Origin of the sequence: Epilithonimonas pallida (assembly GCF_900182975.1) — a bacterium.
GTDB classification, from domain to species: Bacteria; Bacteroidota; Bacteroidia; order Flavobacteriales; family Weeksellaceae; genus Epilithonimonas; species Epilithonimonas pallida.
This window is the reverse complement of sequence record NZ_FXUO01000003.1, coordinates 113,155-170,825: the sequence shown is the minus strand read 5'-3', so window position 1 is coordinate 170,825 and position 57,671 is coordinate 113,155. Positions and strand designations below refer to the sequence as shown.

The following is a 57,671-nucleotide window of genomic DNA, read 5'->3' as shown; positions in this document are numbered from 1 at the left end:
GCGTTTGTTACATTTTATTTTTTGTAATTCATTTACGGCAATCATAAATGAAGATACAGAAGTATTGAAAGAGAAGTTTTCGATATCGTAAACCACCTTCTTTATTAAAGTATGTAAAACTTTGTATTCTGCTTTTGTCGGCTCTTCGTCAGAAACAGAGAAAGTATCTCCGTCAAAATACAGATTCCAGAATTTTTTAAGAAACCCATAAACTCCACTCAGACCTTGCGTGTTCCAAGGCTTGGATTGCTCCAACGGACCTAAGAACATCTCATATAATCTTAAACCGTCTGCTCCGTATTCTTCACAGATGTCATCAGGATTTACTACGTTATATTTAGACTTAGACATTTTTTCTACTTCACGACCTGTGATGTATTTTCCGTCTTCTAAAATAAATTCTGCATCTGAATAATCTGGTCTCCAAGCTTTGAAGGCTTCCGTATCCAATTCGTCAGAAGTTCCTTTTAATAAAGATACATCAACATGGATAGCCTGCGTTCTATAATCTTTTGCTAAATTTTTAGAAACATATTGATTAGTCCCATCAATTCTATACACAAAAGCACTCATTCCCAAAATCATCCCCTGGTTGATCAATTTTTGGAAAGGCTCATCATGATTAATAAACCCTCTGTCCTTTAAGAACATATTCCAGAAACGGGAATACAATAAGTGACCAGTCGCGTGCTCACTTCCTCCGATGTATAAATCTACCTGTCCCCAGTAATCTGCCAGTTCTTTTTTCACAAAAACCTCATCATCATTTGGATCCATATATCTTAGGAAATACCATGAGCTTCCCGCCCAACCCGGCATTGTAGATAATTCTAATGGGAAAACAGTTTTCTCATCAATTAAATTAGTATCAACAACTTTTTGATTTGCTTCGTCCCAGGCAAACGTTTTTGCATTTCCCAATGGCGGATCTCCGTCTTCAGTCGGCAAATATTTTTCAACTTCAGGAAGCTCCAAAGGCAACGCAGAAGTTGGTAATGTGTAAGGCATCCCATCCTTATAATATATAGGAACAGGTTCTCCCCAATATCTTTGTCTTGAGAAAATCGCATCACGTTGTCTGTAATTTGTAGTTCCGTGACCGATTCCTTTTTTCTCAATAGCTACAATAATCGCTGCTTTTGCATCATTATAATTAAGACCGTTTAAGAAATCAGAATTTACACAAATCGAATCTTTAGAATCGAAAGAAGCTTCCTGAACATCTTCGTCCGTTTCTACAACTTTTTTAATTTCTAAATTAAATTTCTTTGCAAATCTGTGATCACGTTCATCATGCGCGGGAACCGCCATTACAGCTCCTGTTCCGTAGCCCATTAAAACATAATCTGAAATATAGATTGGCATTCTTTCTCCACTGAAAGGATTCAAAGCATAACTTCCCGTGAAAGCGCCGGAAACGTTTTTCACGTCAGACATTCTGTCTCTTTCAGATTTTTTGGAAGTTTCTTCAATATAAGTATCTACTTCAGCTTTTTGTTCTGCCGTAGTAATTGTTTCTACTAAAGGGTTTTCAGGAGCCAGCACCATAAAGGTTGCTCCGAAGATCGTATCAGGTCTTGTCGTGAAAACCTCAACGATTTCGTCATGACCTTCAACATTGAACTTCACCTGTGCCCCCTGAGATTTTCCGATCCAGTATTCCTGAGAATCTTTCAACGGCTGTGGCCAATCCAAAGTTTTAAGACCCTGTAACAATCTTTCAGAATAAGCAGAAATTCTCATGCTCCACTGCATCATTTTCTTTTGGAAAACAGGAAAACCTCCTCTTTCGGATTTCCCGTCTTTTACCTCATCATTTGCTAAAACTGTTCCTAATGCGGGACACCAGTTTACAGTCGTTTCTGCTCTGTAGGCTAAACGGTAATTTAAAAGGATGTCTTCTTTATCCATTTCAGAAGCTTCTTTCCATTCTTCTGCAGTGAAATTTAATTCATCATTCTGATTGGCATTTAAACCCTCTGTTCCTTTTTCTTCAAAACGTTTAATCAAAGAAGAAATGGGCTCTGCTTTATCTGTATCTTTATTATACCATGAATGGAACAGTTCAATGAAAATCCATTGTGTCCATTTATAATAAGAAGCGTCCGAAGTTCTTACTTCCCGGCTCCAGTCGAAAGAGAAACCGATTTTTCTCAGTTGCTCTTCGTATCTTGTAATGTTTTGTTCAGTCGTGATCGCAGGATGCTGTCCTGTTTGAATAGCATACTGTTCAGCAGGAAGTCCGAAACTGTCATAACCAACCGGGTGAAGCACATTAAAACCCTGATGCCTTTTATATCTCGCATAAATGTCGGAAGCAATATATCCAAGCGGGTGACCTACGTGAAGTCCTGCCCCGGAAGGATACGGAAACATATCGAGAACATAAAATTTGGGTTTGTCTGTGTTATTGGAAGTCTTGTACGTTTGGTTGTCTTCCCAGTATTTCTGCCACTTTTTTTCTATCTGCTGATGATCGTAAAACATTCTATGAAGTAAGAATTAATAATGATTTTTTTTAAGATTCACAAAGTTAAGATTTTGAGAGGAAATGGCAACTTTAAATTTAACACTATTAATTTTCGAAAATGAAGTCCTTTCTCTTTATTCTTTTATCTTACATGCTTTATTTATCTTTGCAAAAAATCGCAAGTGGCAGAAATTTCTATCATCACACCGAGTTACAATTCTTCAAAATATTTGAACGACACCATTGATTCTGTTCTCAATCAAACTTTCCAGGATTGGGAATGGCTGATTACAGATGATTGTTCGACAGATAATTCGGTGGAAATTTTAGGAAAACAAAGCGATCCGAGAATAAAAGTTTTCAAAGCTGAGAAAAACGGAGGCGCCGGACACGCAAGAAATATTTCTCTTGAAAATGCGACAGGAAGATTCATTACTTTTCTGGATGCAGATGATTTTTGGGAACCCAATTTCCTTGAAGAAATGGTCAATTTTATGAAGTCCGAAAATGCAGAATTGGCTTATTCCACTTATTCTCGTTGTGATGAGAATCTAAATCCTACAAAAATTGGTGATTTTGAAGCAGACACCATTGTGACCTTCAGTAACCTTTTGAAGACCTGCCGATTATCGCTTTTATCATCTATGTATGATTCTGAAAGAGTGGGGAAATTCTATTTTCCGGAAGGTACAAAACGTGAAGACCACGTGATGTGGCTGGAACTATTAAAAAAAATCCCACAAGGAAAACCTCTGCAAAAAACTTTATCAAAATACCGAATGCTTCCCAACAGCGTTTCAAGGAATAAATCTAATATTATGAAAGACCAATATCTGGTTTATAAAAATTATATGAAATTTTCAACTTTGAAATCTTTGTATTATACAGCCAATTGGGCTTTTAACGGATTTATGAAATATTCTAAACTATTCAATTAATGGAATATTCAAAGGAATTTAAAGCCGCGCTCAGTCAGTTTTCGCATTCGGAAAAGGATAAGTTGATTTTCAGATTACTGAAGAAAGACAAATTACTGTCCAAGAAATTGTATTTTGAGCTTATCGATGAGGAAACAACAGATGACAAGCGCAACACAATGGAAGCTTACATCAAGGAAAGAATCTTAGAAATATCAAAGTACATAGGCAATCCGAAATATTTCCTGGTTTTAGTACGAAAATTAAGCGCTGAAATCACAGAACATGTCAAAGTGACAACGGATAAATTTGGAGATGTTTATTTGAATTTATTTTTGATTAATGAAATTTTGGGACACAACGATAAATTACAAAAACAGAGATTCGATGCAGTTTATAAACTTTACATTTACCTTATCAACAAGATTTTCAAAGCCTTAATTCAAATCAAAAAATTGGATGAAGATTATTGGCTGGAATTTGACGAAATTCTATCAGATATTGATTCCAAAATCCATAATAATCTTTATTTTGAAAAGCTTTGTATCAATAACGGTTTAGATTTCAACTGGCTGAAATGTGAAAATATCCCAGACCATTTTGAATTGATTGTGAAGGAGATAAAAAGTCAGGGATTTTTGAAATAGGATTTTTAACCACAAAGACGCAAAGTTTTCACAAAGAACACAAAAAATACAGCTCAATTCTTTGTGAACTTTGCGACAAGCCTTGTGAGCATAGTGTTTAAGTCGACGATGTTTTGTTCAGAATTTTCTTTACAATAATCTCCGTCGCATCAGGCTGAGAATTCACAAAATTGTAAGCATTTTCGGACATCTGTTTCAGGAAAGATTTCTCTTCATCCTCTGTCTGCGAATCTTTATTAATCAATTCTGTGATAAAAGCTGAAGCCGCAACAAAGTCGTCAAAACATTTGGCTCCTTTCGCCTCAATCAGTGTATCTGCCTCCGGGTTCTTCTTGTACTGATTTCCAAAAATCACCGGAACACCATAGACCGCCGCTTCCAGAATATTATGCAAACCCGCCGAATGAAATCCGCCTCCAACAACCGCAAGATCCGCATAAGAATACAATTTGGAAAGTTTCCCGATACTATCTATGATGAGAGTTTGAGAGTTTGAGAGTTCAGGGATATGAGAATTTGTAAGGGAACTGTATAATATAGCATTCGGAAATAATTTCTGCAGATGCGGAACTCTGTGCAAATCGTGAGGAGCAATGATGAGTTTCATTTTGGGAAGTTTTTTTGCCACAACCTGAGCAATATCTTCCTCTGCCTGCCAACTGCTTCCGAAGACAATCAGCTTTTGGTCCGCTTTGAATTCTTCTATGAATTCCAGGTGATTATCTCTGTCTAAAAATTGTTTCACCCGGTCAAATCGTGTATCACCAGAAACCGTAGAATTGGTCAATCCTATTTTTTTTGCCAAAGCCTGTGATTTGATAGTCTGATGAAAAAACCAGTCGATGTTTTGACGAAGCTGTTTTGCAAACCATTTTCCATAACTTTCAAAAAACACCTGATGCTCATAAAACAAAGCTGAAATCACATAGATTTTCACGCCTCGATGCTTCAACTCTTCCAGAAGATTGTACCAATAATCATATTTAACCGTGAAGAAAATCTCCGTCTCAAAAGAGGAAACAAAGTCTTTCACATCTTTTTTTCTGTCAAAAGGCAAATAGCAGACAGCATCAGCAATCTGTTTTCTTTTCTTCACATTCTCATAACCGGAAGGTGAAAAAAACGTCACTAGAGTCTTATGTTCCGGGAATTGTTCTTTCAGCTTTTCAAGAACCGGAAGTCCCTGCTCATACTCGCCAAGACTTGCAGCGTGCATCCAAAGCACTTTTTGTCCATGGATGTTGTCCCGAACGATTTTCAGAGATTCTTTTCTTCCCCTGACTCCTTTTTTTGTTTTGGAATCGAAGAGTGAGAAAACTTTCATCCCGAAAATCATTAAGTGAACGAAAAGATTGTATAGAGATTTCATCCTTTATTTTTCTACTGCAAATCTATCATTATTTGTTGAAGGATTCGATATGACGAGAAATTCCAAATTAACATCTGATTGATTTTCTATCAGGTGATTTTTATTTGGCGAGATATGAAATCCCGAATTTTCAGCAACCTCGAAAACCTCTCCATCAACAGTAAACACTGCTTTTCCTTTTAAAATAAAGAAAAACTGTTGGGCGTTTTTATGGAAATGCAATTGCTCTTTTGAATTTGGAGGCATCGTTTCCTGCTTAATGGAAAGATTATTTGAGTTAAGCAAAATCCAACTGTCGCAGTTTCCACCCCAGATATAATGTTCTGTATTTTGTTTTGATTTTATCATCGCTTGTTTTTGATTAAGACAAATTTAAAGATTAGAAATTATAAACCGTAATTTTGTCATTCTGAAAGAATCTCAACCGTCTAGATTCCTCCGGAATGACAATATTGGATTTTTGCAAACTGTTGTTTTTATCTTGAATCCGCAGCCCAACTTGAGCGGAAATCCTTTTTATGCAGTGGAGTGAAAAGATTGACTTCGTCGAACCACTTCGTTAGGTTTGGGAGCGGAAGGCGGAAATAGCTGCCATAATTATTGAAATAAACGAGAAGTGAAAAATTAACATAAAAAAGTTTTTAAATATTTGCCACTCAAAATAAAATCCCTATATTTGCAGTCTGAAAATAAAAAGATAATTACGAACTAAATATATTAGTGATGAGTAAAAGAACATTCCAACCATCTGAAAGAAAAAGAAGAAACAAGCACGGTTTCCGTGAAAGAATGTCTACACCAAACGGAAGAAGAGTGTTGGCAGCTAGAAGAGCGAAAGGCAGAAAGAGCTTAACTGTTAGTGCATCTCGCGCTAAGAGATAATTTTCTTTAATTATCATATACAAAAAATGCTTGAAAAATTTTCAAGCATTTTTTGTTGTTAAAATTTCCCAAAAGTAAAAGCGGAAAAATAAGTTTTTGCTATTTTTGACTTTCACAAACTTTCAATTTTCTAATTATGCCGCACAGAAATGATCCGGGTATCGATATTATAGATTTGAGCAATGCTAAGATTGTACAGAAAAACTTTACCGTCCTGAATGATGTTGATCTTCATATCAAAAAAGGAAAATTCTGTTATCTGATCGGGAAAACAGGTTCCGGGAAAAGCTCTCTTCTGAAAGTCCTTTACGGGCAACTTCCCTTGCAAGGCGGAAGCGGACAAGTCGCAGGTTTTGATTTGAAGAAACTGAAACAATCTGACGTTCCAAACCTAAGAAGAAAATTAGGAATTGTTTTCCAGGATTTTCAGCTTTTGCCGGATAGAAATATTGAAAAAAATCTTCTTTTTGTCCTCCAGGCAACCGGCTGGAAAGACAAACATAAAATGGAAGCAAGAATTGATGAAGTCCTGTCCAGCGTTGGGATGAAAACAAAAAAACACAAGATGCCACATCAGCTTTCCGGTGGTGAGCAGCAACGTGCCGCAATCGCAAGAGCTTTGTTAAATCATCCAGAATTGATTCTTGCAGATGAGCCAACAGGAAATCTTGACCCGGAAACGTCAAACGATATTATGACGCTTCTTAAAAATCTAGCGGAAGAAAACCATTGTGCAGTTGTAATGGCGACACACGATTATCATATGATTCAGAATTATCCCGGCGAAGCCATCCGGTGCGAAAACGGACAGGTTTCTGTTCTGGACACAGCGGAATTATTCGAATAAAAAAAATTATTAGTTATAGATAAAAAAGCTCTCTGAAAATTCAGAGAGCTTTTTTGTTGAATATATGGAAATCTTTTGTCAGCTCAAGATATTCATCGGAATAAACTCTTGGTGACTTTTCAATAACAAAATTCTCTTTTTTAGTTCCCGATTGTTGGAATGAATATTCTAAAACTACTCTTTTCGGTTCAGCCGTTTTGATTCCTTTAATAATGACCTTTCTTTTGAGAAACAGATTATTATTAAGACAAATCTGAGTGAATTGTTTTTCGGAATCAATAGGAATAACAACAGAAAACAAACCTTCATCAGAAAGTAATTGTGAAGCCTTCTGGATCAAATCAGAGAAATCCAACTCCAATCTTTGTCTTGCCAGGATATCTTTGTCAGAGCTGTTAATTTCAAAATAAGGCGGATTCGAAATAATTAAATCAAATTTTTCCCCGGTTTCAAATTGTTTAAAATCCTGAAGTTGACTTTTGATTCTATCTGAAAAAGGAGAATTCAAAAAATTAGTTTGAGAGATATTAACAGCTTCGGAATTAATATCAATGGCTAAGATATTGGCATCAGGATTTCTCTGAGCCAGCATCAGGGAAATAATTCCGGTTCCGGTTCCGACTTCCAGAATTTGTTTTGCTCCCATAACATCAGATAAAACACCTAACAAAACGGCGTCTGTCCCAACCCGGAAAACATTAGAACTCTGCAGGATGTCGAATTGCTTAAATCGAAATGGTTTCATCTAAAGATTGGAAGGCATTGAGATAGTGAAAATCGCTCCTTTATCAATAGTTGAAACCACTGTAATCGTTCCGTTATAGTCTTCAACCATTCGTTTCACCATTGTTAGTCCGATTCCCATTCCGCTGTTTTTTGAAGTGAAATTCGGGTCGAAAATTTTGTCGAGTTGATCCGCCGAGATTCCTATGCCATTATCTTCCACTGTGATTCGGATTCGTTTTTCAATTTTCTCCAGATCAACATTAATGACCGATTTTCTACCCTCCGCTTTTGCCTGACTGGCATTGGTTACAAGGTTGGTAATGATTCTTGTCAGATAATCCCTGTCGATCTTCATCATTATGTTGTCATGGTTGGCATGGACAAAAATATTTTCATCACTGAAAATCGTCAGAACATTTTTGATTTCTTTATTAAGATTGATTTCCTCATCATTTCTTTTAGGCAGTTGTGCAAACTCCGAAAAAGCACTTGCTACTCTACTGATAACATCAATTTGCCCGATGATTACTTCACTTAGATTTTTAACTTTCATTTCGTTATTCGGATCATTGGGATCAAATTTTCTTTCAAAATTCTGCATCATCAGTTTCATAGGCGTCAGAGGATTTTTAACTTCGTGTGCCACTTGTTTTGCCATCTCTTCCCACGCGGATTGTTTTTCGATGTAGCTAAGACGTTCCCTTTGGTCAGCAATTTCAGAGATCATTTTATTATAAGCTTTTACCAATGCGTTTAGCTCATCGTTCTTATAGTATTTAATCGGCTGGAGATTTTTATCAAACAGATTAATCCTGCTAATCATAGATGTGAAACGTGTAATTGCCTCTGTTAGGTTATTTGAAATAATCCAGCTAAACCAGATACTGAACAGAATAATCAAAAGATTAACACCGATGATGTATGCAAAATAATGTTTGAAAACCTCCATATAAGCACTCTCATTGTGGTAATAGGGGAAATAAACATAGGCAATATCTTCCAGCATGTTATTCTTCAGCACCATATAAGAAGAGACAATTGTCGCTTTCAATCTATCATCATAGGATTTATCATCATATTGTTTTCCGTTTTTTCTGATCGCCTTGATGACATCAGCAGGCATTTTTTTCTGGATGACAAGATTCGGTTCCTTGTTGGATAAAAGGTAATTCCCTTTCAGATCATAGATGATAATATCGTGTTTGTTGATATCGGCAATCTCATAGATTTCGTTTTCAAGAATTTTAGGAATGTCATTAGTTTCTACCTGAGAATGACTAAGTGCATAATCCAGAGAAGACATCAGCGCTTCGGATTTATTCTGCATATCCGTTTTGCTTTGCATCTTGGCATTGTCACGCAAAATCACAAACGACAAAGCAGCCGAAGTGATAACACTTAGGAAGCAAATCGCTAAAAATCCAATAAAAACCCTATTTCTTAACCGGTAACCTTTATAATCACTTAATGGCATTTTGCTTTTTCAAAAGTTTCGCAACATATTTCCCAATGATGTCGAATTCCAGATTCACCACATCACCTATTTTCAAATGCTTCATATTTGTAAACTCCCACGTGTAGGGAATTATTGCAACAGAAAACCTATTTGTATCGCTCTCGGCAACCGTCAGACTCGTTCCGTTTACAGTAACAGAACCTTGCGGAACCGTTGTATATTCTGTAGTTTCTTCGTAAGAAATTGTAATAAAGTAACTTCCATTCTGGTCTTCGATACTTTCTACAACTCCGGTTTTGTCAACGTGACCCTGAACGATATGACCATCCAATCTTCCTTCGAATTTCAAACAGCGTTCCAAATTCACTTCCGTTCCCACATTCCAAAAATTAAGATTGGTTTTTTCCAGTGTTTCGTTGATCGCCGTTACCTTGTAAGAATCGCTGTTGATTTCCACAACAGTCAGGCAACAGCCGTTATGAGCCAGGCTTTGGTCGATTTTCAACTCCTGTGTGAAAGGACAACTCAGTACAAAATCGATATTACTTTCGTTCTTGTCAATTTTCTCTACTTTTCCCGTTGCTTCAATTATTCCTGTAAACATTCTTTTCTTTTTTATTGATTTTTTTAGGAGCTTAATCCCGCTTTCCGTTGCAATCTTTTCCTTTTCAAAGAAAAGAAAAAGGATTTCCACTACAATCGGGGCTATGGCATTTGTCATCAATATAATATTTAGTTATAGAACTAGTATGCAACCAACCTAAAAAAACCTAAATTTGTAAAATTCTTTTAAATGTCAAAGATAAACAAATGAGCTCCAAACATCATAAAATCAGAGTAGGAATTTCAATCGGCGATTTCAACGGAATCGGACCCGAGATTATTCTGAAATCTCTGAAAGACAAAACCATTACCGATTTTTTCACGCCGGTTATTTTTGGATCAGGTAAATTATTTACTTATCAGAAAAACGTTTTCAAATTGCAGACGAATTTTAATTATATCAATTCTGCAAAAGAAGCTCAGGGTGGGAAAATCAATATGGTAAACCTTACAAAAGAGAATAGTAATATAGAATTTGGTGTTCCTACAGAAGAATCCACAAGAATGGCGATCGATTCTTTGGAAGCTGCAACAGAAGCTCTGCTTAAAAATGAAATCGATGTTTTGGTAACCGCTCCTATCAATAAGGACGAGATGATGAAGTACGGCTTTGCTCACGCCGGACACACAGGCTATTTTGAAGAGAAAGCGCAGAAAAAAGCGGTAATGTTTATGGTAACAGACGATCTGAAAGTTGCTGTTTCCACGCATCACATTCCAGTTGCTGATATTGCAAAAAACATTTCGAAAGAAAAAATCAAGAAGCAGATCAGACAATTGATAACAACTTTGAAGGAAGACTTCTGCGTACAAAAACCGAAAATTGCAGTTTTAGGACTTAATCCACACGCTGGCGACGGCGGCGTCATCGGCAAAGAAGAAATTGAAATCATAGAACCTGCCATTAAAGAACTTTTTGAAACTGGCGCTCTGGCTTTTGGTCCGTATCCTGCTGACAGCTTTTTCCAGCCGGAAAAATACAAGGCTTTTGATGCAGTTTTGGCAATGTACCACGACCAGGGATTAGCGCCTTTCAAAACCATTGCTTACGAAGAAGGCGTCAATTACACTGCCGGCTTACCTTTTATCAGAACTTCGCCGGATCACGGTGTTGCTTATGACATCGCAGGAAAAAACCTGGCTGATGAAACTTCTTTTTCGGAAGCTATTTTTACAGCCATCAGGATTTTTAAGAACAGAACCGAATATCGGGAACTGATGGAAAACCAGCTTCGTCCAAAAGCCATGCATATTAATAACGGCGTGGATGAAGACCTTCCAACCGAAGCTGAGTAAACAAAAATATTGGAAGTAATTTTTTGCATTTCAAGTATTTCCAAAAAACATTTTGTTATTTAAAAAAATTAAATTATTTTTGCACACCATTTTTTATGGACAGATTTAGAAACTACGATATTGCTTTTTCTGGTCTTAAAACCGGAAAGCACGATTTCAAATTCGAAATCAATCAGGAGTTCTTTGATTTATTTGAGACTGAACAAGAGTTTTTTAACCCAAAAATCGACGTCAATGTTCACTTGGACAAACACACCACATTTTTGGAATTCTATATCAACGTTTCAGGAACAGTTCAATTGATCTGCGACATCAGCAACGATGAATTTTCTGAAAACATTGAGAATGATCTGAAGGTTCTTGTAAAATTTGGTGAAGAATATGATGATAGTAATGAAGATATTATCACGATTCCTCAAAAAGATAGTGAGTTCAACATAGCCAATCTTGTATATGAAGCCGTTGTTTTATCGATCCCGATGAAAAAACTGGCGCCATCCGTAAGAGACAATGATGAATATCAAAAACTCCTTGACCAATACAGTCCAAAAGAAATTGAAGAAGAGGAAGAACAAAGCACCGATCCAAGATGGGAAGCTTTGAAAAAGTTAAGAGACAATAATTAAGTATAACTATAATTCGTTTGAATTTTTAAAATAATCAACAATGGCACATCCTAAGAGAAGACAGTCGTCTACAAGAAGAGATAAAAGAAGAACTCACTACAAAGCTGTAGCGCCTCAATTAGCAAAAGACGCTACTACTGGTGAATTGCATCTTTATCACAGAGCTCACTGGCATGAAGGAAAACTTTACTACAAAGGAAAAGTTGTATTAGAGAAAACTGTAGAAACAACAGAAGAAAACTAAGATTTATCTTCCGATAATCTTATACACAACATAAAAAACCACTCGGATTTTATCAATTTGGGTGGTTTTTTATTATATTTGGCGTTCAAAACAATTTAAAAATTTTATGGATATAAAAGACATTCAGAATCTTGTAAGATTTGTTGCAAAGGCAGGTGTTTCCGAAGTAAAGTATAAAAACAAAGACTTCGAAATCTATATCAAAACTCCACTTGGAGGAGAACCTGTAAGTTATGTAACTCCTCAAGTTGCTTACCAGGCTCCTGTTTCCGCACCAGTTGCAAATCCAGGATCTGCTCCTGCAGCTTCTGAAGCAACAAGCTCTGCTGATGACAGCAAATATATTACAATCAAGTCTCCAATGATTGGTACTTTCTACAGAAAGCCATCTCCGGATAAAGACGTTTTTGTAAATGTTGGTGATGCTGTAACAGAAGGAAAAGTAGTTTGCGTGATCGAAGCAATGAAGCTTTTCAACCAAATTGAATCAGAAGTTAGCGGAAAAATCGTGAAAATATTGGTTGATGACGCTTCACCTGTAGAGTATGATCAGCCATTATTCTTAGTTGATCCATCTTAAGGAATTTTAAGGTAAAAGATTATAAATTTTAGATGAAATTCTTTCGTTTAAAATTAATTTAAAATTCAAAATTTATAATTTAAAATTTCGAACAGATGTTCAAAAAAATATTAATCGCAAACCGTGGTGAGATCGCAATGCGGATCTTGCGTACGGCAAAAGAAATGGGGATCAAAACGGTTGCTGTTTATTCGACAGCAGATAAAGACAGTCTTCACGTGCGTTTTGCAGACGAAGCTGTTTGTATTGGTCCACCAATGAGTAAGGACTCTTATCTCAAAATCCCTAATATCATTGCTGCTGCAGAGATCACCAATGCAGACGCCATCCATCCGGGTTACGGATTCTTGTCGGAGAATGCGAATTTCTCCAGAATCTGTGCTAAAAACGGCATCAAATTCATTGGAGCTACGCCTGAGCAAATCGAGAAAATGGGAGACAAAGCTACAGCTAAAGCAACAATGAAAGCTGCTGGAATCCCATGTGTTCCAGGTTCTGACGGATTAATTGATTCTTACGAAGATGCTAAGAAAACGGCTAAAGAAATCGGTTATCCTGTCATGATCAAAGCGACTGCTGGTGGTGGTGGAAAAGGTATGAGAGCCGTTTGGAAAGAGGAAGACCTAAAAGACCATTGGGATTCTGCCATTCAGGAAGCAGTTGCTGCTTTTGGAAACGGCGGAATGTATATGGAAAAATTGATTGAAGAGCCTAGACACATTGAGATTCAGATTGCCGGAGACCAATATGGAAAAGCTTGCCATCTTTCTGAAAGAGACTGTTCTGTACAGAGAAGAAACCAGAAACTAATCGAAGAAACACCTTCTCCTTTTATGACAGATGAGCTCCGTGAAAAGATGGGAGCTGCCGCTGTAAAAGCCGCTGAGTTTATTGGTTATGAAGGTGTTGGAACCATCGAATTCCTGGTAGACAAACACAGAAATTTTTATTTCATGGAAATGAATACCAGAATCCAGGTTGAGCACCCGATTACCGAACAAGTTGTTGACTACGATTTGATCCGTGAGCAGATTTTGCTAGCATCAGGAACACCAATCAGCGGAAAAAATTACTATCCGAAGATGCATGCTATAGAATGCAGAATCAATGCAGAAGATCCTTATGCCGATTTTCGTCCATCTCCGGGAAGAATCACCGGACTGAATATTCCTGGCGGGCACGGTGTAAGAGTTGACACACACGTTTATTCGGGATATGCGATTCCACCAAACTACGATTCTATGATTGCCAAGCTTATTGTAACAGCTCAAACCAGAGAAGAAGCAATTGCAAAAATGAAACGTGCTTTGGAAGAGTTTTATATCGAAGGTGTAAAAACTACCATCCCGTTCCACAGACAATTATTGGAAAATGAAGATTTCTTAGCAGGAAATTATACTACGAAGTTTATGGAAGACTTTGTAATGGACAGAAGTTTTGATAATCATTAATCGTTTTCATTTTAATAAAATAAAAACTACTCTAGAAATGGAGTAGTTTTTTTATTTATGTAATTATAAGTTTTCATTAATTCATATCTGCAAAAATTGATAAAAGTGCAATTGGTTCATATTAAAAATCAACTATTGAAATCAAGAATAAAATACACAATTAGATATGATCTTTTGAAGAATAATATTCTTAGATTTGTAAAAAATAAAATTTATGTCAACAGCAGAAATCACAAAGAATTCTCAATATTTTATCGATCTCGAAAATCAATTTGGCGCTCACAATTACCATCCGCTTCCTGTGGTACTGGACAAAGGTGAGGGCGTCTATGTTTGGGATGTCGAAGGTAAAAAGTATTACGATTTTTTGTCTGCTTATTCCGCTGTTAATCAAGGACATTCTCATCCAAAAATTGTGGATGCTTTGGTAGAACAAGCCAAAAAATTAGCTTTGACATCAAGAGCTTTCTATAATTCTAAATTAGGAGAATACGAGAAAAAGATCACTACTTTATTTGGATTTGACAAAGTGCTTCCTATGAATTCCGGAGCCGAAGCTGTAGAAACAGCGGTTAAACTAGCCAGAAAATGGAGCTACGAAATAAAAGGCATTTCTGAAAATGCTGCTAAAATTATTGTTTGTGAAAATAATTTCCATGGAAGAACAACGACAATTGTTTCTTTCTCTAATGATCCTGATGCTAACCAAAATTATGGTCCTTTCACACCCGGATTTATAAAAATCCCTTATAACGACCTCAATTCTTTAGAAGAAGCTTTAAAAAATGATTCTGAAAATATTGCGGCATTTTTAGCAGAACCAATACAAGGTGAAGCCGGGGTTTATGTTCCTGATGAAGGATTCTTAAAAGGCGCATCGGAATTATGTAAAAAATATAATGTTCTTTTCATTGCGGACGAAGTTCAGACCGGGATTGCAAGAACAGGAAAATTAATCGCCTGTCATCATGAAAATGTTCAGCCAGACATTTTGATTCTTGGAAAAGCACTTTCCGGAGGAATGTATCCTGTTTCCGCAGTCCTTGCAAATGATGATATTATGAATGTTATCAAACCCGGGCAACATGGTTCTACTTTCGGAGGGAATCCGATTGCCTGTGCCGTTGCTGTTGCAGCTCTTGATGTAGTTGAAGAAGAACATTTATCCGAAAGAGCTGAGGAATTGGGTCAACTTTTCCGTTCTGAGATTGAAAAATTAATTCAGAAAACAGATCTGATCACAAAAGTTCGTGGAAAAGGATTATTGAATGCTATTCTAATCAATGATACGCCTGACAGCAAAACAGCCTGGAATCTTTGTTTAAAGTTAAAAGAAAATGGACTTCTTGCAAAACCTACGCACGGCAACATCATCAGATTGGCACCACCTTTGGTCATTACTGAAGAACAGTTGCTGGATTGTATTAAAATAATCGAGAAGACTATCTTTGAGTTTAAAAAATAACTATGCCGGAAAATAGGGAGAAAGTTAGTGGTTTAATTATAACATATAACGAAGAGAGAAATATTCGGGAAGTATTGGAATGTTTTGATTTTTGTGATGAAATAGTTGTTGTAGATTCTTTCAGTACCGATAAAACAATAGAGATTGCAAAATCTTTTCCTCAAGTTAATATTTTTCAGAATCAGTTTGAAGATTTTACAAAACAAAGAAATTTTGCATTGACTCATGCTAAAAATGACTGGGTATTGTTTTTGGATGGTGATGAGAGAATCACGCCGAAATTAAGAATGGAAATTTTGAAAACTGTAGAAAATCCGAATGCAAAAGATGCTTACTATTTTTACAGAACATTCTTTCTAGGCAGGAAAAAAATCAATTTTTCGGGAACTCAGAATGACAAAAATTTTCGCTTGTTCAGAAAGTCGAAAGCACATTATTCCGAAAATAAAAAAGTGCATGAGACTTTGGAAGTTAATGGAACTGTTGGCGTTTTAAGACACAAACTTCTTCATTATTCTTTTGAAAATTATAATCAGTTCAAAAATAAAATGCTGTCTTACGGCAGATTAAAAGGTAAGGAACTTCAACTGAAGGGTGAAAAATATAACTTCATTATACAATGGAGCAAAGTTATTTTCAAATTCTTTAAAACTTATTTTATAAAACTTGGAATATTGGATGGCATCAATGGTTTGAAAATCAGCTACCTTCAAAGTGTGTACGTCTACGAAACTTATAGAACTTTGAAACAGTAATTCAACTTTTCAAGAGGTTTATTTGTTAATATAGAGTGGTTTTTTGTTCTTATAAAATTGATCAACTAAGTTTTTGAGCTTTCTTTGGGTACTTGATTCCTTAACCTTTACTGGAATTTTACTGAAATCAATTTGTCTGATCTTTTCAACAATTTCATCCAAAGAATAATTTTTCATAAAAATTTCTTTCAAAAAATGGCTGATAATCTGGTTCCATTCTGATTTATTTCCCCAATAATGACCAACAACGTTATCCGCAGGTTTCAGTTTTGAAAATTCATTGAGTCCCAAAGAAAATGCAAACTGTTCTATCAATCTTCTTGTCACACCGTCCGCACACATCGCATCATTAATCCCTAAAGTTAAATCGAGACAACCAAAATGTTTTGGAGAAATCCCGATTAGACCAGCATTCCACATTGTAGAGTTGTTATCTATTTTGACGTTAAAATAGGATTTTCCTTTCATTTGTTTCCACATCAGTCTTTCGGTTTTTGATGAAAGAGCCGATAGCTTTCCTTCTGCTACGTGCATAAAATTTTGTCCATTTTTCATTCCATCACGTAGAGAATACATATTCTGATAAAAAAAAGTATCACCATCCAAATATAGAATAGAGTCTGACGGATATTTTTCGGCAACTAATTGTAGCGCTTTGATTTTCACTCTCCAAAAAAATTGATATTTACCTTCCCACTCTTTTATTAGTGCACGGCTAATTGGTAATATTTCTATCTTATCATGAAAAGAAGCAAATAATGATGGATCTTCTGCAACCACGATAATCCTGTCTTCAGTATTTTTATGCGCAAAGGCAGTATACGCTGAAAAATAGACTTGCTGGTAATTTTCCAGGTTGCTGCCAAATACTAAATATACAATATTCATATATTGATAAAATTTTTACTGCTTAATAAATCTTCTTATAAGGTCAAATTTAGTAAAAACCTCCAGATCTCAACTTTTTTAGCTTGATATATTTTTATTATATTGCGTCATAAAATATCCAGCAATTATGGTTATCTGCATAATATTTGTTTTTATGTATTAAACAAATTTTAAAAAGATTAATTCGCTGCCTAATAAAATGAACAATCATCTACTGATAAGTCTAATCATTCCTTGTTACAATGCAGAGAGGTCTTTGGAAAAATGCCTGACTAGTGTTATTAATCAATCTTATAGTAATTTAGAAATTATTATTATTGATGATGGTTCTACAGACGGAACTTCAAAAATCTATGAATATTTCCAAATTAAAGATAAAAGAATAAAAATTTTTAAGCAAGCTAATTCCGGCGTATCAAAAGCGAGAAATAAAGGAGTAAAATCGGCTACTGGCGAATATATTTGTTTTGTGGATTCTGATGACTGGGTAGAACCGGATTATTGTTCAGAGTTGTATCATTTACTTGTTAATGAAAATGCAGATATTTCTATTATAGAAGCATCATATGAGGATGAAGATGGAAACATTGTATTCAACAAACCGATTTCGCAGGAGAAAATATTTGATGGAAACAGAGCTTTGATACTTTTATTAGAAGATGAGGAAATCCAAAGCCATCCCTGGGGAAAATTATACAAAGCCGTTTTTTTCAAGAACGTAAACTTTCCTGAAAATCTTAAAAGCTTTGAAGACTATTCCACGCTTTTCAAAATATTTCATAAAACAACGAAAGTCGCTAAATCCAATAAAAAACTTTACCATTACATTCAACGGGAAGACAGTCTTTCCCATAATCTTTCGCCCGAGACTGCTTATTTTTTTTATTTGGCGATTATGGAGGTATTCAGATTTTGGCAGAGTTCAGAAACAATCGGAAATCAAAGTAAGATCAGCAAAAATATAATTAGAAAACTGTTGATGGTACTGAAAAGAATTATCAGAAATACTTCGGTAAATCAAATGAAATTAGAAAAAGAGGAAATTCGCAAGTCATTCTATTCATTCCTGAAATATCCAATAAGAGATATCGGTATAGAGTATTATCTCTATTTGAGATTATATTATTATTACCCCAATTTATACGCAAAATTAATTTCTAAATAATGATATCTAACAATCGTTACTTTTGTGTTTAACCCATTTTAGCTGATAGAACTAAAGAAGAATTATTTTCTGAAATCATTTTGATATTTTGGCAAAAACAAAAGAAATAGACTGATCATCCATTTGAAAATTCGCCAAGCTACTGGATATTTTTTTATATGTAAAACCTGTTTCATTCTTTTTGCTCGCATTTCCTGAGTTAATTTTGCATCTTCTTTGAATGCAGAAAAATATTTGTTCAGTGTTTTCTCTCGTTCCTGATTGTAAACAGGTAGATTTTCCGATTTAGCAGAAATACCTGAAAAATCATAATAACAAATTATTTCGTTTAAGTATTTGTGAGAGACATTGTAAATAGAAATTAGAATAATAAAAAACTCCCAATCTGCACAAATTTTATAATTCTCATTATAAAAAAAATAGTCACTGAATAAAGATCTCTTGATGAAAGCCGCCTGATGATTAAGACCACCATCATAGAAGAAGCCAAACGTTAAATTGTTCGGAGACTTTATCACCTTTCTGTAACCTTTATCTTCATTAAAGAAAACGGAATCTCCATATAGAATGCCAATACCAGAATCAAATTGATTCTTTACTTTTTCCAGAACAAATTCATCATAAAAAAAATCGCCACTATTCATAAAAATAACGTAATCACCAGTCGCTTTACGAATTCCTTTATTCATAGCATTATAAACACCAGAATCTTTCTCAGACACCCAATAATTGATTTGATGATTTTGCTCTATCAACTCTTTGCATCCGTCTGTGCTTCCTCCGTCAATTACGATGAACTCAAAGTCCTTCCAGGTCTGAACACGGACAGAATCAAAAGTTTTGACAAGACCTTCTTTATTATTATAATTGATTGTAATGATTGTTAATTTCATTCTCTTATATCTTCAGCTGCTAATATGTAAACTTCCAAACACTGTTTTGCGGCTACTTCCCAATCAAATTTTTTCACCTGTAGTAATCCTTTTTCTGAAAATTGTTTTCTGAGATTTTCATCTTTTAATAGCATTTTCATTTTTTGCCTCAAATCTGCCTCTGATGTACAATCAAAATACATACCTGCCTCGCATGCAACTTCCGGGAAAGATGAGCTATCGGATAAAATTATAGGACATCCACATGCCATGGATTCTAATACCGGTATTCCAAAGCCTTCATATAGTGAAGGAAAAACAAAAAATATTGCATTTTTGTAAAAGAGGCCTAGCTCATTTTCCTCAAAATTCTTTTGTAAGATTTGTTTATCTAGCTCTTTTTTTTTGATGAAGTCTATTTCTTCGTCAGTAAACTCTCCGCCACCGGCTGCCAATAGAATCAAATTCGGATTATCCTTTAATATTGGATCTATCGCATTGACTAAGAATGTGAAATTTTTATAATTTGCACGAGATCCTACATATAAGATATAACTTGAAGGTAAATCAACATTTACATTGCGATCAATTTTTATTGAGCTCCCATGATATATAACTACTATCTTATCCGGATCAATGTGAGGATAAAATTTGAGAATATCTTTTTTTGTATTATTAGATACTGCAATAATTCTACTAGCTTTTTCTATTAATATTGATTTGAATTCGATAACATTATAGGGGTCATTCTCAAAATATTGCGGCATCAATTCATGAATCATGTCATAAACCGTCAACACAAAAGGTTTTTCTCTAATTAAATCAAGAAAATATGGATCGTAATAAGTAGGGATAAATACATCATAATTATTTTCGTGACATATTTTTTCAAGCAATTGATTTGCATTTTTTTTTCTCAACGATTTGGTACTGATCCCAAGAAAAGCAAGAGTATTGTATAATGATGTTAAAAATATATTTTTCGTAAGTAGGTCCGAATCTTTTAAATATATGTTATCCGTACTATAAATAGGTATATTGACATCTACAGCTGGTTTCTTAGCAAGCACAGAAAAAATCTCTGTGTAGTAACGGGAAATACCACCATATTTTTGCTGATTAAAAATCTGTGGATCAACCAATATCTTCATTTTTCAATTATATTAAAACCTTTGTTTCTGGATTAAAACAACTAATTAAAAAATTATTAACTTCTATCATATTCATCCTCCAACCTTACGATATCTTCTTCTCCAAAGTAAGTTCCGGTCTGGACTTCTATAAAAACAACAGGCTTATCCGTAAGATTCATAATTCTGTGTTTCGCACCCAATGGGATAAAAACGCTTTCCCCATAACCCAAAGAGATTTCTTTGTCATCTAAAACAATTGTTGCGTTGCCTTCAACGATTGTCCATTGCTCCTGTCTTTTATGGTGATACTGATAAGATAATTTTTGGCCGGGATTGACTTCTATTCGTTTCAATTTATAGTTAGGTTCATCCGCCAAAACATAATATTTACCCCAAGGTCTTTCGCCAATTTCTAACATAGCTATTATTTTAATCTTCAAAAATACTATTTCAGATAAGATTAACCAAATTCAAAAAAGTAAAAACCATTAAAATTTCTTAATTTTGCGCCACAATTTTCAGTAAACAATGATTCCTGAAAAAAATAAACGTCTATTTATGAAAAAAGTAAGAGTGCGATTTGCACCAAGTCCTACAGGAGCTTTACATTTAGGAGGAGTCAGAACGGCTTTGTATGATTATCTGTTCGCAAAAAATCAAGGAGGAGAATTCGTTCTTAGAATCGAAGATACCGATACAGCAAGATATGTAGAAGGCGCGGAAGATTATATTATGAACTCCTTGGAATGGTGTGGAATCGTTCCCGATGAAAGTCCAAAAGTAGGCGGTCCATATGCACCTTATCGCCAGTCTGAGAGAAGAGATATCTATGACAAATACAGAGAGCAAATCCTGAAAACTGATTATGCTTATTTGGCATTTGATACGCCAGAGGAATTAGATGCTATCAGAAAAGAATTCGAAGCGAAAGGTGATGTTTTTTCATATAATTACCAAACAAGACAGCAGTTGAGAAACAGTATTTCTCTTTCTTCTGAAGAAGTTAAGAAATTGTTGGACGCCAATGTTCCTTATGTTGTACGTTTCAAAATGCCGATTGACAGAGTTCTTAATCTTCAGGATATTATCCGAGGAAATTTCTCAGTTAATACTAATACTTTAGATGATAAAGTTCTAATTAAAAACGATGGAATGCCAACCTATCATTTTGCAAATGTTGTAGATGATTTTGAGATGAAAATCTCTCACGTCATTCGTGGTGAGGAGTGGCTGCCGTCAATGCCTTTGCACGTTTTATTGTACGAAGCAATGGGTTGGGATGCTCCGGAATTTGCTCATCTTTCTTTGATATTAAAACCGGAAGGCAAAGGAAAACTAAGTAAAAGAGACGGTGCAAAATTCGGTTTTCCGGTTTTTCCCATGGATTTCAAAGATCCGGAAAGTGATGAGGTATGGAAAGGTTATAAAGAGTCAGGGTATTTTCCAGAGGCTTTCATTAATATGACAGCACTTTTAGGTTGGACACCTTCGAATGATAAAGAAATTGTTTCTTTGGACGAAATGATTGCCGAATTTGATCTTCATAAAGTTCATAAAGCCGGCGCAAGATTTGATCCGCAGAAAGCTAAGTGGTTCAATCAGGAATATCTTAAACTGAAATCTGATGAAGAGGTTTTAGTTTTATTAAAAGAAGTTGACGAAGTAAAATCATTGAACATTTCTGATGAAAAATTATTGAAAATTGTTTCATTGATGAAAGAAAGAGCAACTTTTGTAGTGGATATCTATAACGATGGAAAATTCTTCTTCGCAGCACCACATTCCTATGACGAAAAGGCCTTGAAAAAAGCCTGGAATGATACAACCTCAGCAGTTTTAAAAGATCTTTCTACAAAACTAGAAATAACAGAATTTTACCCAGAAGTTTTGAAACAAACCATTCATCATTTTGCGGAGGAACATTCTTTGGGAATGGGAAAAGTCATGATGCCGCTTCGTTTGGCTCTTGTTGGAGAGCTGAAAGGTCCTGACGTTCCGGATATTATGAACATCATTGGCAAAGAGGAAACGCTGGCAAGAATCGAAAAAGCAATTAATTCAAATTAATTATATAATTCAAAACCATTTGTAAAAAAAAGATTATTTTTGAATTTGGTTTAATCCAAACAGAATATGGAATATTTAGAATTTGAGCAACCTGTAAAAGAACTGATCGAGCAGTACGAAAAATGTGTACAACTAGGTACTGAAAGTGGCATTGATGTAGATGAATCCTGCAAAAAGATCAAGGATAAAATAGAAGATACCAAGAAAAAAATATACGGAAACCTTACACCTTGGCAAAGAGTCCAGCTTTCCAGACATCCGGACAGACCGTACACATTGGATTATATCCATGGTCTGGCAGATGAAGGAAGCTTTGTAGAATTGCACGGAGACAGAAACTTCGGTGATGATCCTGCCATGGTGGGCGGCATTGCCAGCATCAGCGGAAATACAGTGATGCTGATCGGAACTCAGAAAGGTAGAACAACCAAAGAACGTCAGCACAGACGTTTTGGTATGTCTAATCCGGAAGGTTATAGAAAAGCTCTTAGATTGATGAAATTAGCGGAAAAATTCAATATCCCTGTAGTAACTTTTGTGGATACACCTGGAGCTTATCCTGGTCTCGAAGCGGAAGAGCGTGGACAGGGTGAAGCAATCGCAAGAAACATCTATGAGATGTGCCAACTGAAAACGCCAATCATTACTGTAATTATTGGTGAAGGCGCAAGTGGTGGTGCATTAGGAATCGGTGTCGGAAACAAGGTTTATATGCTTGAAAACACATGGTATTCGGTAATATCTCCGGAGAATTGTTCCGCAATCCTATGGAGAAGCTGGGAATACAAAGAAACAGCCGCAAACACAATGAAGCTTACCGGTGAAGATATGCTGAAACAAAAGCTTATTGACGATATTATTCCTGAACCATTGGGCGGTGCACACTATAATCCTACAGCGACTTATGAAAACGTGAAGAAGGTTTTGCTGAAAGATATCAAAACATTGTCCAAAATGCCGGTTGAGAAACTGGTTGCAGAACGACAGGATAAGTTTATTGCGATGGGAGAATTCAAAGGGTAAGATTAATTATTCTTCTGATAATTATAAAATTAACCCTTTCAGAGTTAAAAACTCTGAAAGGGTTTTTTCGTTGTTTTGTTTGTACAAACGTTATTATATCTTGAACATCGCAGTCCGACTTGAGCGGAGCTCTTTTTGCGAGGAGGCACGACGAGCAAAAAAGCGGGAGTGGAAGGCGGATATAGACGCCCAATCAAAAGCAATCTATAAAAAAAAGCGATTCAATAACACTTGAACCGCTTTTATATTTAAGAAAATACTCTGATTATTCTGCATCGAAGTCAGCGTCTGCATCAGCAGAAACTTTTTCTCCTTCTTCTTTAGACTTTTCTTTTTCTGCTTTTCTTTGAGATTGACCTTCTTTTACAGCGTCTGCTACAACAGAAAGGATCATATCGATAGATTTTGAAGCATCATCATTTCCTGGGATTACGAAATCCACTTTTCTTGGATCTGAGTTAGTATCTACAATACCGAAAACTGGGATGCCCAATTTCTTAGCTTCAGTAACCGCGATGTGTTCTCTCATAATATCAACTACGAAAATAGCTGAAGGCAATCTCACCATATCTGCAATAGATCCTAAGTTTTTCTCAAGATTAGCTCTTTGACGATCTACTTGTAATCTTTCTTTTTTAGATAAAGTTTCGAATGTTCCGTCTTTCTTCATTTTATCGATAGCGTTCATTTTTTTAACCGCTTTTCTGATAGTTACGAAGTTCGTCAGCATTCCTCCTGGCCATCTTTCAGTGATGTAAGGCATGTTAAGTTCTGCAGCATGTTTTGCAACAACTTCTTTCGCTTGCTTCTTAGTCGCTACGAAAAGAACTTTTTTACCTGAAGAAGTAATTTTTTCCAAAGCGCTACAAGCTTCGTCCAATTTTACTGCTGTTTTATGTAAATCTACGATGTGAATACCGTTTTTCTCCATGAAAATGTATGGAGCCATATTTGGATTCCACTTTCTGGTCATGTGACCGAAGTGTACACCAGCCTCTAAAAGGTCTTTTACATTTGCTTTTGCCATGTTTTCTTGTTTTTTGTTAGTTTACTTTCCGCTTTTCGGCAATCAATTTTACTTTAGATGGGAGTAAAATTTGGATGCTAAACGTAACGGGCAATTTTTTGTTAGATTAACAGATTTTAAGTAATAGATAACGAACCAAAATAGTTCTGAAATCTGAAACCCAGAATCCGAAGTCTGATAATTAACGTTTTGAGAATTGGAATCTCTTTCTCGCTTTTTTCTGACCTGGTTTCTTTCTCTCCACCATTCTTGCATCTCTGGTCAACAATCCTTGTGGTTTAAGAACCAATCTGAATTCTTCGTTGATCTCGCACAATGCTCTTGAAACACCTAGTCTGATAGCTTCTGCCTGACCAGTAATTCCTCCACCAAAAACATTAACAGTCAAGTCATACTGACCTAAAGTTTCTGTCAATAAAAATGGCTGATTAACTTTGTAAACTAAAACATCTGTACAAAAATATGTTTTAGCATCTTTTCCGTTTATAGTAATGTTACCAGTTCCTGGCTTCACATAAACTCTTGCAACAGAAGTTTTTCTTCTTCCGATTTTGTGTACTATAGACATACTCAATTATTTGAATTCGTTAACATTGATTACTTTTGGCTGTTGAGCTTCGTGTTTGTGCTCAGTTCCTTCATATAGATAAAGGTTTTTGAATAAAGCCGAACCTAATCTGTTTTTTGGCAACATGCCTTTTACAGATTTTTCCAATACTTTAAGAGCATCTTTTTTTCTAAGCTCTTCAGCAGTCATAGACTTCTGACCTCCTGGATATCCAGTGTGCCAAATGTAAGTTTTGTCTGCCCACTTGTTTCCGGAAAGTGTAACTTTCCCAGCGTTCAAAACGATTACGTTATCTCCACAATCTACGTGCGGTGTGTAATTCGTTTTGTGCTTACCTCTCAAAATCTTTGCAACAGTAGAAGCTAGTCTTCCCAACGGTTGCTCAGCAGCGTCTACCACAACCCATTCTTTATTAGCGGTAGCTTTGTTTGCCGATACTGTTTTGTAACTTAATGTATTCACAATTTATCGTTTACGATTAAACATAATTTTCCCCTAAAGGGTGTGCAAAGGTAAGAATTTTTTCCCGGATGAAAAATTTTCCTCAGAAAAATATTTTAATTTTCTAAAAACTAATACGTTAACGAATCATTAATTATCCGAAAACTTTCTGAAATTTGTCAAAATAAGCTTTATTTATAATTCGGGATTTTTATATTTTTGAGGAAAATTCTATAAAATGAGCCACGGAAAACTGAGAGAAGAAAAAGATTGCCTTAATTGCGGACACCATGTTGAGGAACATTATTGTCCGCATTGTGGCCAACAGAACATCGAGACCAGGCAGCCTTTCCATTACCTTTTCACTCATTTCGTAGAAGACTTCACCCATTATGACGGTCAGTTCTGGGGAACTCTTAAAAATCTTCTTGTCAAACCCGGCAAATTAACCAATACTTATCTGGAAGGTAAAAGACAAAAATTTGTTCCGCCGGTTAAGCTTTATATTTTCATCAGTTTCATCACATTTTTCCTGTTTGCCGTATTTCCGCCATTCAAGATTAATTTTGAAGGTAAAAAAGAACCGGGAAAAGAAAAGACAATCTCTTTGAACAGACTGGCTGAAACTTCCAAAAAGCTCGATAGCATCAGAACGGAAGAAAAAATAAAAGGAACAGATTCTGTAACTATTAGTAAAGTGAACACTTTGCTGAAAGATTCCGCAAGATTAAGTGATATCGAAGATAGCTTTGACATGAGCAAGAAGCTGGATGATAATTTTGAATATAATGGATATACAAATCAAAAATCATTTGATTCTGCAAAAGCAAAAAATCCTTCGTTCTTCGATTTCATCAATGTGCCTGTTGCCCATAAGTTTTTCGAACTGAAGGAAAAAGGTATTACAAAAGGAGAAATTGTAAAAAAATTGGGTGAGACCTCTTTTCATAATCTGCCAAAAGCTTTGTTCATTTATCTTCCGATTTTTGCATTTTTCCTGTGGATTTTCCATAACAAGAAAAAATGGTGGTATTTTGACCACGGGATTTTCACATTACATTATTTCAGTTTTTTATTATTGACCATTTTGTTATTTTCCTTTTTATATAAATTGGCAGACGTAACGCATTCTTCAATCAGTGTCATCATTTATTTATTGATGAATGTGATATTCTTCTACAGCATCGTATATTTTTTCATAGCCCATTATAAGGTTTACCATACACACGGTGTTATCAGTTTTATCATCGGCTGCATTTTGTTTATGTTCAATTTCTTTGCATTTATGCTTTTGGTAATAGGCTTAGGCGTCATCAGCTTTCTGATGATTCATTAAAAACAAAAAGCCGGACTTTTCGAAGTCCGGCTTTTAAATCATATAACCTAAAAATTAATACCTCAACGATTTGCTTTCCCGGAAGCTGGCAATCATATAATACGCTACGAAAACCGTAGAGAACTTGATAATCGAAGGAACTGCAGTTTCAAAATTGAAACATAACAATCCGACAGCAATCAAAAAAACAATTCCAATAAAGGAAATTCCCATTTTCTTTGGAAGCGACCATTCCGGGTGGTCCACAAAATAAGCCAATCCCCAGCCAATTCCAAAAGCCGAAGCGACGTAAAGTTCAACCCAAAATTCAGCAGGTTCCCCTGTTAAACGTCTTAAGAAAAAACTAATCAGAGTTCCAACTACGAAATACATCAGCGCTTTTATCATTTCAAAGAATTTTGACAAAAGTAAGAAATGTAATTTTTATAATATATTCGATGCAAAACATAAAGACTCGAAGAAATATTTTCCTCTAACTATTTTATTTTAAGGCAAAAAAATCAAAGATCTTTAAATTAACGAAGTTAAAACCTTTGTGCCTTTAAAACATTAAGCAAGTAAAAATCCTTCATGCCTTTGTGTTATTTTTTTCCTCATTAAAATCTGCCTCAACAAAATTCCTTAGATTTGTTTAAATGATATTTTTATGCGCGAGGTAAGACTCAATTCGATTCTGGACAATGACTTCTACAAAATCACAATGCAAAACGCAGTAGTAAAGCTTTTTACCAACGAGATTGTAAAATATGAATTCATTAACAGAGGAAAACACAGCTTCCCAGAAGGTTTTGCGGAGGAACTGAGAAAATCCGTCAATGCAATGGCTGAATTGAAGCTGACCAAAGACGAAAAAAAATATCTGAAAGTCACTTGTCCTTATCTTGCTCTACCCTACCTCGATTTTTTGGAAGGTTTTCATTACGACCCTTCGGAAGTGAAGATCGAACAAAACGGAAATGAGCTAAAAGTTTCGGTTGAAGGCCTCTGGTACAGAACAATTCTCTGGGAAGTTCCGCTCCTGTCGCTTATCAGTGAACTTCATTACGAAATGAATCACATGGAGCGACAGACCAATGAAGAAGTTATTGGCAAGACGCTGGAAAAAGCCGCACATCTTACAGAACTCGGTGTTCCGTTTGCGGAATTCGGAACAAGAAGAAGGCATTCTTATAAGGTTCACAGATTGGTGATGGACGCCTTGATTCAGGATAAAAAATCAACTTTTACAGGAACTTCGAATGTCCATTTGGCGATGCTTTACAAGGTAAAACCAATCGGAACACACGCACACGAGTGGTTTATGTTTCACGCAGCTGAATTTGGGTTCAAGATGGCTAATTCCATTGCGTTAGAAAACTGGGTTAATGTTTACCGTGGAGATTTAGGCGTTGCACTGTCTGACACTTATACAACTGATGTTTTCTTCCAACAGTTTGATAAGAAATTTGCGAAGCTGTTTGACGGTGTTCGTCACGATAGTGGTGATCCTTTTGAATTTGCTGATAAAACCATTGCACATTATCTGAAGAACGGCATCAACCCATTATTCAAATATATTATTTTTTCTGACGGTCTTAATCTCGAAAAAGTGGAGGAAATCACCAATTACTGCAGAGGAAAAATCGGGATTTCTTTTGGGATCGGAACCAATCTTACCAATGATGTCGGACTCAAACCAATGAATATAGTAATGAAGCTCATCAGCGTAAAAGGCATCAATAACGAGTGGATCCCAACAGTAAAACTCTCTGATGAAAAAGGAAAATATACTGGCGACCCAAAAATGATTGAGTTAGCGAAGGAATTTCTAAGAATCAGCTAAATTGAATTTTATCTTTTTAACCGACTTATAAAATTCTGTTAAATATTTTTAATAGCCATTGTCGCATCAAAAAAGTTTTTAATTTTACTAAAGACGAAAGTTGAAATTAAAATGCGATTGGTGCCCGCTTTGTTTGGCATCAATTTTAATAGTTATAAAACACAACCTAAATAAATTAATTTTTATCCTATGAAAAAAACATTTAAAATTGCGGCTCTTGCATTGATGGTATCAATGACAGCCGTTTCCTGCAAAAAGAAAGTTTCTGATGCGGAACTGACTTCCCAGGCAACCACAGCAATCACGGCTTATCCAGGAACATCTGTTGAAGTGAAAGAGGGACAAGCTCACCTAAGCGGAGTTTTTGCAACCGAAGCTGATAAACAAGCTGCTATCGACGCTCTTAAAAAAGTTCAGGGTATCAAAGATGTTCACGATATGGCAACCGTAGCCCCAGCAGCCGCGCCTGTGGAAGTGAATACTGTTGACGCCGCTGTTTTACAGAAAGTGAATGATGCGCTTAAAGATATCCCGGGCGTAAAAGCGGAAGATGTTGCAGGGACATTAACATTGACAGGAACTACAACTGCTGCTAATGCAAGAAAAGTAAAAGAATCTGTAGATGCGCTTAAAATTGGTAAATACGATAACAAAATCACTGTAAAATAATCACAAATGAGTTTACAAGACAAATATGCAAGTGTAGTTTCTGCTGCTCAGTCGGCAGGACTTTCCGACCTTTCTGTTCAGGAACAGGACGGTGTTTTATATATCACAGGAAAAGCGTCTAGCAGCGCAGCAAAAGATTCAGTTTGGAATGCTTTGGGCGCTATTGATTCTTCTTATACAGCAACCGATATTAATATCGATGTTCAGGTTTCCGGATTGGCAGCTGGCGCTTCTTTGACTGTTGCAACTGATGAGTCTAATCTTAATATCAGACAGGAACCTTCTACGGAAGCTGCAGTTGTAGGAAAAGCAGCTAAAGGTGAAGTGGTAACTTTGGTTGAGCAATCTTCTGACGACTGGTGGAAAATCAAAACGGCTGACGGCGAAGAAGGTTATGCTTATGCAAGATATTTGAAAGCTTAATTTCAAACTTAATAAAAATTAAAACCTCTGATGTTTCAGGGGTTTTTTCTATTTTTGGTGCCGAAAACTATAACATTTGATGAAAAAATTCTGGCTTATTTTCATTCTCGCTTTTCTAAAACTGAATGCGCAGACTTACAGCTTAACCGGAAAAGTGACGGACGTAAATAATAATCCGTTGGAAAACATTACTGTTTCTTTGATGAAACAAAAAGATTCGGCAATTATCAATTACATTGGAACAAGTAAAAGCGGAAACTTCAGCATCAAAGTTCCTCCACAAAACGAAGCCTCATTTCTACAGATTTCCGGAGACAAACTCAAACCATTCTCTCAAAAATTCGAGTCCATTCATCAAAATGAAAATCTCGGAACAATCAAACTCAGCAAAGAACTTGTAACGAATATAGAAGAAGTCAAAATCACGGTTTCACCTGTTAAAATTAAAAAAGATACAGTTGAGTACAACGCTTCTTCTCTGAAAGTAAAACCTGATTCCAAAATTGACGACTTGGTGAAAGAAATTCCTGGAGCCGAGATCGATGCGGATGGAAAAATTACGGTTAACGGAAAATCTGTGAGCAAAATCCACATCAACGGGAAACCGTTGTTTGATAAAAATGGAAAAATAGAGTTGGAAACGATTCCTGCCAACATCATCAAAAAAATTCAGGTTACCACTTCCAAAACCAAGGAAGAAGAACTCACAGGAAGAATACCAATCACAGACAGTCTAACTGTGAATTTTGAAATGGATCCTAAAAATAAAGTTGGAGTTACAAGCAACATCAGATTGGGCTACGGTTCCGATGAACGTTATGACGGTGCAATTTTCTTTACAAAAATAAAACAGGATTCACGCCTTTCATTAGCAGCAGGTTCCAATAATATCAATGCAGGATTATCCGGAAAAACGGGTTCCGGAGCAGGAATTTTCAGTACAACAATTGTGAATGCAACCTACTCTAACAAGTTTGATAACTTCGATTTGGACAGACTGAATGCCAATTATTATGAAAGAAACTCCGAAACGTATTCCAAATCTGCCCGAACCACCTTTCTGCCCGACTACAAATTAGACAGAAATACAGAACGTACTGGCGACAGGGATTTGCGAAGATTGGGATTCAGCGCCAATTCGATTTTGAAATTGGATAAGTTCACAAACATTATTTTCAATTCCAATTTTAATAACAACGCCACCGAAAGCACTTCTGACAATCAGTCTGTAACCTTACGGGATGATGTTCTGCTCAATTCAAGCTCGGGTTCTATGAAACAAAAATCTGTCAATAATGGTTTTTCACAATCATTAGGAATTACAAGAAAATTCCTGAAAGAAAGACGAACTTTTTCAGCGTCTGTCAGCAGCAATGTTATGGATAACAGTGGTACTGATTATAATCTGACAACGACAATATTTCATCAGTCTCCCGAAGAAAATGATTATCGAAATCAGCGCTCAATAACCAAAAATCAAAATACAGATTTTAGCTTCAATGCAAGATACGATGAACCAGTTTCCGACTCGGCTATCGTTTCCACAGAAATTACCTACAAATCTCTGTCACTCAAAAATGATAGAAAAGTTCACGATTTTGATACCGTGACGGGAGAATTTTCTACATTCAATTCTTTGTTGTCTAATACAATTAATCAAGACATCAATTCACTTTATGCTGTGGTGGGTTATGATTTGAACAAAACCAAATTCCGGTTTTTCTTCAATGCTAATCTGGAAATCAACAACAACGATTTTCATTCTTTCTTTAATAATGACAATATCGATTTCAGAAAAAACTTTATTTTCCCGAATTATAACACAAGATTCGTTTACAAATTTTCCAGTAGCAAATCCTTGGAACTATCCAACCAAAGCGATTTCACAGCTCCTCAGATGACGGCGGTCAATCCTTATATAGACCTTTCCAATCCGTTGCTTACCACACAGGGGAATCCTGATTTGAAAAGCACCTGGAAAAATACGAGCTCCATTTATTTTGTGAATAAGAATCTTCCGAAACATATTACTCACTCAACTTTACTGAAATTCAGTTATACGGATAATAACGTTTCCGATTTTTCTTACTATGACGATACGGGAAGGCAGTTCAGAACTTTTGCCAACATTAGTGGAAACAAAACCCTAAGTTGGGATAGCCGTTTTTCAAAAACCTACAAATGGGATAAAAATGAATTCCGGATTTCGCCATCATTTCTGACAAGTTTCACCCACAGAAAAGGTTTTGTGGATGATGTCCAATACACCAACACGATTTACAATATTGCGCCGAAGATGACTGTGAGGCTTAACTTGAGAGATATTTTGGACCTGACTGGCTCTGCCAATCTCAATTATAATTTCTCCAATTACACCAATTATAGGATTGATAGAACGCGTGCAGCTCAACAGAATTACACTATCGGAATGGTGAATTACTTTTTGAAATCCAATCTTTATTTCACAAACGACATCAATGTGACCAAGAATAATAACATTTCGGCAGGTTTCAACAGGACTTCCTATTTCTGGAATTCCAGCGTGAATTATAAATTCTACAAAAAACAAATGACACTGCGATTCAACATGAATGATGTTCTGAATCAACGTCAAAATGCTATCAGAAATATCGGCGACAATTACATCGAAGACAGAGAAGAACTTGTCCTGAAACGTTATTTTATGCTATCACTGATGATGAATCTAAATAAGTTCGGAGGCAAGAAAAACTGATTTTATTTTTGTAAATAAAACCTATTGTGACTATGTGGCTTAATCAATACAAAACCTCTTTCGTCAAAATACTTTCGATGTTATCAGGATAATCCACTTCTATCATCTGGTCAGAATTAATCCATTCTCTGATTTTAATTGGATCCAATTTATCCGAATTCGCAACACCCAATCTGTCCAGCGCAAAAGCATTACACTCTTGTTCATATTGATTTTCTATTGGGATAACGAATAGTTTTTTGTGCATAAACAATGCTTCAGCAGGCGTTTCGAAGCCGGCATTACAAAGAATTCCTTCACAAGATTCGAACAGTTCCAGGTATTTTCTCTCATCAATCGGGAAGATTTCTACGTTGCTGAATTTCTGATGTTGCTTGGCATATTTAGAAAAAACTTTCCATTGAACATCGATTCTTGTCAGAAAATTTGTGATGACTTCATCAGAAAAACTTGGTAGATAAACCAAATAATGGCCTTTGTTTTCAGGATTCAGCTTTCTGATTTTTTGTCGGATAACCGGCTTTTTGATATGGGAGTTATAATTTTCAAAATGGAATCCGATTTTCTTCTCACAAGGCACATAATGTTTCAGGATAAAATCTCCAAACCAATCTTTTTTATCCGGTTTCGGTGTTTCCTTAAAAGTTAAAGATGCCTGATGACTTAATTCTACAATCGGTAGATTTTTTAGTTTCGCAGCCCAGCCAGTCAACGGTTCAAAATCGTTGATGATTAAATCATACGCACTTAAATCCAAATCTTTGATGACTTTTGCCGCTTTGCAGAAATTATTCTCAAGAAAGGTTTTTTTGTAAGACAATCCACCTGTTTTATTATAAAGCAAAGAAATCCCTTTGAATCGAAAATCGATATCAAAATCAGACTTCAACTGGGTCTGATGTCCGCTGATTAAAGTGTCTACCAATGCGTGTTTCTTCAAAATCGGGATAATTTCCTGCGCTCTGGCAAGATGTCCGTTTCCTGTGCCTTGGAAGGCGTATAATATTTTCATAAGGATTAAAAATTAAATATTTGTGTTTTTTATTTTAATCGCAAAGACGCAATTATTTTTTTAAATTTTTACTATAAGTCGCAAAGTATGACTGAAAAATTTGCGATTTAAAAGTTAGTTTATTTCATTTTCCGCCTTTGCTGTCGTAAAAAATTAAACAATCTGCGTCACGATTTTCATCAGCTCTGCACTGTCAATTTCTTTCATTTCCTCTGGTTCTTCATCGATTAAATTATATTTCTCATCCTCATAAACAAAAAGCTTCCAGTCGCCATTATGATATTCTAAAGCCGAAAGATTTTCCACCCAGTCACCGGAATTCAAATACATACATTTTCCTTTTTTACCAACTACTTCCCGGATTTGAGGCTGATGAATATGCCCGCAAATCACATAATCGAAATCATTTTCAATCGCCAGTTCCGAAGCTGTCAATTCAAAATCACCAATATACTTCACAGCCTTTTTGACATTATTCTTGATTTTTTTGGAGAATGAATATTTCTCTCTGCCAATTTTCTCAAGAAACCAATTCACGAGATTGTTAATAGCAATCAGCAAGTCGTAACCTTTTCCTCCCAACTTCGCAATCCATTTAGAATGCTGAACCGACGCATCAAAAACATCTCCATGGAAAATCCAGGCTTTTTTTTCGCCTATCTTTAGAACGTGTTTGTTGCACAATTTCAGTTTTCCCAATTCGAAATCTGTGAAATTTCTGAATGCCTCATCATGATTGCCAGTGACATAAAAAACCTCCGATTCTTTCGTAGCGAATGAAATTAATTTCTTGATCACCTTGAGATGGGACTTCGGAAAGTACGATTTCTTGAACTGCCAGATGTCGATGATATCGCCATTTAAAATCAAAATTTTGGGGCGGATAGAATTCAGATATCTCAACAGTTCTTTTGCCTTGCAACCGTAAGTTCCAAGATGCACATCCGAAATAATAACAATTTCCACATCTCTTTTCATTAACTATCAGATTTGTACAAAGAAATAATTCTAATTTGAACTGTGCGTGAATGTTATTTTATTTTTGTTGATCAGAATCGGTTGTTTTTGTTTGAGTCTCTTAATATTAATTTAAAATATTAGTGGTTATTCTCTCAAAAATATTAGTTTTGTTCAGTTTCAATTTATATCAGGACTTATAAAGCTTAGATTAAATACAAAGCTGACAAAGATTTTTTGAAACTGCTTAAAGCTCACAAAGCTGCTTCGCTTAGAAAGATTTGAACTTCTTATTTCAGCGAAACGCCTTTGTGAACTTTAAAACATTAATAATAAATAGATTAAAAAACTTTGTGCACTTTGTGTTCAAAAAATAAATTAGTTATGAAAGGTCAGAATAAACTGTTTTTCGCAATCATTATTGCACTAATCTTAGGTGTTGTTTTAGGAGGAATTGTCCACACCAATTATCCCGACTCTTCCGAAAATTTTTCTAAGAATATCAAACTGTTGGGAACAGTTTTTATCCGACTGATTCAGATGATTATTGCGCCTTTGGTTTTCTCGACTTTGGTGGTTGGGATTGCTAAAATGGGCGACATCAAAATGGTTGGTCGCGTTGGCACAAAAGCAATGCTTTGGTTCATTACGGCTTCCTTGGTTTCCTTATTGATTGGCTTGGTTTTAGTGAATTGGTTAGAGCCTGGCCACGTTACCAAGTTACCAATTCAAGATGCTTCTTCAGCTTCCGAAATCGTGAGTAACAGCAAAGGATTTTCTATGGAAGACTTTGTAAAACACGTGATTCCGAAAAGTTTATTCGAAGCTTTTGCAAGCAATGAAGTTCTTCAGATCGTTGTATTTTCGGTAATGTTTGGGATTGCGTTGTCAGCAATGGGTGAAGAATATGCAAAACCTGTCATCAAAGGGCTAGATATCATTGCTCACGCTATTTTAAAAATGGTCGGTTACATCATGTGGGTTGCGCCGCTTGGAGTTTTCGGAGCAATTGCGGCAGTTGTTGCTACCAATGGTTTTGAGATTTTTAAAGTTTATGCCATTTATCTCAGAGATTTTTTCTTTGCTTTGGCTGTTCTTTGGCTGGTTCTTTTATTAGTTGGTTATATGATTCTTGGCAATCGCCTTTTCGAATTATTGAGAAGAATCAAAGAACCTTTGTTGATTGCATTTTCCACCACAAGCTCAGAAGCTGTTTTCCCAAAATTGGTAGAAGAACTGGAAAGATTCGGATGTAATAATAGAATTGTTTCTTTTATTTTGCCATTAGGTTATTCTTTCAACTTGGATGGCAGTATGATGTATATGACCTTTGCCTCGATTTTCATTGCCCAGATTTATGGTATTGATATGCCATTGGGACAACAGATCATAATGCTTTTGGTTCTGATGTTAACAAGTAAAGGAATCGCTGGCGTTCCGAGAGCAAGCTTGGTTATTATCGTTGCGGCGTGTGGAATGTTTGATATTCCAGTTGAAGGTATTGCATTGATTTTACCAATCGACCATTTCTGCGATATGGGAAGAAGTATGACGAATGTTTTGGGTAATGCGCTTGCGACGTCTGCCGTGAGTAAGTGGGAAGGGCAGTTGGAGAGTTAGATATTTATTTTACATTATATATAAATACAATTTTGTCATTCCGGAGGAATCTAAACTGCTGAGATTCTTTCAGAATGACAAAATTTCTTTTTAATGATGTAATAAATCAAAGCTCATAGTTGTCCTTATGTCGTAAACCTATAACTAATGAAACAAGCCTTCTTAATCTTATTCTTTTTAAATTTTTCATTTTTAGGATTTTGTCAAAAAACTGAACAAACAAAAGCAATCGATAACTATCTGACCAAAGTAATTAAAACTTACGGCATTCCTGGAATGGCGGTTGGAGTTGTAAAGAATGATAAAATTATTTTCCAAAAATATTACGGTAGAGAAAACTTAGAGTCTGAGAAGAAAGTAGATGCTAATTCTCTTTTCAGAGTTTATTCTACTACAAAACTAATTACCAATGTTGCCGTTTTCCAATTGATTGAGAAAGGACAACTGTCTTTGGAAGATAACATTTCAAAATATCTCGATAATCTTCCCAAAGAATGGCAAAATGTCAAAGTAAAAAATCTGTTGTCACATTCATCAGGCATTCCGGATTTTGAGCGTCATAATTTGCCTACAAACATTTCCAACTCTGAAGTTTTTGAACGACTTTCCAAAGAAAAAATGGAGTTTGAGACGGGAAATCAGTATAGTTATAATCAGACTAATTATATGATGTTAGCAATGATTATTGAAAGGATAAGTGGACAAAAATTTGAAGATTTTGTTCTGAAAAATCAATTTTCTGATGCAAAGAACAAAATCATAATCAATTCCAATTCTCTTGAAGAAATCCCCAATCGAATCCAACTTTACAGATATAATGATTCTCTGAAACAGTTTAAAAAATCTACACACGTTGGTGGTTTGAGAGCTCATCCTGCTAATGGTTTAGCCATTTCGCTTCCTGATTTTTTACAATGGAGCATTAATCTTGACACCAACAAATTCCTCACAGACCAAACAAAAAAGTTGATGTGGAAACCTTTTGATTATACCAATAAACAAGATATTTTTGCGCACGGTTGGGAAATTACCAAAACTGGAAATGTAACGTCTTATGGTTTTTCCGGCGGAAACATCAATGCTTACAGTATTTTTCCTGACAATGATTTGTCAATCATTTTTATGTCGAACGGCTACAAATACAATTCTTTTCCCCCACTTTATTTTATAGTCAATCATATTGCAGGATTGATTGATAAACAATTAGCAAATCCGTATTGGTCAAGAGAAGAATCAGTTGCTTCTGAAATTATTAATAAACCTAATATTAAAAAGGAAATTTATGGTTATAGGATTGAGAATGATAAAGTGATTTTTGCTTACAATGTTCCTAAAAATTTAAATGCTGAAGCGATAACGAAAATAGCTGTTGCTGGTTCATTCAACGATTGGAATCCTGCTAATACAATGTATCAAATGATTAGAAAAGACCGAGACACTTTTGAATTGGTTTTGTCTAAATCTCAGTTTGAAAAAGGAAAAACTTATGAATTTCGGTTTGTGATGAACAAAAATGGTTGGTTCACGACACCTTACAGCGCACTCAACACAAATGGAAAACCTGATGATAATAATCTGACTTTTAAGGTTGATTAAAATTTAATCTTTGAAAGCACTTCGACTCCGCTCAGTATGACAGCTCTAGTAAGATTCACTTTTCCGGCATTGTCAGTCTGAGGCTCTCGAAGACTTTAAATACTAAAAATCCATTAAAAGTGTAGATTCAGATTCCTTCGGAATGACAAAAATTTATTTTTATTGACAAAATTCAAATTGTAGCCCTGATTGTAGTGGAAATCCTTTTTTGCGTTAGCTTCGAGACCTCAGTCTGACAAAACGTGATGCAAAAAAGATTGCAACGAAAGCAGGTTCCCGGCTCCTAAATGAGTTGGAGAGCTCGGAAAGCTGTAAAGCTCTTTTTGTTTTATGTTTACATCAAAACTTCCCAACTCAAAAAACGCTTTAACTAAATCCATGTCAAAAAATCATTAGCATAGACAAAATCACAAATCCTATTGATTCTAAATTAATTTTTAAATCCGTAAATTTGTTGTCTCAAAGATTAATAAAATTTTATGCTGACGAAATCAAAAGTTCAGGATTTTCTGAAAGAGATAGAAGTAGATGACCTCGTAAGTAATTTCCAGGTGATGGGTGACGATGTCTATATCGATATGACCGCACATTCACCTGCGATGCACGAAAAGAAAAAGCTGGAAGTTGCTATGAAACAAGCTTTTGCTTCGGAATTCGGTGAACACATCAACTTAAAATTGAAAATCGTTTCTCCCGAATTGCCTGCAACACCTCCAACTAATGAAATCAAAGGAAAACAGATTCCGGGTATTCAAAACATCATTGCTATCGCTTCCGGAAAAGGTGGCGTTGGAAAATCTACTGTTGCAGCAAATCTTGCGGTAACGTTAGCAAAAATGGGGTTCAAAGTCGGACTTTTGGATGCAGATATCTACGGACCGTCTGTTCCGACGATGCTTGACACAGAAGGACAAAAACCAATTTCTGTAGAAGTGAACGGTAGAAATCTGATGAAGCCCATCGAAAATTACGGCGTAAAAATGTTGTCTATCGGATATTTTTCCGGGGCTAACCAAGCTGTAGTCTGGAGAGGACCAATGGCTTCCAAAGCCTTGAATCAGATGATCCGTGATGCGGATTGGGGAGAATTAGATTTCCTTTTGATAGACCTACCTCCGGGAACTGGCGATATTCATCTTTCTATTATTCAGGAAGTTCCAGTAACGGGTGCTGTGATTGTGAGTACACCTCAGCACGTTGCTTTGGCTGATGTAAGAAAGGGAATTGCTATGTTCAATATGGAAAGTATCAACATTCCGGTTTTGGGACTGATAGAAAATATGGCTTATTTCACACCGGAAGAGTTACCTGAGAATAAATATTATATCTTTGGAAAACAAGGCGCCCAATTTATGGCAGAGGATTTGGGAATCCCGGTTTTGGGAGAGATTCCTTTGATTCAAAGTATCAGAGAAGCAGGAGATGTAGGAAGGCCAGCAGCTTTGCAGGAGAATTCCAAAATCTCTGAAATCTATACCAAAACTGCTCAGAATATGGTTGAAAGCCTTGTGGAAAGAAACACCAATCTGCCGCCAACTGAGGCTGTGAAAATCACAACTATGGCTGGTTGCTCACCTAAGAAAAAATAACTTTATGAGTAATATAAATCAAATTCAGGAAGAACTGGCAACCAAAGTAATGGAAGCTTTGGATAGTATTCGTCCATTTCTAAACAAAGATGGTGGCGATATCGAGCTTGTAGATGTACAGGGAACTACTGTGATTGTAAGACTACTGGGACATTGCTCAAGTTGTGGGATCAGTAGCTCTACCATGAAACTGGGTGTGGAAAACACCATCAAGCAGTTTGCTCCGGAAATAGAAACTGTTATTAATATAGAATAAAAAAAATCCCGATTCAGATTTGAGTCGGGATTTTTATTTGTTTCAAATTATTATTCTACAATTTCTGCATCAATAATTTTAGGATTATCCTTCTGGCTTTCCCAAAGCAGAAACTTGTCCACTTCCTTCATCAGCATCGGAATGGCAAAAGCTAAGATTGCCAGATCATCCAAAGCACCAATTCCCAAAACAAAATCTGGAATAATATCAATTGGAGAAATTACGTAAAGCAGCGCTAATGCCGGAATTAAAATGTCGGTAAACTTCATTTTATATTCTCCTTTCCGCCAGAGTTTAATCATTCTAACAGCCGCAGGAATCTTTTGGAGAAATCCTTTGTGTTTTATAGCTTCCTGAGCTATTTTGAATTTTGAATGTTTCATTTTGTGTTTGATTTTTTTCATTTTAGACTGCAAAATTTGCAAATTCTATTCCATTGTATTTTTTATAATTGTTAATTAACTTTCTTTAAGGAAAATACGATTAAGTTAGTTTATCAGTCAGTTTTGCAAATTGTTTCTCTGCATTTTTTCCTTCATACAAAATATCATAAACAGCATTGATAATAGGAAGTTTCAGTTTCTTTTCTTTACAAATGGCATAGATTCCGTTAGTTGCATAATAACCTTCGGCAACCATACTCATGGACTGGATTGCAGACTTTACCGTATAACCTTTTCCAATTAAGTTTCCAAGGTTTCTGTTTCTGGAGAACAAAGAATAAGCTGTTACAATCAAATCTCCCAGATAAGCACTGTCGTTTACATCTCTCGGTTCCGGATAAATCGCTTCCAGGAAAGTTTCCATTTCACGAATTGCGTTAGAAACGTACACTGCAATAAAGTTATCTCCATAACCCAAACCGCTCGCAATTCCGGCACCGATGGCATATATATTTTTAAGAATGGCAGAATATTCGTTTCCGAGAATATCGCTGCTTGTATTCACTTTGATATAGCAAGATGACAGGATCTCCTGCAAAATTTCCGCATCTTCCTGCTCTGCCACAGCCACTGTAAGATACGATAAACGCTCCATTGCCACTTCTTCCGCATGACAAGGACCGGCAATAACTGCCTGATTTTTGAATCCGATTTTGAATTCGTCGCGAAGATAATGTGCCACAATATCATTATGTTTTGGGACAATTCCCTTAATCGCTGAACAGAACAATTTGTCCTGATACTCGCATGTCAGTTTTTCCATAGATTCTGCAAGATAAATGGAAGGAACTGCCAGAATAACAACATCCGAATTGGAAACCAACTCATTGATATCTGTAGTGATTTTAAGTTTTTTTAGGTTGAAACTAACGGTGGTGAGGTAAGTCGGATTATGTCCGCGCTGCTCAATTGCACCCTTTACAAACTCATTCCGAACACACCAGTTGACCGTTTTGCAGTTTTCAAGAAGCATTTTCACGATTGCTGTCGCAAAACTTCCGCTTCCCAAAACGCCAACCCGTACATTCTTAGATGATTTAGTCAATTTCTTAGCCATTATTTGTCGTCTTTTTCATTGCTACAAATCTAAGGTTATTTATGAATTTACCTCAATGTAAATTTTCTTTAACAATTAATTAAGAATTATTAACTTTTGTTAAATAAAAATTCGCTCAACGTTGATTAAAATTGAAAAATGTAAAAAATTCTTACTTTTGCAGTCCATTTTAAAAATCAATTAATGGTCCAATTTCTAAAATCAAAGAAGAAAACCAATATTGTTCTTATACTTCTTCTAGTCGCTTGCTTTGTTCAGGCTATGATTATTGCAAAACTCTATACTGGAAAAGACGATAAAGTCTATGAAGTAAATCTTGTTAAAATCAATAATGAAAAAGACAGCATCGATCATCTCCAGCTGAAAACCGACCTTGCGATTGTTGACCAAAGTATACGGAGTATCGACGGATTCCTAAAATCAAAAAATGTTTCTGACCTTAGAATAGAAAGATTAGCAAAAGACAGCCTGGAGAATGAAGTTTATCTTGCCAAAGTCAGTAACCGCTACAGCCAATACCTGGTCGATCTGGAACAACGGTTACAGCAGGTTCCGCTAGGTATTCCTACGGATGGCTATATTTCTTCGAATTTCGGGATCAGAAAAAATCCAATTCCTCCAAAATCTACGGAAATTACAAATAATTCTAATGTTGCCGAAGAAAAGGACAGCCTGGGAAATGTCGTGAAAAGACAGGCTATTGTAAAGGAAGACAAAAATGCATCCAGTAATGCTCCGGCCGAGAAAGACCAAATGCAATTCCATAAAGGATTGGACATCGCTGTAGCTTACGGAAGTCCTGTAAAATGTGCAGCATCCGGAAAAGTGATTTTTGCCGGTGTGAAAGGAGGATACGGCAATTGTGTGATTATAGAGCACAGTAATGGATTGGCAACTCTTTATGGCCATCTTTCCGAAGTTTTGGTAGAGACTAATGATCGTGTAAAAGTTGGTCAGATCATCGCAAAATCAGGAAATACCGGACGCTCTACAGGTCCCCATCTTCATTATGAAGTTCATAAAAATAACCAACCCATCAATCCAAGGTTGTTTTTGAATTTCTGATTTGGATTTTCGAAAACATATATATTAGTTTGATAAATTGTGGAAAAATAAAAAACGCTCCAGAAACCTGGAGCGTTTTATTATATAAGAATATCAATTATTTCTTCAATTCTTCAAGAAACTCATCGTGAGAGATTTTGGTTTCTTTCTTTTTAGATTTTTCAAGGATAACATCTTTCAACTTAGCCATAGCAACTTCGGAAGAAATTTGTCTTACCTGATTCTCATCTTTCAGCATTTCTGCTGCATATTTCTGAACCTCATCATCACCTAGATGGTGGATTCCGTAGATTGCTAACTGGTTTCTTACCAATTGCTCAGCTTGTCCAAGAACCTCTGCATAATCCAATTGGATATCGTTATCATTCATCAGTTTTCCTTCTAGGATCTGACCTTTGATAATATTTTTCTCGTTTTCAAGGATTTCTTTTGCCTGCTCTTCAGAAGTGATATTCTGGTTGGAGAACAATAACCACTTAATAAGAAAAGCTTCCGGTAGTTTGATTTCTTCTTTTTCGTTAATTTGTTGAAGGATTTTATTTACGAAATGTACATCAGCATTTTGTTGGAAATACTCATCCAATTCAGATTTCACTCTCGCTTTCAATTCTTCTTCAGTTTTGATAACATCTTTACCATAAACTTTATCGAAAAGCTCTTGATTAAGCTCTGCTAAGTTCAAACCGTAGATATCTTTTACAGTTACTTCCACTTCGTTGTGGTGAAGGTGTTCTGCTTCTTCTTTGCTGAATCCTAATTGTTTTGCCAACTCTTCCTTAGCCTGAAGATCTTCTTTAGACACTTTTACAGAATCGTCTTTCTTCAGTTTTTTAACCAGATCATAAGCTTCTTTCTGTTCTTTGGAAACAGTTACGTTTTTTGGTGCGTGGTGGTGATCACCTTCAGCCTCAGCTTCTACAACTTGAGAAACCTCCAATGCCACATAAGAATCTTTACCGATTTTTTCCTCAGGAACTCTTTCGGCAAAACGCTTTTGCATATTTTCTACACTTGTAGATATTTCTTTGTCAGAAGCTTCAACTTTGTAGTGAGGTGCTTCATATTTAGTCAAATCTACAGTGAATTCCGGCTCATATCCAACTTCGAAAGCTACGGATAAAGAATCTGCATTATGGTTAAAATCGTTTACCGGCTGAGGAACCGGCTGCCCGACTAATCTTAGTTTATTTTCATTAACGTAGTTATTCAACGCATCAGAAATTTGCTTATTGATTTCCTCGTAAGCAATACCGGCTTCATATTGTTTTCTAACCATGCTCAATGGTACTTTTCCTTTTCTGAATCCAGGAACCTGTGCATTTTTCGCATAGTTGATCAATTGCTTTTCTACTTTTTCTTTATAGTCTGATTTTTCCAATGTTACTGTAAGCAATGCACTTACTTCATCATGGTTTGTCGCTGTAACGTTCATTAATTGAAATTTTTAGGTTGCAAAAATAGAGAAAATTTGAGGAAATGCAAAATTTAATCTACTCCTGATTTTTATAAAAAATCATAAATTTTATAACAAAAAAGATGCTTTATAAATAAAGCATCTTTTTTTTAACTGTTTTGAAAAATCAGTTACTCAAACCAAATGTAGCCTGAGCGTCGGTTTCACCACCGGTTACACTACCCCAGGCTGTTCCGTTTTGTGCTTCATTGGCAGTCGCAGGCTCATGAATCAATGTCAGCTGTAAAAGCGGAGATGACGATTTCACGACTTTTTCAACCTCCCATTTCGTTTTCAATCCTACTTTACCAAGCTTTCCTGTAGAACTTTCATCATCCAACCTGGTGAGATTGATGGTAGATCTCGGAAAATCGAAGATTAGAAAATGTTCATCTTTAGCATCTTTGATTTCCTTTGTTACATCTTCATTACCATTCCAGAAAGTGGTTGTAACTTCGTAGGACTTTCCATCAGTTAAAGGAATTACAGGCGCTCCGGATCCGATGATATAACTATAATTGGTACTTGCTCCGGTGGCAATATCTTTTACATTAAGCGTAATTTTTGTCAATTCCTCCTGAGGAAGATCATCCGCTGCAACATCTTCGTCCCTCTGACAAGAGATCACGTTAAAGATTAAAAATAATACCGCTAAAAGACTTATTAATTTGTTAAGATTGAATTTATTTTTCATTTTTTAAATTTTTTAATAATTGATTGATTTTTTAATTAATGGTTAGAATTTATATCTGAAATTAAGAATGAAATTTCGTCCCATGTCATAGGCGAAAAACCTCATCCTGTTCAGATAATCTCTGTAAGAAATATTAAATATATTATTAACGGTCAAACCTGCAGAAAAGTTTTTTGCCACATTAATTCCTGTCTGTACATTCCATAGAGAATATTGTTTTGGAGGTGTACTGATGTCCACAACCTTTATAACTTCCTCTTCATCAACATAGTCTGTATATTCCAAATTATGTATTGGGAAACGATTCTGATATAAGAAAGTCTGATTCTCAACATTAAGATAGAAACCATTCCATTCGTTTTTACTGAATTGTAATGCATTCGAAAAATTGACAGGCATCATTAGAATCAGCGGTTCATTATTGGTTTCATCCTGTCCATAAACATAAGCACCTCTTCCTTTGTAAGTCAAATTTTCTGTGAGATTGAAATTAACATCCACATCTAATCCATACATTTTGGCATCGATTTGCTGATAGACCCAAACCGGAAAAGTGCCTGCCTGTGTGTATTGCAAAGTGCCATTTGGAATCTGGTTGATGAAATTTTTCGTGATAAAGAAATAGGGATTTGCAGAAATCTCCAATCCGTTCAGAACGTCAAACTTAACATCTGCAATCAAATTGAATTGATGACCTTCCTCATTTTTGATAGCCATATTTCCTTTCTCAATAATCGCTGCGGAATGATGCAACCCGTCCGAAAACAATTCAGCAATGTTAGGCGTTCTACCAACTTTTGCATAATTGAATTTCAGATTAAAGTTTCCTGAAGGATGATATTCTAAACCTGCATTATAAGACAAATTCTGATATTTTAATTTCGGGCGTGTCAAAACTCTGTTTGCATCTGTCATCACATAGAACTGCGGATAAGTGGCTGCGTAATAATCTTCCCAATCACTTTTGTTATACCACTTCGTTACATCATAATAATTATAATCATAACGGATTCCGGCTTCTGTATTCAATTCAGGAGTGATTTTATATTTGAAAACCGAGTAGATTCCTGCAGAATATTTATCATAATTTGGAATCAATCTTCTGGCCTGTGTTGCAGGATCGGAATAATTGTTTTGAAAGCTGGCATCAATTCCTGTTTCCAAAGACCATTTTTCTCTTTCCAGCAAATCATTGATATTGAACTGGTGTGTCATCAAAGCCAAATCCAAAGAAGGAATGGCACTTAAACTGCCTCTTCTTAAATCAAACTCCTGCCGATGATTATACTGAAAACTATAAGTTGCCGACACTTTCCCGATATTCTCAAATCTGTTGAAAGCAGAAACTTTCATCAGATGATGTTCAACCAGCTGTCTCGGATTATCAATATCATAACTGAAATTTCCGGAGTAAAAAGGCACAGGCGTATTCATCGCCGCTTCATATTCCTTTGGTATAGACACATGCGAATCGCGCAAGATTCCAAGATTCTGATTGGTCAAATAATAATCAAAAGAAATCCCATTTTTAAATGTATTCTTCTGCAACGTAAAATTGAACGAAGAGAAATCCGAGCCTGTATTTTTCAGATTATAGTGTGGAGCACTTTGATCTCCCAGTTTCTGAATGTTACCTCCTGATTTCACAGCCCATCCATTTTTCCATACTTTAACCAGATTGACATCAACACCTAAACCTCTTCCGTTAGAAATTCCCGACAAACCGACACTTCCTTTCAAAGTATCTTTTTTAGGAAAAATTTCTGGTTCCAAAACCACGACACCACCAATCGCATCACTGCCATATCGTAGAGCCGATGCGCCTTTGATAACATCGATGTGCTGAAAATTATTGACATCAATATTAGGTGCATGTTCCACTCCCCATTCCTGTTCAGCCATTCTCACACCATTGTTGACAATCGAAATTCGGCTGCCGTAAAGCCCATGGATCACAGGTTTTACAATATTATTCCCGGTTTTCAAACCACTGACTCCCGAGATATTTTTAAGAAGATTTCCAAGATTTTCTGTAGAATTCCTTTCGATTTCCGAATGATCAATCGTTTTCACAACCATAGAACCGCTATTCTTGTGATTACCATGAACAGTCACAGATTCTATCTCGTTCACATGATGTTCCAATTGGATCGTCAAATGCAGATTCTTATCCACAGACAAAGATTCTGAATAATCATTACAATCGGGATGAGAAGCTGATAAAGTGTATGTTCCTGCTGAAACATTCTTGATTTTGAACGCTCCTTTTTGATCTGTTTTTGCAGAATATTTCCCAAAAGAAACCAAGACATTTTCCAGTGGTGTCTTGTCATGAAAATCCTGGACAGTTCCTTCTACAGAATAGTTTTGCGCAGATCCTAATGCAAGTCCAAAAAAGACTAACATCAGACTAATAATATATTTCATAATTGTTTTTCTAAAATGTACTTTGTACAATATAAAAAGTTGTAATTGAAATAATTAAGCAATGATTTTTAACAACATTTCAAAACTAGATTTCTAGAAAATCAGATTTGAATCGCCAATGCAGCCCGACCTGAGTGGAGCTCATCTCGCCAGAGGCGGAGCGGATAAAACGGTCTAAAGTCTTCAGTGTCGAAGAAGTCAAATCACTAAGTAATTAATATTTCAAATACGCTCAGGCATTCTTACAAATCCCGAGAACAAAATAATGTTGCTTCCGCAAGACAGTCGCTCCGGAAGAACACAAATTACGAAATAGCGGGTGGACCGCGGAGTTGAAAGGTGAATTTGGTCTGAGACCATATTTTTTCCTGTACAGAAAAAGTTTGCTGAGCTACGTTGGTATGGTTTTCAAACTGAAAAGCAAATTCTTCCGGAACCAAAGTGTTGCCTGTCGCCAGAAAATGACATGCCAGACAGTCCCCAGACTGATTTTTTGAGACCGCTTTGGAAATGCTTTTCTCCGTTTTTTTGAAACCTGAATCTGTGTAGAAAGATTCGCCGTTGTGATGATGCAATTGTGAAGAAAACAAAGCCACAAAAAGATACATCACGGCAAAAAATACCGAGATGAAATTCTTAATAACTCTGTTTTTTCTGATCAACATAGTTGCAAATGTAGAGATTTTTTATAACAGAATCAAGATTATGTTAAATTCTAAAAATATTAAGAGTTTAAAATGAATGCAAAAAAAATTCTCGCAGATTTAACAGTTGATATAGATAATTCAAAAATCTGCTTAATTTGCCAAATCTGCGAGAGATATTTTTTAAAGAATTACAAACTTTTATTTCTCTTGTTCAAAATATAAACGGTAGTATTTCCCCTTCTCGTCCTGTCCCGTTTCTATCATTTTGCGGTCGCCATGGATGTAGATATGGAAATTTTTATCGAGTTTAATAATCGATTTAAAATGTCTCTGTTGCTTTTTAACCGCTTGTGTATTAATCGGGAAATCTTCAGAAATCGAGATCTGCATATCCTGCTCATAATCGGATTTGAAGTTGGAAAAACTCTCGATAACACTTTCGTCCTGCAAAACTTCATTGACAAAATCATCATATTTGAACTCTTCCTTTTCTTTGAAGAAATTGATCGACTTGTTGAGAAAATCCGCCTGGTCAGCTTTGGAAACTTCAAACTCTTCCGGTAACTTTTGTGTGATAAAATCCTTATAAACTGTCAATGTTTCCTGGGTGTGGAAGTATTCGTCGTCGCGTTGTTTTACTTTCAGGAAGTCCTCGAACCAATAATACATATCGCCGTTTTTGTTGTTATCAACCACAGACAGGATATAGCCGGTTTCTTTGTCATTGTTATAGATCAAAGCCGCTTTATCTATTTTTGACAGGCTGATCCCAAAATCTCTTTCGATTTCAAAAGATTCATCCTGAGGATTGATTTTAAGGAAACCTTCCCTCTTTTCAGTTTTGAACAGCCCGATAGAATCTATTTTTTTGTCACTGTTGTCAGCAGACTCGATAACATCGCCTTCAAAATAAACAACGAACAACTCACCAGCCTGAACGCGCGGATTTTCTGCCGCATCATAAAGATGTTTGGCAATATTCTCAGATTCCCATTGGAACTTGGCCTTGTCTTCAAAAATTTCGGATACAGAACTGTAAACAGGATTATTCACCAGATAAGAGTCGCTGTAGAACTGGAATTGTTCTTCGGATTTGAAAGCACTCATAAAATAATTTCCGAGCAACTCCTTCATCTCATCTTCCAGCTGTAGCTCTTCTTGGGAAAGCGTTAAAGATTCTCCATTGATTTTATTCCCGACTCTGTGAACTGTAATTTTTGAAAACATTTGTTTTTGTTTTAGGATTGCAAAGATAATTTATTCTCTTGTTTTCTAACGAATCAAAATACTGTCATTGCGAACGAAGTGAAGCAATCTTAATATTAGTAGCAAAAATCCCCGAGCTCACGCTTAGGGATTCCACACAATCATTTGATTCTAAGAATTAGGATTTTCAGGATTCTCCTCTTGGGCTTTCTTCTCCGCTCTTACCTTGGTCAGCAATTTCGAAATCGTATAATCATCCTTCTTCACCGCATTTTTGAAAACCTTTTTACCGTTATTGCTCACTTTGGAGATGTAGCTGTAAGCATTTTCAAACAAAAGCTTATTAGCCTCTACCAAAGATTTTCGGTTACTGATAATCGCAATTTGTTCCGCATTCCAGGCTTCCAGCTGAGGAAGAATCGGAGGAAAATACTTCAAAAAATCTTTCGGCATATTCCCGGCATCCAGTTCCGCCTGATGGCTATCAAGATACGGCAGCACCTCTCTCAGGTCGTATACGGCACCTTCAATATTTCTTGTGGTCAGTTTGCTTCGGATACCGGATATAGAGACAGACTCCAGTCCGGCATCCTTCACATAGTCTATCAAAAACAACAATTTTTGATTAGCCTCATCCGCCAGTCCGTACAACTTTTTGGTCACGCTTTTCAGTTCCTCCGTTTTCGCCAGAACAGATGCCGTTCCTCGAACTGCATCAATAGCATTCTGAAATTCGGTCACAAAATCCGAATCCATCATCTTGTAATGTCCCGCCAGTTCCGCTTGGTCTCTGTTAAAACTCGCAATCAGCGCATCGCCAATCGCCGGATACTCCTCATAGTTTAAATTGTTATTTCCCATTTTTTATGTTTTTGAATTAATTTTATTTATGGTTTGATTTACTCTTCTGATTATCTACTCGACTCTTCTGATTGTCTACTCAACTCCTCTGATTGTCTTCTTAACTCTTCTGATAGTTTTCTCAAGTCATCTGATTGTCTATTCAAGTCATCTGACTGTCAACTTAACTTCTCTGATTGTCTACTTAACTCTTCTGACCGTCTACTCAACTTCTCTGATTACTTTCTCAATTCTTCTGACAATCTACTTTATTCTTATGATTATCAACACAACAACTAAGACACTCAAATATATTTATATTTTCATTCACAAACAAACATTATTTAAAATAATTTTCATATAAAAATCCTATTTAATTTATTTTTTAAACAACTAAAAACCATTACAATTAACAAAAACCCTTCACCTATAAAATTATGATTGAATTCTAAAAATCGATAAGCCATTATTAAAACAAATAACCACAAATACCCAGAATATTTTATCTTTGATACAAACCTTGATCAAAATGACCTCAACCTTACAAAAATATAGCCTGTTCTTAGTTTTATTAATAACATTCTCTCTGTCAAAAGCCCAAACCATAGAGGAGGAAGTAGCGAAAAAATCCTGCGAATGCATTGATTTGAAACTAAAGGAATCCAATATCGTATCCAAAGAAGAAATCAACAATTGTATTGGACAAAGTCTAGATGTTGTTTTGAAATCCAAAACGGAAAAAGAAGCAAAAAAATACATGAGAAATATGAATGCTTTTGTCGAAAAAGCCAGAATAATTTACAAATCTGTTTCAGAGAATTGTTTGCCAAAGACAAATTAAGAAACAAAAAAACCCAGCCGAGGCTGGGTAAAAACTAATAACCATGAAAACTCAAATTAAACATGAGAATCGCTTCAACTAGAAGCAATAAGTAAGCCATCAAATTTTAAAAATCTTATAAAAAATGTTATTTTATGTTAAAAAATCGATTAATGATTTTGTATTTTCTGCTTTGAATATTTCAATATAAAAAAATCCCCTCGCTTACGCTCGGGGATTTATATTTAATCAGTCTCTGACTGCCTATTTTACTTCTTCGAAGTCTGCGTCCTGTACATCTTCACCTCCTGCATTTCCAGCATTCTGAGCTCCTGCATCTGCACCTTGAGCGCCTTGCCCTGCTGCATACAATTCTTCTGAAGCTGCCATCCAAGCTGCATCTAATGCTTCTGTTTTAGCTTTTACGTCGTCTGCATTTTTAGCTTCGAAAGCTGTTTTCAATTCTCCGTGAGCTGCTTCGATTGCTGCCTTTTTATCTGCAGATAATTTCTCACCAAACTCTTTCAATTGTTTTTCAGTCTGGAAGATCAATCCATCAGCTTTGTTGAAAATCTCAACTTCTTCTTTTCTCTTAGCGTCTGCTGCAGAGTTTTCCTGAGCTTCTTTTTTCATTCTTTCGATTTCTTCTTCAGAAAGACCAGAAGAAGCCTGGATTTTGATAGACTGCTCTTTACCGGTTCCTTTATCTTTAGCAGATACACTTAGGATACCATTCGCGTCGATATCGAAAGTTACTTCGATTTGAGGAACACCTCTTGGAGCTGGCGGAATATCTGTAAGGTCGAATCTACCGATCTCTTTGTTATCGTTGAACATTGGTCTTTCACCCTGTCCTACTCTGATGCTTACAGCCGGCTGGTTGTCAGAAGCTGTAGAGAATACTTCAGATTTTTTAGTTGGGATCGTAGTGTTCGCTTCAATTAGTTTAGTGAAAACAGAACCCATAGTTTCAATACCCAAAGAAAGTGGAGTAACATCTAATAAAAGAACGTCTTTTACATCACCTGTTAATACACCTCCCTGAATAGCTGCACCGATTGCAACAACCTCATCCGGGTTAACTCCTTTTGAAGGTTTTTTACCGAAGAATTTTTCTACTTCTTCCTGGATGATCGGGATTCTTGTAGAACCACCTACCAAAATTACTTCGTCGATATCTGAAGTTGACAAACCTGCATCTTTCAACGCTTTAGCAACCGGCTCCATAGATCTTCTTACAAGATCTGCAGATAATTGCTCGAATTTAGCTTTAGTCAAAGTCTTCACTAAGTGTTTAGGACCTGTAGCTGTAGCTGTAATATATGGAAGGTTAATTTCAGTTTGTGGAGAAGAAGATAACTCGATTTTTGCTTTTTCAGCAGCTTCTTTCAATCTTTGTAATGCAATTGCATCAGATTTTAGGTCAACACCTTCTTCAGCTTTAAATTCGTCTGCCATCCAGTTGATGATCACATCATCAAAGTCATCACCTCCTAAATGCGTATCGCCGTTTGTAGACAATACTTCAAAAACACCGTCACCTAGATCAAGGATAGAGATATCGAAAGTACCACCACCAAGGTCATATACAGCGATTTTTTGATCTTTATGGTTTTTATCAAGACCGTAAGCTAATGCTGCAGCAGTAGGTTCGTTGATAATTCTTTCTACTTTAAGACCAGCGATTTCACCAGCTTCTTTAGTAGCCTGTCTTTGCGCATCGTTGAAGTATGCAGGAACAGTGATTACCGCTCTTGTTACTTCCTGCCCAAGATAATCTTCAGCAGTTTTCTTCATTTTCTGAAGGATCATTGCAGAAATTTCCTGTGGAGTGTATTCTCTGTCGTCGATTTTTACTTTTACCGTATCATTTGGTCCTGATACTACTTTATAAGGTACTCTTGAGATCTCAGAAGCATCATCTTTAAAGTGTGTTCCGATAAATCTTTTGATAGAATAAACCGTTTTTGTAGGGTTTGTTACTGCCTGTCTTTTTGCAGGATCTCCCACCTTTCTTTCGCCATCTTCTGTAAATGCTACAATAGACGGCGTCGTTCTTTTACCTTCTGCGTTAGGAATTACAACAGGGTCTTTACCCTCCATTACAGCAACACAAGAGTTGGTTGTTCCTAAGTCAATTCCAATTATTTTACTCATTTTATATGTTATTTTTTGTTATTAAAATTTATAATCACGAAATCTCAACATTTATACCACGGCAGCAATTGTGACAAATTGTCATCAATAAAAAAACTCCGCAATAGCGGAGTTGTTATAATAGGAGTTGGTTTTACTGTAACTATTTTTTGATAAATTTCATTGATTTTATGAAAGCTCCATTATCATAAGTTCTTACAAAATAAGTTCCTGCAGGAAGATTTTTCACATCAATCTTATCTGTTTCATTTTTAACAAAAGCTTTTTTTACTAGTTTTCCATCATTGCCAAAAATCTCAACTTCTGAAATCTTAACCAATGGTGAGGCAATGGAAATATAATTTACTGCAGGATTTGGAAATACATTAATTGAATTGGCTTTTTCCACATCATCTACAGCCAGTAAGGAACAAGCGTTAGAATTCAGCAGGCTCGCTCTCGGACCCGCCATTGTATTTTGAGCAATCGTCTTTTGACCATTTGAGAACATTGCCATTTGATTATCGTAAACATAATCCATGTAGTTCATAAACATAGCACCACTTGATGTAGTGACACAGGTATAAATATTAATATTACTTGGCTTATCGAAATGAGGAAAATAGGTTGCTGGTGTATCAGCACAGAAGTCATCCCAGCCTGTTTTTCCACAATTATTTTTATTTGGAGTTGTTCCGTAATCTTCAACAGATCCCCAAGGATGTTCTAATCCAAAATAATGTCCGATTTCGTGAGTTGCAGTTCTTCCTTTATTATAAGGAGAAGCAGCTGTTCCCATCGTTCCGAATTGCTTATATCCTATGGCAAGGCCATCATAGGCTGCACCAGCCGAATCTGGCAGATAGGCCCAGCCTAAATAATCTGCTGACATATTGCCCACCCAAATATTTAGATATTTTGTAGGATCCCAGGCAACCAATCCGGAAGATTTATAATAATTATTATCAAAGTCAAAACTGGAAGTTACAGATTTTCTTTCAATACCATTTGTGTTGGAGCCATCTGGCTTTTTAGTTGCCATACAGAAAGCCAATTCCATATCCGCAGCCACACCTTGAAAATAGGACGGTACAACGCTATTGAAGTCAGCATTCAGCTTTCTGAAATCGTCATTCAGAACTTTTATCTGTGAAGCAATCTGAGCTTCCGAAATATTCATAGTACTGTTGGAATAAAGCACGTGAACTACTACGGGTATTGTAATAACTCCAGCTCTCTTGTTTGCATTGTAATTATTATTTACTAAAAAATCTTTCAAAGCCTGCCTGTTTGCAGCTGCTTCCGGATTAGCAGCAAAAAATTCTGCCATTTTTTTATCTGTCCCACAAGTTCTCTGTCCATAAGCGTTTAGAAAAAGAGCACTTACCAATGTTAATAGAATTTTCTTCATAATTTTTAAATTTCCAATAAAAGGGAAGCAAATGTATTAATTTTTATCAAATGACAAATATCTTTTTTAAATATCTAAAATCCATTTCATTATCATTGAGTTTAAAACATTTTATAATCTATTTAAAAATTAATTGACATTTAAGAAACATACAAAATTGTCAAAACATTGTAGTTTGCGTCCCACAAATTATTCCAATGGATTTTATTAATTTTGAGATCATCAAAACCTCATCAATGCCACAACAATTCAATCCGCGCGATGTCACCTGGCTGGGCTTCAATGCCAGAGTTCTTCAGGAAGCAATGGATAAAAGCGTTCCGATACATCTCAGAATTCGTTTTCTTGGAATTTTTTCCAACAACCTGGATGAGTTTTTCCGTGTTAGAGTTGCCGGATTGAAACGTGCAATGGACTTCAAACAAAAGGTTCTTGCCGAATCTTTTTATGATGCGCCTTCAAAAATCCTTCAAAAAATCAATAAACTTGTAATTAATCAGCAAGAAGATTTTGACAGGACGTGGAAAGATGTTCAGCGCGAAATGGCTAAGGAGAAAGTTTTCATTAAAGATTATAAGCATCTGACTACTAACCAGAAGGAATTTGTCATAAAATACTTCGATGAAGAAGTAGAATCTAATGTGATTCCGATATTGCTTCATGACAACAAGCCGATGCCTTATCTGAGGGAAAAAAGTCTTTTTATTGGTGTCGCAATGCGAAGAAAAGAATGGCAGTACGAAAGCCAATATGCCATCATAGAAGTTCCGGTAACGGCCAACGGAAGATTTGTCCTGCTGCCAACAGATGACAAAGAGCAGAAAGATGTAATGCTTCTGGAAGATGTGATTATTTACAATCTTCCGCACATTTTTTCCTATTTCGGATATGATGAATTCACAGCACATTGTTTTAAAGTGACCAAGGATGCAGAATTTGATTTGGATAATGACATCAAAACAACCTTGGCAGACAAAATCGAAAAAGGTGTCAAAAGCCGGCGAAAAGGAAAACCTACACGTTTTGTTTTCGACAAAGAAATGGATAAAGCGCTCTTGGAATTTCTTATCAAAAAACTCAATCTCAACAAGCGAGACAGCATTATTCCAGGCCAGAAGATTCACAACTTCAGGCATTTTATGGATTTTCCGGATGTATTCAAAGCTTACCAAAAACCTGTTGAAAGATCTTCTTTCATCCATCCGGAGTTTGCCAACAAACAGAGAGTGACAGACGTTATCATCAAGAAAGATGTTTTGCTGACTTTCCCTTACCATTCATATGATTCAGTTATCGATCTGTTGAGAGAATCCGCAATGGATCCGGATGTAAAATCAATCCAAATCACAGCTTACAGATTGGCCTCAAGTTCGAAAATCGTGAATGCACTGATTAATGCAGTCCGAAATGGCAAAGAAGTGACAGTAATGCTGGAACTGCGGGCAAGATTTGATGAAGAAAATAATCTTGAATGGAAAGAGAGACTGGAACTGGAAGGCGTCAAAGTACTTCTCGGGATTCCCAATAAAAAAGTACACGCCAAACTATGTGTCATCAAGAAAAGAGTAAACAACAGGACCATTCAATATGGCTTTGTGAGTACCGGCAACTTTAATGAAAAAACAGCCAAAATCTATGGAGATCATTTGCTGATGACTTCCAACAGGGTAATAATGGCAGACATCAATAAAGTGTTCAATGTTCTCAGCAAACCGAAAGCCGACCCAACTCCGGCTCTCAAAACCTGCAAAAGCCTCCTGGTTTGTCCCCAGTTTATGAGAGAAAAAATCATTGCTCACATTGATAAAGAAATTGAAGAAGCCAAAGCCGGACGCAAAGCAGAAATGATTATCAAAGTTAATTCCCTGAGTGATAAAACTTTGATTTTGAAACTTTACGAAGCTGCAGAAGCTGGTGTTGATACCAAAATGATTGTCCGTGGAATATACTGCGCCGTTAATCAGAAATATTTTAAGAAAAAAATCTATGCCATCAGTATTGTGGACGAGTATCTGGAGCACGCCAGAGTGATGTATTTTTACAACAAAGGTGCAGAAAACATGTACATCTCTTCTGCCGACTGGATGACAAGAAACCTGGATTACCGTATCGAAGCAGCAACACCCATTTTGCAGAAAAACCTGAAAAAGGAACTGAAGGAACTCCTCGAAATCCAGCTACAGGATAATGTGAAAGCCAGAATTCTTGATAAAAATATGAGAAATGAATATGTAGAATCTGACAAGAAACAAAAAATCAGGTCGCAGATAGAAACCTATAATTATCTCAAAAACCAGAAATATTAAGAATTTACTTTAAATTTATGCTTTAAATTCCCCTCAAGAAATGATAATTGCTGCTATAGATATCGGAAGTAATGCCGCCAGACTGCTGATCAATGAAGTAAAACCATCCAACGGAAAAGCAGAATTCACTAAGCTGAATCTCCTGAGAATCCCTTTGAGATTAGGTTTTGATGTGTTCAGCAACGGTAAAATCGGCGCCGAACGAAAGCAAATGGTCATCAACACGATGAAGATCTTTAGCCAACTGATGACTATGTACAAAGTGGATCATTACCGCGCCTGTGCTACCAGTGCAATGCGCGACGCCAAAAACGGACAGGAAATCATCGACATTGTAAAACAAGAGGCCGATATCAATATAGAAATCATTTCTGGTGATGAAGAAGCAACTTTGATTTATGAGAACCACGTAGCAGAAGGATTAGATAAAGATTTTGCTTACCTGTATGTTGACGTAGGAGGCGGTTCTACAGAGCTCACGTTCTATGAGAACAACAAAATGAAGTATGAGCACTCTTTTAACATCGGAACCATCAGATTTCTCAACGGATTGGTTTCCCAAGAGATGTGGGAAGAGATGAAGAATGAAATCAAAGACAAAATCAAGAGCAAAAAGCCTGTCGTAGCTATTGGTTCCGGGGGAAACATCAATAAGATTTTCTCTCTAAGCAAAACCAAAGATGGCAAACCAATGCCTGTTTCCGTCATCAAAAAATACCTCAAAGAGATGCAAAACCTTTCGGTGGAAGAAAGAATGCATTACTATCAATTTCGCGAAGACCGTGCCGATGTTATTGTACCAGCATTACAAATCTTCAACAATGTGATGACCTGGGCAGAAATCAAACATATCTATGTTCCGAAGATTTCTGTGGCAGATGGACTCGTAAAAAGCATTTATTACAATCTCAAGAAAAAGAAATCAATCTGATTTTTATGTTCCGTAATTCTCCCGACAAAAATTTCTGACACATTCATAATTACCCTACATCAATGCCGGGCAAAATCCAAAAGTCTAAATTTGTATCTATAAAAATGAGATTATTATGGAATTAGGAATAGGTATGTTCGGAGATGTTTCTTTGGACAACAAAACCGGAAAATATAGAGATGCCAGCGTAAAACTTAACGAGATCCTTGAACAGGTAAAATTGATGGACCAGGTTGGTCTGGACGTTTTTGCGATGGGCGAGCATCACCGTGCAGATTATGCAGTTTCTTCTCCCGAGATTCTTCTGGCTGCCGCTGCAAGCATCACGAATAATATAAAACTAGCAAGTGGCGTAACAGTTCTAAGCTCATCGGAACCTGTAAAAGTCTATGAGGATTTCTCAATGATTGATCTGATTTCAAAAGGTAGAGCAGAGATTTTTGTGGGAAGAGGAAGCTTCATTGAGTCTTTTCCATTATATGGTTATGATCTGTCGGATTACAATCAGTTATTTGAAGAGAAATTAGACCTTTTACTGAAGATCAATAATGAAGAAAATGTTAGCTGGAGTGGCATCCTGAGAAGACCGATGGAAAACCAAACGGTTTACCCAAGAGCTTTCAACAACGGCGTGCTACCAATTTGGATTGCTGTTGGCGGAACTCCGGAATCTGTTTTGAGAGCTGCTAAATTAGGATTACCA

General features: G+C 36.1%; 54 protein-coding genes (2 of these 54 only partly in view). 28 read left to right on the top strand and 26 right to left on the bottom strand.

Annotation, left to right across the window (positions count from 1 at the left end):
* A protein-coding gene (gene leuS / locus QOL71_RS06870; protein WP_283416202.1) for a leucine--tRNA ligase crosses the window boundary here: on the bottom strand, positions 1 to 2,487 show its 5' portion. It extends 327 nt beyond the left edge of the window; the window shows 2,487 of its 2,814 coding nt (coding positions 1-2,487); the start codon lies at positions 2,485 to 2,487; its stop codon lies off the left edge, out of view.
* Positions 2,488 to 2,652: 165 nt separating this feature from the next.
* Here leuS and QOL71_RS06865 point away from each other — a divergent pair, with 165 nt between their 5' ends.
* Complete coding sequence (locus QOL71_RS06865) at positions 2,653 to 3,408, top strand: glycosyltransferase family 2 protein (RefSeq protein WP_283416201.1); 756 nt, start codon at positions 2,653 to 2,655, stop codon at positions 3,406 to 3,408.
* A complete protein-coding gene (locus tag QOL71_RS06860) occupies positions 3,408 to 4,034 on the top strand; it encodes a deoxyuridine 5'-triphosphate nucleotidohydrolase (protein ID WP_283416200.1) in 627 nt (208 codons plus the stop codon). The genes QOL71_RS06865 and QOL71_RS06860 overlap by 1 nt, the downstream gene beginning before the upstream one ends.
* Before the next feature lie 97 nt (positions 4,035 to 4,131).
* On the opposite strand, the gene QOL71_RS06855 is transcribed toward QOL71_RS06860, so the two are convergent.
* Both QOL71_RS06855 and QOL71_RS06850 read right to left on the bottom strand, forming a co-directional pair.
* Entirely contained in the window at positions 4,132 to 5,403 is a 1,272-nt protein-coding gene (locus QOL71_RS06855) for a 3-deoxy-D-manno-octulosonic acid transferase (RefSeq protein WP_283416199.1), read from the bottom strand.
* A gap of 3 nt (positions 5,404 to 5,406) precedes the next feature.
* Complete coding sequence (locus tag QOL71_RS06850) at positions 5,407 to 5,751, bottom strand: cupin domain-containing protein (RefSeq protein WP_283416198.1); 345 nt, start codon at positions 5,749 to 5,751, stop codon at positions 5,407 to 5,409.
* Between the two features lie 375 nt (positions 5,752 to 6,126).
* On the opposite strand from QOL71_RS06850, the gene rpmH reads away from it, so the two are divergent.
* Positions 6,127 to 6,285 (top strand): 50S ribosomal protein L34, encoded by a 159-nt coding sequence (gene rpmH / locus QOL71_RS06845; protein WP_007843334.1) that lies wholly within the window; start codon positions 6,127 to 6,129, stop codon positions 6,283 to 6,285.
* 136 nt (positions 6,286 to 6,421) lie between these two features.
* Positions 6,422 to 7,132: a cell division ATP-binding protein FtsE gene (locus tag QOL71_RS06840; RefSeq protein ID WP_120213870.1), complete on the top strand. Its 711-nt coding sequence runs from the start codon at positions 6,422 to 6,424 to the stop codon at positions 7,130 to 7,132.
* A 40-nt stretch (positions 7,133 to 7,172) separates the two neighbouring features.
* Here QOL71_RS06840 and QOL71_RS06835 read toward each other — a convergent pair whose 3' ends face one another.
* Genes QOL71_RS06835 through QOL71_RS06825 form a run of 3 tightly spaced genes read right to left on the bottom strand, consistent with a single transcriptional unit; the run spans position 7,173 to position 9,918 of the window.
* A complete protein-coding gene (locus QOL71_RS06835) occupies positions 7,173 to 7,877 on the bottom strand; it encodes a tRNA1(Val) (adenine(37)-N6)-methyltransferase (RefSeq protein ID WP_283416197.1) in 705 nt (234 codons plus the stop codon).
* A complete protein-coding gene (locus tag QOL71_RS06830) occupies positions 7,878 to 9,332 on the bottom strand; it encodes a sensor histidine kinase (protein WP_283416196.1) in 1,455 nt (484 codons plus the stop codon).
* Positions 9,319 to 9,918, bottom strand: coding sequence for a riboflavin synthase (locus QOL71_RS06825; protein ID WP_283416471.1), 600 nt, complete (start codon positions 9,916 to 9,918; stop codon positions 9,319 to 9,321). The genes QOL71_RS06830 and QOL71_RS06825 overlap by 14 nt, the downstream gene beginning before the upstream one ends.
* A 206-nt stretch (positions 9,919 to 10,124) precedes the next feature.
* On the opposite strand from QOL71_RS06825, the gene pdxA reads away from it, so the two are divergent.
* From pdxA to QOL71_RS06790, 7 genes are all read left to right on the top strand, one after another.
* Positions 10,125 to 11,213 carry a 4-hydroxythreonine-4-phosphate dehydrogenase PdxA gene (gene pdxA / locus QOL71_RS06820; RefSeq protein ID WP_283416195.1) on the top strand — a complete coding sequence of 363 codons (1,089 nt, stop codon included), beginning with the start codon at positions 10,125 to 10,127 and terminating at the stop codon, positions 11,211 to 11,213.
* Between the two features lie 95 nt (positions 11,214 to 11,308).
* Positions 11,309 to 11,839 carry a YceD family protein gene (locus QOL71_RS06815; protein WP_283416194.1) on the top strand — a complete coding sequence of 177 codons (531 nt, stop codon included), beginning with the start codon at positions 11,309 to 11,311 and terminating at the stop codon, positions 11,837 to 11,839.
* Positions 11,840 to 11,879: 40 nt separating this feature from the next.
* Positions 11,880 to 12,083, top strand: a complete 204-nt coding sequence (gene rpmF, locus QOL71_RS06810; RefSeq protein WP_076781964.1) for a 50S ribosomal protein L32 — start codon at positions 11,880 to 11,882, stop codon at positions 12,081 to 12,083.
* A 106-nt stretch (positions 12,084 to 12,189) separates the two neighbouring features.
* Positions 12,190 to 12,663 carry an acetyl-CoA carboxylase biotin carboxyl carrier protein gene (gene accB / locus QOL71_RS06805; protein WP_283416193.1) on the top strand — a complete coding sequence of 158 codons (474 nt, stop codon included), beginning with the start codon at positions 12,190 to 12,192 and terminating at the stop codon, positions 12,661 to 12,663.
* Positions 12,664 to 12,758: 95 nt separating this feature from the next.
* Positions 12,759 to 14,114, top strand: a complete 1,356-nt coding sequence (gene accC / locus QOL71_RS06800) for an acetyl-CoA carboxylase biotin carboxylase subunit (protein ID WP_283416192.1) — start codon at positions 12,759 to 12,761, stop codon at positions 14,112 to 14,114.
* A gap of 214 nt (positions 14,115 to 14,328) precedes the next feature.
* Positions 14,329 to 15,579 carry an ornithine--oxo-acid transaminase gene (gene rocD / locus QOL71_RS06795; RefSeq protein ID WP_283416191.1) on the top strand — a complete coding sequence of 417 codons (1,251 nt, stop codon included), beginning with the start codon at positions 14,329 to 14,331 and terminating at the stop codon, positions 15,577 to 15,579.
* Positions 15,580 to 15,581: 2 nt separating this feature from the next.
* Complete coding sequence (locus QOL71_RS06790; RefSeq protein ID WP_283416190.1) at positions 15,582 to 16,334, top strand: glycosyltransferase family 2 protein; 753 nt, start codon at positions 15,582 to 15,584, stop codon at positions 16,332 to 16,334.
* Between the two features lie 18 nt (positions 16,335 to 16,352).
* Here QOL71_RS06790 and QOL71_RS06785 read toward each other — a convergent pair whose 3' ends face one another.
* Positions 16,353 to 17,222 (bottom strand): calponin homology domain-containing protein, encoded by an 870-nt coding sequence (locus QOL71_RS06785; RefSeq protein ID WP_283416189.1) that lies wholly within the window; start codon positions 17,220 to 17,222, stop codon positions 16,353 to 16,355.
* Positions 17,223 to 17,421: 199 nt separating this feature from the next.
* Here QOL71_RS06785 and QOL71_RS06780 point away from each other — a divergent pair, with 199 nt between their 5' ends.
* Positions 17,422 to 18,387, top strand: a complete 966-nt coding sequence (locus tag QOL71_RS06780) for a glycosyltransferase family 2 protein (protein WP_283416188.1) — start codon at positions 17,422 to 17,424, stop codon at positions 18,385 to 18,387.
* Between the two features lie 62 nt (positions 18,388 to 18,449).
* Here QOL71_RS06780 and QOL71_RS06775 read toward each other — a convergent pair whose 3' ends face one another.
* From QOL71_RS06775 to QOL71_RS06765, 3 genes are read right to left on the bottom strand one after another with little or no spacing between them, the layout of a single operon-like run.
* A complete protein-coding gene (locus tag QOL71_RS06775) occupies positions 18,450 to 19,280 on the bottom strand; it encodes a glycosyltransferase family 2 protein (protein ID WP_283416187.1) in 831 nt (276 codons plus the stop codon).
* Complete coding sequence (locus QOL71_RS06770; protein ID WP_283416186.1) at positions 19,277 to 20,410, bottom strand: glycosyltransferase family 4 protein; 1,134 nt, start codon at positions 20,408 to 20,410, stop codon at positions 19,277 to 19,279. Before QOL71_RS06770 ends, QOL71_RS06775 begins: the two co-directional genes overlap by 4 nt.
* A 56-nt stretch (positions 20,411 to 20,466) precedes the next feature.
* Entirely contained in the window at positions 20,467 to 20,811 is a 345-nt protein-coding gene (locus QOL71_RS06765) for a phosphomannose isomerase type II C-terminal cupin domain (protein ID WP_283416185.1), read from the bottom strand.
* A gap of 139 nt (positions 20,812 to 20,950) precedes the next feature.
* On the opposite strand from QOL71_RS06765, the gene gltX reads away from it, so the two are divergent.
* Positions 20,951 to 22,459 (top strand): glutamate--tRNA ligase, encoded by a 1,509-nt coding sequence (gene gltX, locus QOL71_RS06760; protein WP_283416184.1) that lies wholly within the window; start codon positions 20,951 to 20,953, stop codon positions 22,457 to 22,459.
* Between the two features lie 66 nt (positions 22,460 to 22,525).
* A complete protein-coding gene (locus QOL71_RS06755; RefSeq protein WP_283416183.1) occupies positions 22,526 to 23,482 on the top strand; it encodes an acetyl-CoA carboxylase carboxyltransferase subunit alpha in 957 nt (318 codons plus the stop codon).
* A gap of 265 nt (positions 23,483 to 23,747) precedes the next feature.
* Here the strand turns inward: QOL71_RS06755 and rpsB are convergent, their stop codons facing one another.
* The 3 genes from rpsB to rplM form a co-directional block, all read right to left on the bottom strand.
* The gene (rpsB, locus tag QOL71_RS06750) at positions 23,748 to 24,509 is read right to left on the bottom strand and encodes a 30S ribosomal protein S2 (RefSeq protein WP_283416182.1); all 762 of its coding nucleotides are present in this window, start codon (positions 24,507 to 24,509) and stop codon (positions 23,748 to 23,750) included.
* 181 nt (positions 24,510 to 24,690) lie between these two features.
* Positions 24,691 to 25,077, bottom strand: a complete 387-nt coding sequence (gene rpsI / locus QOL71_RS06745; protein ID WP_283416181.1) for a 30S ribosomal protein S9 — start codon at positions 25,075 to 25,077, stop codon at positions 24,691 to 24,693.
* Positions 25,078 to 25,083: 6 nt separating this feature from the next.
* On the bottom strand, positions 25,084 to 25,539 hold the full coding sequence (gene rplM, locus QOL71_RS06740; RefSeq protein WP_089768885.1) for a 50S ribosomal protein L13: 456 nt from the start codon (positions 25,537 to 25,539) through the stop codon (positions 25,084 to 25,086).
* Between the two features lie 217 nt (positions 25,540 to 25,756).
* Between rplM and QOL71_RS06735 the strand changes: the two genes are divergently transcribed.
* Positions 25,757 to 26,854 carry a DUF3667 domain-containing protein gene (locus tag QOL71_RS06735; RefSeq protein WP_283416180.1) on the top strand — a complete coding sequence of 366 codons (1,098 nt, stop codon included), beginning with the start codon at positions 25,757 to 25,759 and terminating at the stop codon, positions 26,852 to 26,854.
* A gap of 54 nt (positions 26,855 to 26,908) precedes the next feature.
* Here the strand turns inward: QOL71_RS06735 and QOL71_RS06730 are convergent, their stop codons facing one another.
* On the bottom strand, positions 26,909 to 27,241 hold the full coding sequence (locus QOL71_RS06730) for a hypothetical protein (protein ID WP_283416179.1): 333 nt from the start codon (positions 27,239 to 27,241) through the stop codon (positions 26,909 to 26,911).
* Between the two features lie 259 nt (positions 27,242 to 27,500).
* Between QOL71_RS06730 and pncB the strand changes: the two genes are divergently transcribed.
* From pncB to QOL71_RS06710, 4 genes are all read left to right on the top strand, one after another.
* Complete coding sequence (gene pncB, locus QOL71_RS06725) at positions 27,501 to 28,676, top strand: nicotinate phosphoribosyltransferase (protein ID WP_283416178.1); 1,176 nt, start codon at positions 27,501 to 27,503, stop codon at positions 28,674 to 28,676.
* A gap of 189 nt (positions 28,677 to 28,865) precedes the next feature.
* The gene (locus tag QOL71_RS06720; RefSeq protein ID WP_283416177.1) at positions 28,866 to 29,345 is read left to right on the top strand and encodes a BON domain-containing protein; all 480 of its coding nucleotides are present in this window, start codon (positions 28,866 to 28,868) and stop codon (positions 29,343 to 29,345) included.
* A gap of 6 nt (positions 29,346 to 29,351) precedes the next feature.
* Positions 29,352 to 29,768, top strand: a complete 417-nt coding sequence (locus QOL71_RS06715) for an SH3 domain-containing protein (RefSeq protein ID WP_283416176.1) — start codon at positions 29,352 to 29,354, stop codon at positions 29,766 to 29,768.
* A 79-nt stretch (positions 29,769 to 29,847) separates the two neighbouring features.
* The gene (locus tag QOL71_RS06710; RefSeq protein ID WP_283416175.1) at positions 29,848 to 32,502 is read left to right on the top strand and encodes an outer membrane beta-barrel protein; all 2,655 of its coding nucleotides are present in this window, start codon (positions 29,848 to 29,850) and stop codon (positions 32,500 to 32,502) included.
* A gap of 43 nt (positions 32,503 to 32,545) precedes the next feature.
* On the opposite strand, the gene QOL71_RS06705 is transcribed toward QOL71_RS06710, so the two are convergent.
* The gene (locus QOL71_RS06705; protein ID WP_283416174.1) at positions 32,546 to 33,514 is read right to left on the bottom strand and encodes a glycosyltransferase family protein; all 969 of its coding nucleotides are present in this window, start codon (positions 33,512 to 33,514) and stop codon (positions 32,546 to 32,548) included.
* A gap of 153 nt (positions 33,515 to 33,667) precedes the next feature.
* Entirely contained in the window at positions 33,668 to 34,492 is an 825-nt protein-coding gene (locus QOL71_RS06700) for a UDP-2,3-diacylglucosamine diphosphatase (RefSeq protein WP_283416173.1), read from the bottom strand.
* Between the two features lie 363 nt (positions 34,493 to 34,855).
* On the opposite strand from QOL71_RS06700, the gene QOL71_RS06695 reads away from it, so the two are divergent.
* From QOL71_RS06695 to QOL71_RS06680, 4 genes are all read left to right on the top strand, one after another.
* Complete coding sequence (locus QOL71_RS06695; protein ID WP_283416172.1) at positions 34,856 to 36,091, top strand: dicarboxylate/amino acid:cation symporter; 1,236 nt, start codon at positions 34,856 to 34,858, stop codon at positions 36,089 to 36,091.
* 147 nt (positions 36,092 to 36,238) lie between these two features.
* The gene (locus QOL71_RS06690) at positions 36,239 to 37,687 is read left to right on the top strand and encodes a serine hydrolase (protein WP_283416171.1); all 1,449 of its coding nucleotides are present in this window, start codon (positions 36,239 to 36,241) and stop codon (positions 37,685 to 37,687) included.
* 479 nt (positions 37,688 to 38,166) lie between these two features.
* The gene (locus QOL71_RS06685; protein ID WP_283416170.1) at positions 38,167 to 39,276 is read left to right on the top strand and encodes an Mrp/NBP35 family ATP-binding protein; all 1,110 of its coding nucleotides are present in this window, start codon (positions 38,167 to 38,169) and stop codon (positions 39,274 to 39,276) included.
* A gap of 4 nt (positions 39,277 to 39,280) precedes the next feature.
* Positions 39,281 to 39,532: a NifU family protein gene (locus QOL71_RS06680; RefSeq protein WP_283416169.1), complete on the top strand. Its 252-nt coding sequence runs from the start codon at positions 39,281 to 39,283 to the stop codon at positions 39,530 to 39,532.
* Positions 39,533 to 39,582: 50 nt separating this feature from the next.
* On the opposite strand, the gene QOL71_RS06675 is transcribed toward QOL71_RS06680, so the two are convergent.
* Both QOL71_RS06675 and QOL71_RS06670 read right to left on the bottom strand, forming a co-directional pair.
* Positions 39,583 to 39,936, bottom strand: a complete 354-nt coding sequence (locus QOL71_RS06675) for a YkvA family protein (RefSeq protein ID WP_283416168.1) — start codon at positions 39,934 to 39,936, stop codon at positions 39,583 to 39,585.
* A gap of 79 nt (positions 39,937 to 40,015) precedes the next feature.
* The gene (locus tag QOL71_RS06670) at positions 40,016 to 41,032 is read right to left on the bottom strand and encodes an NAD(P)H-dependent glycerol-3-phosphate dehydrogenase (RefSeq protein ID WP_283416167.1); all 1,017 of its coding nucleotides are present in this window, start codon (positions 41,030 to 41,032) and stop codon (positions 40,016 to 40,018) included.
* 183 nt (positions 41,033 to 41,215) lie between these two features.
* Between QOL71_RS06670 and QOL71_RS06665 the strand changes: the two genes are divergently transcribed.
* Entirely contained in the window at positions 41,216 to 42,097 is an 882-nt protein-coding gene (locus QOL71_RS06665; RefSeq protein ID WP_283416166.1) for a M23 family metallopeptidase, read from the top strand.
* Positions 42,098 to 42,194: 97 nt separating this feature from the next.
* Here the strand turns inward: QOL71_RS06665 and QOL71_RS06660 are convergent, their stop codons facing one another.
* From QOL71_RS06660 to QOL71_RS06635, 6 genes are all read right to left on the bottom strand, one after another.
* The gene (locus QOL71_RS06660; protein ID WP_283416165.1) at positions 42,195 to 43,529 is read right to left on the bottom strand and encodes a trigger factor; all 1,335 of its coding nucleotides are present in this window, start codon (positions 43,527 to 43,529) and stop codon (positions 42,195 to 42,197) included.
* Between the two features lie 148 nt (positions 43,530 to 43,677).
* Positions 43,678 to 44,244 carry a hypothetical protein gene (locus QOL71_RS06655; RefSeq protein ID WP_283416164.1) on the bottom strand — a complete coding sequence of 189 codons (567 nt, stop codon included), beginning with the start codon at positions 44,242 to 44,244 and terminating at the stop codon, positions 43,678 to 43,680.
* Positions 44,245 to 44,286: 42 nt separating this feature from the next.
* Positions 44,287 to 46,671, bottom strand: coding sequence for a TonB-dependent receptor (locus tag QOL71_RS06650; protein WP_283416163.1), 2,385 nt, complete (start codon positions 46,669 to 46,671; stop codon positions 44,287 to 44,289).
* A 305-nt stretch (positions 46,672 to 46,976) separates the two neighbouring features.
* Positions 46,977 to 47,336: a hypothetical protein gene (locus QOL71_RS06645; RefSeq protein WP_283416162.1), complete on the bottom strand. Its 360-nt coding sequence runs from the start codon at positions 47,334 to 47,336 to the stop codon at positions 46,977 to 46,979.
* Between the two features lie 180 nt (positions 47,337 to 47,516).
* A complete protein-coding gene (locus tag QOL71_RS06640) occupies positions 47,517 to 48,545 on the bottom strand; it encodes a nucleoid-associated protein (RefSeq protein ID WP_283416161.1) in 1,029 nt (342 codons plus the stop codon).
* A 150-nt stretch (positions 48,546 to 48,695) separates the two neighbouring features.
* Positions 48,696 to 49,385 carry a hypothetical protein gene (locus QOL71_RS06635; RefSeq protein WP_283416160.1) on the bottom strand — a complete coding sequence of 230 codons (690 nt, stop codon included), beginning with the start codon at positions 49,383 to 49,385 and terminating at the stop codon, positions 48,696 to 48,698.
* Between the two features lie 508 nt (positions 49,386 to 49,893).
* On the opposite strand from QOL71_RS06635, the gene QOL71_RS06630 reads away from it, so the two are divergent.
* On the top strand, positions 49,894 to 50,205 hold the full coding sequence (locus QOL71_RS06630) for a hypothetical protein (protein ID WP_283416159.1): 312 nt from the start codon (positions 49,894 to 49,896) through the stop codon (positions 50,203 to 50,205).
* Positions 50,206 to 50,448: 243 nt separating this feature from the next.
* Here the strand turns inward: QOL71_RS06630 and dnaK are convergent, their stop codons facing one another.
* Together dnaK and QOL71_RS06620 are read right to left on the bottom strand one after the other, a co-directional pair.
* Positions 50,449 to 52,341 carry a molecular chaperone DnaK gene (gene dnaK / locus QOL71_RS06625; protein WP_283416158.1) on the bottom strand — a complete coding sequence of 631 codons (1,893 nt, stop codon included), beginning with the start codon at positions 52,339 to 52,341 and terminating at the stop codon, positions 50,449 to 50,451.
* 142 nt (positions 52,342 to 52,483) lie between these two features.
* Positions 52,484 to 53,731, bottom strand: coding sequence for a T9SS type A sorting domain-containing protein (locus QOL71_RS06620; RefSeq protein ID WP_283416157.1), 1,248 nt, complete (start codon positions 53,729 to 53,731; stop codon positions 52,484 to 52,486).
* A 236-nt stretch (positions 53,732 to 53,967) separates the two neighbouring features.
* Here QOL71_RS06620 and ppk1 point away from each other — a divergent pair, with 236 nt between their 5' ends.
* The 3 genes from ppk1 to QOL71_RS06605 all read left to right on the top strand — a co-directional run.
* Positions 53,968 to 56,037: a polyphosphate kinase 1 gene (gene ppk1, locus QOL71_RS06615; protein WP_283416470.1), complete on the top strand. Its 2,070-nt coding sequence runs from the start codon at positions 53,968 to 53,970 to the stop codon at positions 56,035 to 56,037.
* Between the two features lie 40 nt (positions 56,038 to 56,077).
* Complete coding sequence (locus QOL71_RS06610) at positions 56,078 to 56,968, top strand: Ppx/GppA phosphatase family protein (RefSeq protein ID WP_283416156.1); 891 nt, start codon at positions 56,078 to 56,080, stop codon at positions 56,966 to 56,968.
* Positions 56,969 to 57,083: 115 nt separating this feature from the next.
* A protein-coding gene (locus tag QOL71_RS06605) for an LLM class flavin-dependent oxidoreductase (RefSeq protein ID WP_283416155.1) crosses the window boundary here: on the top strand, positions 57,084 to 57,671 show its 5' portion. 432 nt of this gene lie beyond the right edge of the window; only the first 588 of its 1,020 coding nucleotides appear in the window; the start codon lies at positions 57,084 to 57,086; the stop codon falls past the right edge of the window.

Coding starts and splice junctions, on each gene's coding strand:
- QOL71_RS06620 (WP_283416157.1), bottom strand. CDS start 53,731: ATGAAGAAAATTCTATTAACATTGGTAAGTGCTCTTTTTCTAAACGCT.
- ppk1 (WP_283416470.1), top strand. CDS start 53,968: ATGCCACAACAATTCAATCCGCGCGATGTCACCTGGCTGGGCTTCAAT.
- QOL71_RS06720 (WP_283416177.1), top strand. CDS start 28,866: ATGAAAAAAACATTTAAAATTGCGGCTCTTGCATTGATGGTATCAATG.
- QOL71_RS06650 (WP_283416163.1), bottom strand. CDS start 46,671: ATGAAATATATTATTAGTCTGATGTTAGTCTTTTTTGGACTTGCATTA.
- QOL71_RS06675 (WP_283416168.1), bottom strand. CDS start 39,936: ATGAAAAAAATCAAACACAAAATGAAACATTCAAAATTCAAAATAGCT.
- QOL71_RS06655 (WP_283416164.1), bottom strand. CDS start 44,244: ATGAAAAATAAATTCAATCTTAACAAATTAATAAGTCTTTTAGCGGTA.
- QOL71_RS06785 (WP_283416189.1), bottom strand. CDS start 17,222: ATGAATATTGTATATTTAGTATTTGGCAGCAACCTGGAAAATTACCAG.
- QOL71_RS06645 (WP_283416162.1), bottom strand. CDS start 47,336: ATGTTGATCAGAAAAAACAGAGTTATTAAGAATTTCATCTCGGTATTT.
- dnaK (WP_283416158.1), bottom strand. CDS start 52,341: ATGAGTAAAATAATTGGAATTGACTTAGGAACAACCAACTCTTGTGTT.
- QOL71_RS06815 (WP_283416194.1), top strand. CDS start 11,309: ATGGACAGATTTAGAAACTACGATATTGCTTTTTCTGGTCTTAAAACC.
- QOL71_RS06790 (WP_283416190.1), top strand. CDS start 15,582: ATGCCGGAAAATAGGGAGAAAGTTAGTGGTTTAATTATAACATATAAC.
- QOL71_RS06715 (WP_283416176.1), top strand. CDS start 29,352: ATGAGTTTACAAGACAAATATGCAAGTGTAGTTTCTGCTGCTCAGTCG.
- QOL71_RS06700 (WP_283416173.1), bottom strand. CDS start 34,492: ATGAAAAGAGATGTGGAAATTGTTATTATTTCGGATGTGCATCTTGGA.
- accC (WP_283416192.1), top strand. CDS start 12,759: ATGTTCAAAAAAATATTAATCGCAAACCGTGGTGAGATCGCAATGCGG.
- QOL71_RS06855 (WP_283416199.1), bottom strand. CDS start 5,403: ATGAAATCTCTATACAATCTTTTCGTTCACTTAATGATTTTCGGGATG.
- QOL71_RS06765 (WP_283416185.1), bottom strand. CDS start 20,811: ATGTTAGAAATTGGCGAAAGACCTTGGGGTAAATATTATGTTTTGGCG.
- QOL71_RS06710 (WP_283416175.1), top strand. CDS start 29,848: ATGAAAAAATTCTGGCTTATTTTCATTCTCGCTTTTCTAAAACTGAAT.
- QOL71_RS06780 (WP_283416188.1), top strand. CDS start 17,422: ATGAACAATCATCTACTGATAAGTCTAATCATTCCTTGTTACAATGCA.
- QOL71_RS06860 (WP_283416200.1), top strand. CDS start 3,408: ATGGAATATTCAAAGGAATTTAAAGCCGCGCTCAGTCAGTTTTCGCAT.
- QOL71_RS06705 (WP_283416174.1), bottom strand. CDS start 33,514: ATGAAAATATTATACGCCTTCCAAGGCACAGGAAACGGACATCTTGCC.
- QOL71_RS06635 (WP_283416160.1), bottom strand. CDS start 49,385: ATGGGAAATAACAATTTAAACTATGAGGAGTATCCGGCGATTGGCGAT.
- QOL71_RS06610 (WP_283416156.1), top strand. CDS start 56,078: ATGATAATTGCTGCTATAGATATCGGAAGTAATGCCGCCAGACTGCTG.
- QOL71_RS06690 (WP_283416171.1), top strand. CDS start 36,239: ATGAAACAAGCCTTCTTAATCTTATTCTTTTTAAATTTTTCATTTTTA.
- QOL71_RS06680 (WP_283416169.1), top strand. CDS start 39,281: ATGAGTAATATAAATCAAATTCAGGAAGAACTGGCAACCAAAGTAATG.
- QOL71_RS06770 (WP_283416186.1), bottom strand. CDS start 20,410: ATGAAGATATTGGTTGATCCACAGATTTTTAATCAGCAAAAATATGGT.
- pdxA (WP_283416195.1), top strand. CDS start 10,125: ATGAGCTCCAAACATCATAAAATCAGAGTAGGAATTTCAATCGGCGAT.
- QOL71_RS06640 (WP_283416161.1), bottom strand. CDS start 48,545: ATGTTTTCAAAAATTACAGTTCACAGAGTCGGGAATAAAATCAATGGA.
- QOL71_RS06665 (WP_283416166.1), top strand. CDS start 41,216: ATGGTCCAATTTCTAAAATCAAAGAAGAAAACCAATATTGTTCTTATA.
- QOL71_RS06695 (WP_283416172.1), top strand. CDS start 34,856: ATGAAAGGTCAGAATAAACTGTTTTTCGCAATCATTATTGCACTAATC.
- QOL71_RS06670 (WP_283416167.1), bottom strand. CDS start 41,032: ATGGCTAAGAAATTGACTAAATCATCTAAGAATGTACGGGTTGGCGTT.
- QOL71_RS06840 (WP_120213870.1), top strand. CDS start 6,422: ATGCCGCACAGAAATGATCCGGGTATCGATATTATAGATTTGAGCAAT.
- rpmF (WP_076781964.1), top strand. CDS start 11,880: ATGGCACATCCTAAGAGAAGACAGTCGTCTACAAGAAGAGATAAAAGA.
- QOL71_RS06735 (WP_283416180.1), top strand. CDS start 25,757: ATGAGCCACGGAAAACTGAGAGAAGAAAAAGATTGCCTTAATTGCGGA.
- QOL71_RS06825 (WP_283416471.1), bottom strand. CDS start 9,918: ATGTTTACAGGAATAATTGAAGCAACGGGAAAAGTAGAGAAAATTGAC.
- QOL71_RS06730 (WP_283416179.1), bottom strand. CDS start 27,241: ATGATAAAAGCGCTGATGTATTTCGTAGTTGGAACTCTGATTAGTTTT.
- QOL71_RS06630 (WP_283416159.1), top strand. CDS start 49,894: ATGACCTCAACCTTACAAAAATATAGCCTGTTCTTAGTTTTATTAATA.
- rpsB (WP_283416182.1), bottom strand. CDS start 24,509: ATGGCAAAAGCAAATGTAAAAGACCTTTTAGAGGCTGGTGTACACTTC.
- rpmH (WP_007843334.1), top strand. CDS start 6,127: ATGAGTAAAAGAACATTCCAACCATCTGAAAGAAAAAGAAGAAACAAG.
- rocD (WP_283416191.1), top strand. CDS start 14,329: ATGTCAACAGCAGAAATCACAAAGAATTCTCAATATTTTATCGATCTC.
- pncB (WP_283416178.1), top strand. CDS start 27,501: ATGCGCGAGGTAAGACTCAATTCGATTCTGGACAATGACTTCTACAAA.
- QOL71_RS06850 (WP_283416198.1), bottom strand. CDS start 5,751: ATGATAAAATCAAAACAAAATACAGAACATTATATCTGGGGTGGAAAC.
- QOL71_RS06775 (WP_283416187.1), bottom strand. CDS start 19,280: ATGAAATTAACAATCATTACAATCAATTATAATAATAAAGAAGGTCTT.
- QOL71_RS06755 (WP_283416183.1), top strand. CDS start 22,526: ATGGAATATTTAGAATTTGAGCAACCTGTAAAAGAACTGATCGAGCAG.
- gltX (WP_283416184.1), top strand. CDS start 20,951: ATGAAAAAAGTAAGAGTGCGATTTGCACCAAGTCCTACAGGAGCTTTA.
- QOL71_RS06660 (WP_283416165.1), bottom strand. CDS start 43,529: ATGAACGTTACAGCGACAAACCATGATGAAGTAAGTGCATTGCTTACA.
- rpsI (WP_283416181.1), bottom strand. CDS start 25,077: ATGTCTATAGTACACAAAATCGGAAGAAGAAAAACTTCTGTTGCAAGA.
- QOL71_RS06835 (WP_283416197.1), bottom strand. CDS start 7,877: ATGAAACCATTTCGATTTAAGCAATTCGACATCCTGCAGAGTTCTAAT.
- QOL71_RS06685 (WP_283416170.1), top strand. CDS start 38,167: ATGCTGACGAAATCAAAAGTTCAGGATTTTCTGAAAGAGATAGAAGTA.
- QOL71_RS06830 (WP_283416196.1), bottom strand. CDS start 9,332: ATGCCATTAAGTGATTATAAAGGTTACCGGTTAAGAAATAGGGTTTTT.
- accB (WP_283416193.1), top strand. CDS start 12,190: ATGGATATAAAAGACATTCAGAATCTTGTAAGATTTGTTGCAAAGGCA.